Origin of the sequence: Phenylobacterium sp. (assembly GCF_041913825.1) — a bacterium.
GTDB lineage: Bacteria > Pseudomonadota > Alphaproteobacteria > Caulobacterales > Caulobacteraceae > Phenylobacterium.
On sequence record NZ_JAYSEO010000020.1, the window covers coordinates 1 to 56,370 of the forward strand.

A 56,370-nucleotide genomic window follows, 5' to 3' on the forward strand; every position below is an offset into this window, starting at 1 on the left:
AGCAGCGGCGCAGGAAGGCGTCCGGCAGCTCCTTCTCGTTGTTGGAGGTGATGATCACCACTGGCCGGACGGCGGCCTTGATGGTCTCGTTGGTCTCGTAGACGTAGAACTCCATCCGATCGAGCTCCTGCAGGAGGTCGTTCGGGAATTCGATGTCCGCCTTGTCGATCTCGTCGATCAGCAGCACGGGGCGCTGCGGCGCTTCGAACGCCTCCCAGAGCTTGCCCTTCTTGATGTAGTTCTTGACGTCCTTCACCCGCTCGTCGCCGAGCTGGCTGTCGCGCAGGCGGGTCACGGCGTCGTACTCGTAGAGGCCCTGGTGGGCCTTGGTGGTCGACTTGATGTGCCAGGTGATCAGCGGGGCGCCCAGCGCCTCGGCGATCTCGTAGGCCAGGACCGTCTTGCCGGTGCCGGGCTCGCCCTTGATAAGCAGCGGGCGCTCGAGCGCGATGGCGGCGTTGACCGCGACCTTCAGGTCCTCGGTGGCGACGTAGTTCTCAGTGCCCTCAAAACGCTGGCTCATCTAGGCTCCCCGCGCAGGCGTCCGCGCCCACGTTCGAACAGTTGTTTGGCTCGGGCAGCCTATAGGGCCGGGCGCGAGGATCAAGCGGGTTCCGCCGGGCGCTCGCCGCGGGGTCCGCGCGCAGGCGCCGCCCGGTGTCCTAGTCCTCGTCGGGCTTGGCGCGGGTCTCGCCGCCACGGTCCTCGGAGTAGCCCATCCGCTTGAGATCCTCGTCGGAGACGTTGCGCGACTGGAAGTTGGTGAAGTCGTCCTCGCCGCCGGACACCGCGTCGGCGTCCATGACCACCTCCAGCCCCTCGATCTCCTCGGGATCGATGGCGGCCTCGTCCATGCTCTCCGAGCCGGCCTCGGCGCCCAGACCGTCGAGTTCGTCCTCACGGTCGTCGTCGACGGCGCCGTAGTCGAGCTCGTTGTCCTCCTCGCCCTCATCCTCGTCGAAGGCGTCCTCGTCGAACTCATCGGCGTCGAGGGCCAGGGCCTCGTCGTCGGAGCGGTCGCCCACCTTCTGCATCAGGTCCACCACGTCGGGCAGCTCCTCGAAGGTGCGCATGTCCTCGCCGATGTCGAGCGGGCTGTCGTCGCCGAGGGCCACCGAGCCCTCGCCGCCCACCGTCATGCTTTCGTCGAACGCCTCCGCCTGATCCTGGGGATCGAAGTCGGAATCGCTCTCGAAGCTGGTTCCGGGCATGGGGGACTCCTTCGCATCTGCCGGCAGGGCGCCGATGCACAAGAAATCCGTTGAAGGCGTCAGCGTTCCGACACCACCCAGTCGCCGACCGCGCCGTCAAGCCGCTCCATGAGTTCGTCCCACTGGCCGAAGCCGCGCGGCAGGAAGACCCGGCTCTGCGGGTACCAGGGGTAGCGCTCGGTGCCGAGCAGGGTCCAGGCGGCCGGCGTGGAGATCAGCCAGGCGGGCGCGCCGCAGGCTGCGGCCAGGTTGAAGGTGGCGTTGGAGAAGCCGATCACCAGGTCCATCGCGCAGCAGAGCGCCGCCACGTCGTCCAGGTCCTGCTTCAGGTCGATGCCCGGCGGCTGCCAGACATCGACGCCCAGCTCGCGCTTCGCCCACGCCAGCTCCTCGGCGCAGTCGCCGTACTGCAGGTTGACGAAGGTGACGCCCGGCTGGCCGAGCACAGGCCGCCAGGCCTCGAAGGGCGAGAAGTAGCGCTGGCGGGTGGAGCGCTTGATGGCGCTCTTCCAGAGCAGGCCGACCTTCCGGCCGGGCCCCAGCGCCTCGAGCTCGCCACGCCAGTACGCCACCCGCTCGGGATCTGCGGCGAGGAAGCGCTCGCGGTCGGGGAAGGCCTCGGGCGTCCGGCGGAACTCGCGCAGCAGCGAGGCCATGGGGGTGTAGAGGTCGATCCCTGCGCCATCCTCGAACCCGGGCACGTAGCGGGCCGGGCGGCCCTGCAGCAGGCCGGTGCCGTGGGCCGTCACCGTCGCCTCGGGGAAGCTCCGCGCGAAGAGGTCGACCAGGCGGCGTTCGACGGCGAGGGTCACGTGACCCTCGGGGCCGACCTTCTCGAGCACGTCGGGGATCATGTTGGCGAACAGCACCTCGTCCCCCAGGCCCTGTTCGCCGACCACCAGCAGCCGCTTGCCGGCCAAGTCCGCGCCCGGCTCCCAGCGCGGGCTGCGGATCACGAAGTAGGTGACGTCGGCGTACTGCGGGTGCAGCCGCGCCTCGTACTCGTCGAACCCTTCGCCAACCCGGCCGAGCGCGATCAGGGTGGTGGAGCGGGCGAGGCGCATCATCTGGCGCTCGTCCTCGGCGGTGACGATGGCCATGGCGTCTTCGCAGGCCTGCAGCGCGCCGGGCGCGTCGCCCAGGGCCAGCAGGCTGTTGCCGTAGTTGTAGCGCGCTTTCGCCAGCGCCGGGTCGAGCCGCATGGCCTCGCCGAAGAAGAGGTGGGCGTTCTCGAAGTCGCCCTTCTCGCCCATCACCGTGCCCATGGTGTTCCAGAGCATGGCGACCGTGGCGTCCTTCATGATCGCCGGCTTGAGGATCTCCACCGCCTCGTCCAGCCGCGACTGCTCGCGCAGCGCGCAGGCCAGGTTGTTGGCCCCCTCGGGGTGGTCGGGGTAGCGGTCGAGGAAGTGGCGGAACAGCTTCTCGGCGGTGGGCGCCATGCCCATCCGGAAGGCGAGGCGGCCGAGGTCGTTGGCGACGTCGGCCTGGTCGGGCAGCAGCTTCAGCGCCGATTCATAGGCCTTGATGGAGGAGGCGAAGTCGCCGCCGCGCTCGAGGGCGATGGCCAGCAGGTACCAGGCCTGGCCGCTGCGCTCGTCGCGCTCGAGCGCCCTGATCGCCCACTTGCGGCCGGTCTTGTGGTCGTCGGCCTGCAGGGCGGTGATCGCCCGCTGAAGCATCGGCTGGACGGCCGCCGCCCTCAGCTCCTGCATGGCCTGGTTCAGCCGCGCCAGAGCGTCGCGGGAGCCGGCCTCGCCCAGGGCGCCGGTGACCAGTCCCGCCCGAGCCACGGGCGCGCTCGCGGCCTGCAGGGCGGCGGCCGAGACGGCGCTGGGCGCGGCCTGAGGCGACATGACGGAATCCCCCTCCGAGAACAGGGTTTGAGATCGCGCCCTTATGGTTACCCAGACCTTAACCGCGACCTTGGGCCACGCCCCGGCAAGGCCCCGTTAACCGGTCCAGCTTAACCCTGAGGATGCGTTCGGCCCGGCAGGAAGCGACAATGGGTCATTCGAATCATGACGTAGATTCGTGGACGCAGGTATCGGGGAGGCGGTCTTGCCGCTGAAATTGTCGCTCAAGCCCGGGGAGAAGTTCGTCCTCAATGGCGCAGTCGTCCAGAACGGCGACCGGCGGGGCGTGCTCGTCCTGCAGAACAAGGCCTCGGTGCTGCGCGAGAAGGACATCATGCAGCAGGAGGACGCCAATACGCCCGCCCGCCGCATCTACTTCCCCGTGATGATGATGTACCTCGATGAGGCGGGCGCGGCCCGGTACTACGACGAATTCGTCGTCCGCCTGACGGAGTTCATGGGCGTCATCCGCAATCCCGAGATCCTCGCCGAGTGCGTCCAGATCTCGAAGTTCTGCATGGAGCGCGAGTGGTACAAGGCGCTCATGCTCTGCCGGAAGCTGATCGAGTACGAAGACGAGAGGTTGGGGCATGTCCCTTCAGGCGTACCAGCGCACGGCGGTTAGCGCCGAGAGCCCGCGCGAGACGGAATACCGCCTCTTCGCGCAGGTGACGCTCGCGCTGATGGAAGCCGCCAAGAAGGACCCGATGGACATCGGGGGCCGCATCGACGCGCTCGACTGGAACCGCCGCGTGTGGAACTTCCTGGGCGACGACTGCGCGCACCCCGACAACAAGCTGCCCCAGGAGCTGCGCGCCGCGATCATCTCGCTGGCCATATGGGTCGGCAAGCACACCAGCGCCGTGATCCGCCGCCAGGAGGAGATCGAGCCGCTGATCGACGTGAACCGGATCATCATGCAGGGCCTGTCCGGCAACGGCGGGGCCGGGGCGGGGGCCCCGGGTGGCCACGCCGGCGCTTCCGGAGCCGTGGCGGCCTGACCCGCCGGACAATCCAGACCTTCCCAGGCCGCGGCTCGCCCGCGGCCTTTTTCGTTGACGCCGAGGCGACTCGGCGAGGCGGCGCCTGAGCGGCGCGGCAGGAGCTGCCGGGCGCCGGGCACAATCGGCCGATATGGTTACCGCGCCTGTGGAAGGCGCTCAAAAACACCAATAGAAGCAAGCGGTTAGAAGGTTACCGAACTGGCCCGCGGCTTGCGGAGCTCTCGTCGGGCGAAAAATCGCCCTGTCGGCAAAAGCCGGCCAATTACCTCCAGAATGGAAGGACGAGAGATGCCGTACAATTCGGTGAATACGAACGTGGGCGCCATGGTGGCGCTCCAGAACCTCAATGCGACCAACGCGGAGCTGGCAACCACTCAATCACGTATCAACACCGGAAAGCGGGTCGGGAGCGTGAAGGACAATGGCTCGATCTGGGCGATCGCCCAGAACCAGCGAGCCACGTCCAACTCGCTCAACGCCGTCAGGGAATCGCTGCAGCGCGGTCAGTCGACTGTCGACGTGGCGATCTCGGCCGGCGAGTCCGTCTCAGATCTACTCGTTCTGATGAAGGAGAAGGCCCTCGCGGCCGCCGACACGACGCTCGATGACAACAGTCGCAAGGCGCTCAACGACGACTTCAACTCGTTGCGCGACCAGATCTCCAAGGCCGTGAACAACGCCGAATTCAACGGCGCCAACATGCTGAAGGGGGTGAGTCCGACGACGGTGGCGGCCCTGGCGAACGCCGACGGGGCATCCGTCATCACCGTGGAGGCTCAACCGATGGATCTGGGAACCGGTGCGCTGGCGGCCCTGCTGCCGACCGATTCCATCGGGACGCAGTCCATGGCCTTCACGATGATCGCCACCCTCAACCAGGCGATCATCAACGTCTCGAGTTCGCTTTCGAAGCTTGGAACCGGGTCGAAGGCCTTGTCCTCCCACCTGACGTTCATCAACAAGCTTCAGGACACCGTCGATGCGGGGATCGGGAACCTCGTGGACGCCGACCTGGCGAAGGAAAGCGCGAAACTCCAGGCGCTGCAGACAAAGCAGCAGCTCGGGGTCCAGGCGCTCTCGATCGCCAACCAGTCGTCCTCGATGCTGCTGTCACTCTTCGGCCGTTAGTCGTGACGCCGGGCGGGCGGCCGCCGCCCGCCCGGCGGACTCTTTATGGGGCCTCGGCAGAAACTGCCTAGCAGGCCGGCAGAACTTGCCTATTGCATCCTGAAATGGGCAGAAATTGCCGATTCGCGGCATGCCTAACAGACATATAACTGCAATTTTTTCCGGGTCTTGCGCGAGCTCGGCGGTTTTTGCCGAGTTGGCCTAGCCCTTGCTGCAGATGTTGCCGGGCAAAATGCCCCCGGCACTCCGAACGAATGCCGGTTCCCTTGAAATAAGGAACCAGTGCTATGCCTTTTAACAGCGTCAATACCAACGTCGGCGCGATGGTCGCGCTTCAGAACCTGAACTCGACCAACACCGACCTGCAGACCACCCAAGCCCGGATCAACACGGGCAAGCGCGTCGCCTCCGCCAAGGACAACGGCGCCATCTGGGCCATCGCGCAGAACCAGCGCGCGACGTCCAACTCCCTGAACGCCGTCAAGGAATCGCTGCAACGCGGTCAGTCGACCGTGGACGTGGCCATCTCGGCCGGCGAAACCATCTCCGAACTGCTCCTGCAGATGAAGGAGAAGGCGCTTGCCGCGTCCGACTCGACGCTGGACGCCAACAGCCTGGCCGCGCTGAACGACGACTTCACGTCGCTCCGCGACCAGATCACCAAGGCCGTGGACAACGCCGTGTTCAACGGCGCCAACATGGTGAAGACCGGCGGCGCCACCGTGGAGGCTCTGGCCAACGCGGACGCGAGCTCGGTGATCACCGTCTCCGCCCAGGACCTGTCGCTCACGGGCATCGGCCTCACGGCCACCTCGTCGATCGGCACCCAGTCGACGGCTTCGGCCATGATCGGCACGCTCAACTCGGCCATCACCAATGTGTCGAGCAAGCTGTCGAAGCTGGGTACGGGTTCGAAGTCCCTGCAGTCGCACCTGAACTTCGTCATGAAGCTCCAGGACACGCTCGACGCCGGGGTGGGTAACCTCGTCGACGCCGACCTCGCGAAGGAAAGCGCTCGCCTCCAAGCTCTGCAGACCAAGCAGCAGCTCGGCATCCAGGCGCTGTCGATCGCGAACCAGTCGTCCTCGATCCTCCTTGGCCTCTTCCGCTAAGGGCCCGCTGGCCCCGGAGCCGCGAGGCTCCGAGGCCTGACGTGGCGGCGGGGAGGGCGACCTCCCCGCCGCTCACGCTCAACCCGGAGCGCTGCGCGACGCAGCGACACGAGACATGCAGAGCAAGGTTGCGCCGTTCGCAGCCACGCCCGATCCGACCTTCGGACGCCATCCGCCTTCCCAGACCCCCGAGCACGGGGCGCACGGCGAGGCGCCGGCCCAAGGCCAGGACGAGGCCGACCTGCGACTGATCATCGAAGAGGACCCTGCCACCGGCTCCTACGTCTACAAGACGGTCAACCGGCGGACGGGCGAAATCATCCTCCAGCTTCCGAGGGAAGAGGTCCTGAAGATGCGCGAGGAGGCGGAATACGTGGCCGGTGTGGTGATCCGCACCAAGGCCTGACATCGGGCCGCTTTATTGGCGGCGTATGGACTTGTTAACCGCCCCGGCGTCGCCGGCGGCGGCGAACGTGGTTAAGCGAAAGCTCGCGGACATGGTTAACCGTTAACCTTCTGGATACCATAATCCTCAAACTCTCCTCATGAACACCCAAGCGACTCGCCAAAGCGGGTCCCCGGGCAGGACGACTGAGGAGAATCCGCGATGTCGATCAGCGTGCATACGAACAAGTCTGCGCTGGTCGCGCTCCAGAACCTGAACACGACCAACGACAAGCTCGGCGACACCCAGAACAAGATCAACACCGGCTTGAAGATCGCCAACGCGCGGGACAATGCCGCGATCTGGTCGATCGCCCAGGGTCAGCGCGCCGACATCGGGGCGCTCGCCGCGGTCAAGATGAGCCTGGATCGCGCCAACTCCATCGCCGAGGTCTCGATGACCGCCGGCGAGTCGGTCTCGGACCTCCTGGTCGAGCTGAAGGAGAAGGTGGTCGCGGCGATGGACCCGTCGCTCGACGACAACTCCCGCCTCGCCCTGGACGCCGACTTCAAGGCCATCCTGCGCCAGATCAAGCAGGTGACCGACAACGCCAGCTTCGACGGCGCGAACATGCTGAACGGGACGATCGTCCCCGACATCCAATTCCTCGCCAACGCCGAGGCCAACTCCTACATCACGCTCTCGGCCCAGGACATGACCCTGGGCGGCCTGATCGTCACCATCCCGCCGACCTCTTCGCTCTCCACCTCCGCGCTCGCCTCGCAGGTGCTGACCGACCTGAACGCGTCCATCGCCAACGTGAACCAGGCGCTGGGCAATCTCGGCTCGCAGGCCAAGCAGATCGCCGCCCACACCAACTTCGTCTCCAAGCTGACTGACGTGCTGGAGACCGGGGTGGGCAACCTGGTGGACGCGGACCTCGCCAAGGAAAGCGCCCGATTGCAGGCCTTGCAGGTCCAGCAGCAGCTCGGGGCGCAGGCGCTGTCCATCGCCAACCAGGCGCCGCAGATCATCCTGTCGCTCTTCAAGGGCTGATGGTCTTGGCGTTCCGTTGGGGCGTAACCGGGACCCGGGCGGCGACCGCCCGGGTTTTCCGCCGCGCCTTAACGGCTGGGCCACCTTGCCCGCCTAGACTGATGGCGCGGTCGCCTGAAGCCGCGAGCCCCGTCGCATGGCCATAAACCCGATCAACAGCAGCGCGCTGCTCTCGCTCTTCGGATCGAGCGGCTCCGCGTCATCGCCCGACCTGCTGACGACCGCGCTCTCGGGCGCGACCGGCGGGACGGCCCAGGCGCCGACCCAGAAGTACGCCCCGACGGCCCCCTGGTCGGTGATCCTCAGCGACGGCGAGACCAAGGCCAAGGCCAGCGAAGCCGTGCGCCGGGCGCTGGCCGGCCGCAGCCTCGTCGACGAGAACGCCGCCAAGCTCGACCTCCCGGGCGCGAGCTCCGACTACCGCAAACTCTTCGCCCTCTATCAGGGCCTGCAGACGCTGATGGACCTGGCGGAGTACAGCAAGGGCAAGGGCCTCACGAGCGTCGAGCGGACGCGGGTCTCCAACGCCTTCGAGAAGGGGCTGGCCGAGGTTTCGGCCTACATCGACGCATCGCGGCTCGAGAGCTCCCGGCTGACGCAGGGCGAGGCGGCGGCCTCGGTGAAGACCAAGCTGACCACGCCCAAGGCCGCAACCGAATACGTCACCCAGCCGCTGACCAGCTCCACGTCGGAGCCGGTGCCGGCCTTCGATGGCGCGGTGAGCTTCACCATCTCGGTGAAGAAGGTGAACAACCTTCACGACGTGCAGATCGACCTTGCCGAGATGGGCTCGGCGCCGCGGACCATCGGCAACGTCATCAACTTCATCAACGGCAAGCTGGAAGCCGAAGGCCTCGAGACCCGGATCCTGACCCAGCGGATCCCCGGTCAGCCGCGGCAGGTGACCGTCAACGGCAAGACCGTCACCCTGCCGGCCAGCTCCGACCAGTGGGCGCTGAAGGTGAAGGCCGGCACCAGCGAGAGCGTCGCCTTCACGCCCACCGCCACCGCCCCGGCGGTCTACCTGACCCAGGAGGTCGGCAATCCGGACCCGGACGGCAAGGCGACGACCAAGGACGGGGTGGTCCAGCGCCAGTTCCTGAAGTTCCAGACCGATGACAGCGCCGTCGCGGCCCCCGTGCAGGGCGAGGGCGAGACCCAGTGGGTCGAGGGCCGGGTGTTCGCCGAGACCCTGCCGCCGGAGATCCGCGCGGTGCGCGCCCAGCAGGTGGGGCCGGACGGCTCGGTCTACATGCTGGCCGACGTGGGCTCGGCCGCCGACGGCCAGGCGGTGAAGGGCGACCAGGACGTCGCCCTCCTGAAGTACGATTCGGCCGGCAAGCTGCTCTACACGCGCACGCTCGGCGCCTCCTCAACCGCCACGGGCCTGGCGCTGGCCGTCTCGGCGGACGGCAAGGTGGCGGTGGCCGGCGCGGTCTCCGGCGGCCTGAGCGGCGCCACGGAGGGCGCGCTCAACTCCGGGGAGACGGGAGCCTACGCCGGCAAGTCGGACAGCTTCGTCACCCTCTACGACGAGGAGGGTCAGGAGCTCTGGACGCAGCGCCGCGGCGCGCGCCAGGAGGACGAGGCGAGCCAGGTGGCGTTCGGCGCCGACGGCACGGTCTATGTCACCGGCCGGTCGAAGTCGGTGATGCAGGGCGGCTCGGCGATCGGCGACTACGACGGCTACCTGCAGGCGTTCCGCGCCGACGCTACGGGCAAGGTGCAGACCCTGTTCACCGAGAGCTTCGGCTCGGTCGGCGCCGACCGGCCGCGCGGCCTGGTGGTGGACGGCTCCTCCGTCGTGGTGGCGAGCGTCGAGCAGGGCCACGCCGTGCTCCGGCGATTCGACGTGGGCGGCGCGCAGCCGACGCTCACCGCCTCCCGCGACCTGGGCGACCTGCAGGGTGGGGAAATCGCCGGGCTCGCGCTGGACGGCGGCCAGGTGGTGGTGGTCGGCTCGACCCAGAACGGCTTCCTCTCCGCGGGCCAGGTGACGCGCTCGCACGCTGGCGGGACCGACGTCTTCGCCGCGCGGCTGTCGGCGAACCTCTCCGCTGGCGCAGGCGACCGGCTGGCCTACTACGGCGGGTCGGGCGACGACCGGGCGGCCTCCATGGCGGTGTCCGGCGGCAAGGTCTGGATCGGGGGTTCGGCTGGCGCCGACCTGCCGGACCAGGATCCCAAGGGCAAGAAGGACGGCTTCCTGACGAGCCTCGACGTGGCCACCGGGGCTGTGGCCTGGTCGCGGCGGTTCACGGGCAAGGACGGCTATGCCACGCCGACGTCCATCGCGGTGGCCCCCACCGGGGCGAGCGTGCTGGACCGCCTGGGCCTGCCGTCAGGCCCTCTGGACCTGACCGATTCCGAGCGCATCACCGCCCACAGCTCGCTTCGGGCGGGCGACCAGTTCAGCATCCAGGTGGGGCAGGGGCGTTCAGCCACCGTGACCATCGAGGAGAAGGACACCCTCGACACCCTCGCCCAGAAGATCCGGCGCGCCAGCGGCTTCCAGGCCAAGGTGACGATCGCCACCGCCGACGGCGAGCGGAGCCTGCGGATCGAGCCGATGAACCCGCGAACGGTCATCGAGGTGGCGCCGGGCAGCGCGGGCAAGGATGCGCTGGCCATGCTGGGCATCGCCGAGAGCATCATCCGCGCGGTGCAGACCAAGGACGGCAAGTCGACGCCGGCCGACGGCAAGGCGCAGATCTACGGCCTGGGCCTTGAGCGGGACCTGAACCTCTCCAGCGCCGACCAGATCAGCCACGCGCTGGCCGAGGTGGCCGCGGCGATGGGCGTGGTGCGCTCGGTCTACAAGGACATGCGCGACGCGGCGACGCCCAAGAGCCTGCAGGACAAGCTGGCCGAGGCGGGCAAGGGCGGGAAGGTCCCCGTCTATCTGACGAACCAGATCGCCAACTATCAGGCGGCCCTGGACCGGCTGACCGGCGGCGGCTAGGCCCCCGCCTTGAAAGCGCCGCCGCCCCGGTCTAGGGCAGCGCCATGAGCCACACCCCGCCGCCCGAGACGCCGCCGAAGCCCCGCCGCGCCGGCCTGGTCGTCGTCGGCGCCCTGCTGGCGCTGGTGGCGGGCGTGGCGATCGCCTGGATGCTGCTGTCCTCGGGGCGGGGCGAACGCACGCCGCCGCCTCCGGCCTCTCAGGGCGGGCTGGTGATCGAATCCGCCGGCACGGACGACGCCCTCGACCCGGCCCGCCCGCTGCGCTGCTTCGTGGGCGGCAAGTTCGTCGGCGAGTTCACCCTGGCCGAGTGCGCCCGGCGCAACGGCGTGGCCACCGACGCCCTCGACGTGGGCGTCGACGAGACCGGGGCGCTGGCCGCCGCCGAACAGGCCGGAACCATGCTCACCCCGCTGCCGCCCGAGGAGGAGGCGCTGGAGGCGCCGGCCGCACCGGCCGACGGGCTGCCGCTGGAGGAGGCCGCGCCGGCCGACGAGCCGCTGGCCGCCTGCTGGCGCTATGGCGGCGGCCGCTGGCGGCGGCTGCCGGGCGACGTCAGCCGGATCGCCTGCGCGGCCACCCTGTTCGCCGGCCGCTGCGAGCAGCCGGGCGGCGCCACCTACGGTCGCTGGGGCCAGCAGACGCTTCGCCTGGTGCCCGGTCGCGTGGAGGTCTCGGACGACAACCGCAGCTTCCGACCGCTGGTGGAGCAAGGCCCGGGCTGCGCGCTGCCCTGATCGCCGTTCGCCGGCCTAGAGCCGGCCGCAATCCCCGTGTAGGGTCCCGGCCATGCTCCGCACGCCCCTGATCCTCGCCCTGGCCGCCTCGGCGGCGCTCACCGCCTGTGCGCAGCGCACCCGCCCGCCGGGCGACCCGGGCGTCTGCTTCCACGTCGTCCCGCAGAAGGGCGGCGAGCTGAAGTACAACAAGCTCGTCCAGGCGGCGAACCTCGAGACCTGCGCCGCCAACCTCGAAGCGATGCGCATCAAGTTCCTGCGGATGGGCGGCAACCAGCAGGAGATCTACGGCGCCTACCAGTCGAACTTCCTGTTCCTGCAGAAGGAAGGGGTGTTCACCTCCACCTCGCTGGAGGGACCGCGCTTCGTGGCCCTGGTCCGGACCGGCGACGGCCGGCTCGCGATTCCGGGCGCGATGCCGCAGGAGCCGGCGCAATAAGCCTGTGGATGGCGCGGAACAGAACCGGAACATTGTGTTGATGTCCGGTTAAGGGTTCGCTAGCTTGCGCGCTTCGGCCCGCGCTTGGCGGGCCCGCGAACACGGAAGCTCAGGACATCGACATGGCGGGCAGCGTCAACAAGGTCATCCTCATCGGCAATCTCGGCGCCGACCCCGAGATCCGCAGCCTCAACTCGGGCGAGCGGGTGGCGAACCTGCGCATCGCCACGTCCGAGACCTGGCGCGACCGCTCGAGCGGCGAGCGCAAGGAAAAGACCGAGTGGCACCGCGTGGTGGTGTTCAACGAGAACATCGTGAAGGTCTGCGAGCAGTACCTGCGCAAGGGCGCAAAGGTGTACATCGAGGGCTCGATCCAGACCCGGAAGTGGACCGACCAGTCCGGCCAGGAGAAGTACTCGACCGAGATCGTGCTGCAGAAGTTCCGCGGCGAGCTGACCATGCTCGACGGCCGCGGCGAGGGCGGCGGCATGGGCGGCCGGGACGAGGGCGGTTACGGCGGCGGCTTCTCGTCGGGCCCGCGCAACCAGTCCTCCGGCCCGCGCGAGGACTTCTCGGCCGACCTGGACGACGAGATCCCGTTCTGAGCCGAGGACGGGCGGCGGCCGGGGCTACTTCGCCTCGGCCTCCGCAGGGCAGGCGTCGGCGATGCGGCGGCCGCTGGTGCGGGCGTGCACCGGCACGGTGATGCCGCCCAGCTTGGCCCGGATGCGGGCGTCGAGCCGCAGGCTGTCGCGGGTGTAGACGCCTTCGCCGCTGATCGGCACGGGCTCGCTGTTCTTGGTCTTGCAGCTCCCGGCCAGGCGGATCTTGCCGCCGGCGATCTCGCGGGTCGGATAGGTGCACGTGTAGTGACGGTTCGGTGCGCCGCCGATGAACTTCTCGACGTCCTGCTCGCGGATGCAGCGCTTCTCGGTCTTCTTGGTCGGGAAGGGCGAGACGACCTGGCTGGTCGTCTCCCAGTAGCCCGGCGCGATCGGGGTCTCGGCGGCCGCCGCCGCGAGAGGGGCGGCCAGGACGCAGGCCAGCAGGGCAGGGGCGAGGCGTTTCATCGGGGATCCATGGACAAGCGTTCGGCCGAGCCTGGCGGCTCTTGCCTGAACTCCCGATGACCGTCGAGGGCTCCCGCCCCGCGGTCGGCCGGCTCAGGCCTCCGGCCCGGGCTCGGCGACCCGCGCCCGGTAGGCGGCCAGCACCTCGGCGCCCGCCTCGTCGTAGAAGAACGGCAGGAAGGCGTAGCGCCGGCCGCGCGTGACCCGTGTCGCCTCATGCAGCAGGCCGCAGGCGAAGACCACGCCGCCGCCCACCGGCGGCCGGTAGGCGGCCGGCCCGAACTCCGGGAAGCGCAGGTCGCCGCCCTCGAAGTCGTCGTTCAGGTTGATCGAGCAGGCGAACGCCCGGTGGGCGGTGCCGAAGGTGGTGTTGTCCCGGTGCGGGTGGAACACGCCCTCGTCGGCGGCGTCGTAGCAGCTCACCACGTAGCGCTCGATGCGCGTGGGGCGCAGCCCGAAGGCCCGCGCGATCATCGGGAAGACTCGGCGCTCGATGCGCTCGCGCAGCGCGGCCTGAACCTGCGGCTCGTGCAGGAACACGTCCCGGCGGCGCTTCAGCTCGTCCATCACCAGCACGGTGCGCTCGCCCTGGTCGCGCATCACGCCAGTGAACTCCGCGCCGCCGCCCTGATGACGGGCGATCAACTCGCGACAGAGGTCGGGCTCGAAGATCCTCGGGACCACCAGCACAGGCGCCGGCGTGGGGCCGCCCGCGTGCTCGCCCGGCGGCGGGAGGGCGTCGAGGCGGTCCAGCCCGCCCGGGAGCCGGCCCAGCGGGCCGATCGCCAGGATCCGCAGGGTGGGGTCGAGCAGGAGCCAGCGGGGCCGGGCTTCGCCCGCGTCGCCCAGCGCCTCGTAGAGCCGGCTGACGGCGCCGTCGGCGTCGAGGAACCAGCGCAGGCCGCGGACGTCGCGCGCGGTCTCCAGGCTCTGGCGGTCGCGAACCACCAGGAAGGCGGCGGCGCGGACGTCGTCGAACAGCCGCTGACGCGCGGCGAGCTGCACGAGCGCTTCGCGCCGGCCCTCCACGTCCTCGGGCAGGAAGACGAGCAGCACGTAGCGGCCCGCCACCGTGTCGAAGATGAACTCCGGGTTAGAGGGCGTCGGCGCCTTGAACCAGGGCGCGGGATCTCCGGGGGCGAGCGGCATGGCCGGGACCCTACTGGCTCGCCGCGGCCGCGTCACGGCGGCTGTTCGGTTCCCCGCGCGCCTCGCGCGTGCGCCCGCGCGAGAGTTGGCGTCGCCGTCTCGCAAGTGCTAGGAGGAATGCCTATCTAAGCAGTCCGATTCTAACGGCTTTATCCCTCCCTTGACCGAACAGAACACCACCCCTCCGGACGACCGGCGCGGGGGCATCGCCCCTATCGCGATCGAAGACGAGCTGAAGCGCTCCTATCTCGATTACGCCATGAGCGTGATCGTCAGCCGCGCGCTGCCGGACGTCCGTGATGGCCTGAAGCCCGTTCACCGCCGCATCCTGTTCTCCATGGGCGAGCAGGGGCACACGCCCGACCGCGGCTACGTGAAGTCGGCGCGCATCGTCGGTGACGTGATGGGTAAGTATCACCCGCACGGCGACGTCGCGATCTACGACACCCTGGTGCGCCTGGCGCAGCCGTTCTCGATGAACCTGCTGCTGATCGACGGCCAGGGGAACTTCGGCTCGGTGGACAACGATCCGCCCGCGGCCATGCGCTACACCGAGAGCCGCATGACCCGCGCCGCGATGGCGATCCTCGCGGACCTCGACAAGGATACGGTCGACTTCAAGGACAACTACGACGGCTCCGAGCAGGAGCCGGTCGTGCTGCCCTCGCGCATCCCGAACCTGCTGGTGAACGGCGCCGGCGGTATCGCCGTCGGCATGGCCACCAACATCCCGCCGCACAACCTCGGCGAAGTGGTCGACGCCTGCCTGGCCTACATCGACGATCCCGAGGTGAGCCTCGACGCCCTGCTGGACATCGTCCCGGGACCCGACTTCCCGACGGGCGGCGAGATCATCGGCCGGACCGGCGCGCGCAACGCCCTGATGACCGGCCGCGGCTCCGTGGTGATGCGCGGCAAGGCCACCATCGAGGAGGTCCGCAAGGAGCGCGAGGCGATCGTCATCACGGCGATCCCGTACCAGGTGAACAAGGCGGGCCTCGTGGAGCGCATCGCCGAGCTGGTGCGCGAAAAGCGGATCGAGGGTGTCGCCGACCTGCGCGACGAGAGCGACCGCGACGGCATGCGCGTGGTCGTCGAGATGAAGCGGGACGCCTCGGCCGAGGTGATCCTCAACCAGCTCTATCGCTACACCCCGCTGCAGACCTCCTTCGGGGTCAACATGCTGGCGCTGAACCGCGGCCGCCCCGAGCAGATGGGCCTGCGCGAGATGATCACCGCCTTCGTGGACTTCCGCGAAGAGGTGGTGGTCCGGCGGACCAAGTTCGAGCTCTCGAAGGCCCGCGACCGCGGCCACGTCTTGGTGGGCCTCGCCATCGCCGTCGCCAACATCGACGAATTCATCCACATCATCCGCTCGTCCAAGGACCCCACCGAGGCTCGTGAGCGCCTGGTGGCCCGCGACTGGCCGGCCGGGGACATGATGCCGCTGGTCGAGCTCATCGCCGATCCGCGCACGGTCGTCGTCGAGGGCACGCGCATCCGGCTGACGGACGAGCAGGCCCGCGCCATCCTGGCCCTGACCCTGTCGCGCCTGACCGGGCTCGGCCGGGAGGAGATCTTCGGCGAGGCCGAGACCCTGGCCGGCGCGATCCGCGGCTTCCTCGAGATTCTGGCCAGCCGCGAGCGCGTGATGGCCATCGTCCGCCAGGAGCTGGTGGAGATCCGAGACCAGTTCGCGGTGCCCCGCCGCACCGAGATCGTCGAAGGCGACGCCGACGTCGAGGACGAGGACCTCATCGCCCGCGAGGAGATGGTGATCACCGTCACCCATGGCGGCTACGTCAAGCGCACCCCGCTGTCGATCTACCGGACCCAGCACCGCGGCGGCAAAGGCCGCTCGGGCATGGCGACGAAGGACGAGGACGCCGTCACCCGGGTGTTCTCGGCCAACACCCACACGCCGATGCTGTTCTTCTCGAGCGGCGGCAAGGCCTACAAGCTCAAGGTCTGGCGCCTGCCGCTCGGCACGCCGACCAGCCGCGGCAAGGCCTTCGTCAACCTGCTGCCGATCGAGCCGGGCGAGAGCATCACCTCCATCCTGGCGCTGCCCGAGGACGAGGCGAGCTGGGACCAGTACGACGTGATGTTCGCCACCCGCTCGGGCAGCGTGCGGCGCAACAAGCTCTCGGACTTCGTGGACATCCGCCGCAACGGCAAGATCGCCATGAAGCTCGACGAGGGCGACGCCATCGTCGGCGTGGGCGTCTGCAACGCGCAGCAGAACGACATCCTGCTGACCACCGCGCTCGGCCGCTGCATCCGCTTCGCGGTGGACGAGGTTCGGGTGTTCGCCAGCCGCGACTCGACGGGCGTCCGCGGGATCCGGCTGGCCGACGGCGACAGCGTGATCTCCATGGCCATCCTGCGCTCGGCGCCCGCGACGCCGGCAGAGCGGGCCGCCTACCTGAAGCACGCCAAGCTCATGCGGATCGCCACGGGCGAGGCCGAGGAGGGCGAGGAGGCCAGCGCCGTCGCCGAAGAGGACGAGGCGGAGGCCGGCGGCGAAGAGGCCGCGCTCAGCCCCGAGCGTATCGCCGAAATGGGCGCCGCCGAGGAGATCCTGCTGACGGTGTCCACCGAAGGCTTCGGCAAGCGGACCAGCGCCTACGAGTTCCGGCGTACCGGCCGCGGCGGCCAGGGCCTGCTGGCCCAGGACCTCACCAAGCGGGGCGGCAAGCTCGCCGGCTCGTTCCCGGTGGAGGAGAGCGACCAGATCCTGCTGGTCAGCGATCAGGGCCAGTTGATCCGTATCCCGGTGAAGCAGGTCCGGCTCGCCGGCCGCAATACCCAGGGGGTGATCATCTTCCGCAAGCACCAGGACGAGCACGTCGTCTCGGTGGAGCGCCTGGCCGACACGGGCGAGGACGAGGCGGAGACGGCGCTCGACGAGACGTCCGGCGAAGCTCCCGACGCCGGCGCGAGCGACGGGGGCGGAGAGGCCTGACGGCCCTTCCGTCCCGTCCGCCAACGCAACTTAGGGCTTGCCAGATCGCCGCCCGGCGGCGAAAGGCGAGGAGGGGGCAGTTGGGGGACCAGGCCGCATGACGCGCATCGGGCTCTATCCGGGCACGTTCGATCCCATCCACAACGGGCACACGGACATCATCGGCCGCGCCGTGAAGCTGGTGGACAAGCTGGTGCTCGGGGTCGCCATCAACGCCGGCAAGGGGCCGCTGTTCTCCCTGGAGGAGCGCGTCGCAATCGTGGAGGAGGCCGTCGCCCCGCTCCGCAACCGCGCCGAGATCGTGGTTCAGCCGTTCGAGGGCCTGACCATGCATTTCGCCCGGGAATGCAACGCCTCCGTTATCGTCCGGGGTCTTCGCGCCGTGGCGGACTTCGAGTTCGAGTTCCAGATGACGGCCATGAACCAGCAGCTCGACCGCGAGATCGAGACCGTGTTCCTGATGGCCGACCCGCGTCACCAGGCCATCGCGTCCAAGCTGGTGAAGGAGATCGCCATGCTCGGCGGCGACGTCACCAAGTTCGTCAGCGACGGCGTGAAAGAGAAGCTGCTCGCCAAGGTTGGCCGGGCCTAGCGCTCCGCCGGCCGGCCCGGTACCAGTGCTCCGCATGAAGAAGACGATCCTGCTCGCCGCAGCGCTCGCGCTCGCGGCCACCTCGGCGACGGCCCAGCGCCGCCCCGCCGCGAAGGCCGCGCCCGCCGCGCCGGCCCGGCCCGCCGCGCCCGCCGCCGCCGACTGGCGGACGCCGGACGCCAACGATGTGCTGGTGATCGACACCAACAAGGGCCGCATCCTGCTGGAGCTCGTGCCCGAGGTCGCGCCCAATCACGTGCAGCGGGTGCGCGAACTGGCCCGCCAGGGCTTCTACGACGGCCACCGGTTCTTCCGCGTGATCGAGGGCTTCATGGCCCAGACCGGCGACCCGCAGAACACCGGCCAGGGCGGCTCTTCGCTGCCGGACATCGAGGCCGAGTTCATGTTCCGCCGCGGCCCCGAGGCGCCATTCGTGCTGGCCGCCGACCAGGCGGTGGCCGAGATCGGCTTCATCAAGGCTCTGCCCGTGATGACCCAGTCGATGATGCTGGCCCCTATGACGCGCGACGGGAAGGTCTCGGGCTGGCCGCTCTACTGCCAGGGCGTGGCCGGGATGGCCCGCGCGGAGGCCGAGAACTCGGCCAACAGCCAGTTCTTCCTGATGCGCGCGCCCTATCCGTCGCTCGAGAAGCGCTACACCGCCTTCGGCCGCGTGATCGCCGGCCAGGACGTCGTCGGCGCGATCAAGGTAGGCGAGCCGGTGGCCGATCCGCAGGACCGGATGGAACGGGTTCGGGTGCTCGCCGATTTGCCGGAAGCCGAGCGGCCGAAAGTGCGGGTGGTCGACCCGAAGAGCGCCTGGTTCAAGGCTGAGATCGCCCGCGTCCGCGCGGCCAAGGGGGCCGACTTTACGGCCTGTGACGTGAACATTCCTGTCGAGGTGAAGTGATGGATCCCGAGAACACCCTGATCATGACGCTGGAGTCGGGCCCGGTGACCATCAAGCTGCGGCCCGACCTCGCGCCCGGCCACGTGGAGCGGATCAAGGAACTGGCCCGCGAAGGCTTCTACGACGGCGTGGTCTTCCACCGCGTTATCCCGGGCTTCATGGCCCAGGGCGGCGACCCCACCGGCACCGGCTCCGGCGGCTCCGACAAGCCGAACCTGAAGGCCGAGTTCAGCCGCGAACCGCATGTGCGCGGCGTCTGCTCCATGGCCCGCACGCCGAACCCGAACTCGGCCAACAGCCAGTTCTTCATCTGCTTCGACGACGCCACCTTCCTCGACGGACAGTACACCGTCTGGGGCGAGGTGGTGGAAGGCATGGAGCACGTGGACGCCCTGCCGAAGGGCGAGCCGCCGCGGGCCCCCGGCAAGATCGTGTCGATGAAGGTCGCCGCGGACGCCTGAGGCGCGTCATGGCCCCCAGGCTGAAGGTCTTCGTCACGTCGGACGGCTTCACCGACTTCGTGGTGGCGACCAGTTCGAAGGCCAAGGCGCTCGCGGCCTGGGGGAGCCACCTCGACCTCTTCAAGACGGGCATGGCCCGAGAGACCGACGAGGCCGAGCTGGTCGCCGCCGCGACGGCCCAGCCCGGCGAGGTGCTGCGGCGTCCCGCCGGCACGCGGGGCGAGCTCGCCAAGCTCAAGCCGCCGAAGAAGCCGAAGCCGGCCGGACCCTCCAAGGCGGCGCTGAAGAAGGTCGCCGACCTCGAGAAGAAGCTGGCGTCGCTGGACGCCGCCCACGAGCAGGCGATCGGCAAGCTCGAGCGCGAGCGGGCCCGGATCGAGGCCGAGATCGAATCCGAGCGCGGGCGTCATGCGGCCGAGCGGGCACGCTACGAGGAGGCCCTCAGCGGGGCGCGGCAGGCGCTAGGGTGACCACCACCGGATAGTGGTCCGAGCCCACCTTGGGACCGCGCTCCACCGCCACCGTCGCCCAGCCCGCCCCGGCATAGACGTGGTCGATGGGCAGGAAGGGGAACAGGCCGACCCCCGGGAAGCGGGGCTGCGCCCGCGCGGGCCAGGAGAACACCGCACGGGTGCGGCGGACCAGGCCGAACCGCTCGTCCCAGCGGCGGCGCGAGAACGACCAGGGCGTCGAGTTGAGGTCGCCGGCGACAATGGCGCGTTCACGGTCGACGCCGTCCAGCACGCGGGCGAGGCGTGCTTCCTGATACTGCTGGTCGGCGGCGTCGGTGGGCCAGGCGTAGTGCACGCCGACAACCGCGAGGTCGCTGAACCGGGCCACCGCCATGGGCACGTGCCGGGCGCCGCGGGGCGGCTGCAGGCTACGGCCCGTCGGCCGGCGCTTGCTGAAGATCATCACCTCGCAGTCGGGGCAGGTGACGTGCCAGTCGGTGCGCTCCGCCATCAGGGCGCGGAAGGCCGGTGTGGTCTCCTCGGCGACGACGATGTCCGGGTCCTCGGCCACCAGCCAGTCGACGGCGCGTCCGAGGTCCGGGTTGTGGTGCCAGACATTGAGCTGCACGATCTTGAGCTGGCCAGGCGTCGAGGCCGCAGCCTTCGGCCCGCCGGGCCTCAGGAACTCTGGCAGCATGAGGCTGCCGGACAGCAGGACCCCAAGCGCGCCGACCACCAGCACCAGCCGCCGCGCCTCGTCGCGGAACACCGCGGCCGACAGCAGCACACCGAGCGAGCCTGCCAGCCAGACCGGCGCGAAGTGGTTGGAGATGTCCGCGTTGAGGTCGGCTCGGCCGAACTGGCCGATCAGCGGCGCGATCACGCCGAGGCCCGCGAACAGGAACACCGGCACAGCGAGGAGGGCCAGCAGGGCGAGTCGCACGAAGCGCATGCCGCGCCTCTAGCACGCCGCGCGCTTGACGCGAGTGCGGCCCCGTGGCCTTGAGCCGCCTCCATGCAACTGGCCGACTTCGACTTCGACCTGCCCGAGGATCGCATCGCGCTCCGGCCCGAGAGCCCGCGCGACGCCGCGCGCCTGCTCGTGGTCGATCCGGGCCGGCCGCTGCAGGACCTGCACGTCAGCGACCTGCCGGGCCAGCTCCGCGCCGGCGACGTCCTGGTGCTCAACGACACCCGGGTGATCCCAGCCCGGCTCAAGGGCGTGCGCAGCCGCGAGGAAAGTCGCGTGGCGGTCGAAGCGACGCTCCACAAGCGGCTGTCGCCCAGTGTCTGGACGGCCTTCATGCGGCCGGGCAAGCGGCTGGCGCCGGGCGACCGCGTCTCCTTTGGCGAGACCGGCGACCGGGCGTGCCTGCTTGGCGCGCTGGACGCCACCGTGCGGGAGAAGGCGGAGGGCGGAGAGGTGACGCTCGCCTTCGACCTCTCCGGACCGGACCTCGACGCCGCCATCGCCGAGCGCGGGGCGATGCCGCTGCCGCCCTACATCGCCGCCAAGCGGGGCGAGGACGCCCGGGACCACGCCGACTACCAGACGGTCTACGCGGCCGAGGACGGGTCCGTGGCCGCCCCGACGGCCGGCCTGCACTTCACGCCGGAGCTGTTCGCGCGCCTGCACGCCGCAGGGGTGGGCACGGCCTTCGTCACCCTGCACGTGGGCGCGGGCACCTTCCTGCCGGTGAAGACCGAAGACCTATCCGAGCACCGGATGCACGCGGAGTGGGGCGAGGTGGACGCGGCCACCGCCGAGCGGCTGAACGCCGTGCGCGCCGCCGGCGGCCGGATCGTCTGCGTGGGCACCACCTCCCTCCGCCTTCTCGAGTCGGCGACCGGCGAGGACGGCGTGGTGCGCCCGTTCATGGACGAGACCGCGATCTTCATCACGCCCGGCTACCGTTTTCGGGCGGCGGACGGACTGATGACCAACTTCCACCTGCCGAAGTCGACCCTGTTCATGCTGGTGTCCGCCTTCGCGGGACTGGAGACCATGCGCGGCGCCTATGCCCACGCGATCGCGACCGGGTACCGCTTCTATTCGTACGGGGATGCGTCCCTGCTCTGGAGAGCCTGATGGCCGCCTTTCCGTTCACCATCCAGGCGAGCGATGGCCGGGCCCGCACCGGTGTGCTGTCGACGCCCCGCGGCGAGATCCGCACGCCGGCCTTCATGCCGGTCGGCACGGCCGGCACCGTCAAGGCGCTGACCGTCGACCAAGTGGCCGCCACCGGCGCGGACATCATCCTCGGCAACACCTACCACCTGATGCTGCGGCCCACAGCGGAGCGGGTGGCGCGGATGGGCGGGCTGCACCGCTTCATGCGCTGGGAGAAGCCGATCCTCACCGACTCCGGCGGCTTCCAGGTGATGAGCCTGTCGAAGATCGCCAAGGTCACCGAGCAGGCGGTGACCTTCCAGAGCCACCTGGATGGCTCCCGGCACGTGCTGAGCCCGGAGCGCTCCATTGAGATCCAGGCCGACCTGCTGGGCTCCGACATCGTCATGCAGCTCGACCAGCTCGTCGGGCTGCCCGCGCCGGAGGAGGCGGTCGCCGAGGCCATGCGGCTGTCGGCCCGCTGGGGATTGCGATCAAAGAACGCGTTCGGCGAACGCGATAGCCAGGCGTTGTTCGCGATCCAGCAGGGCGGCACGTCAGAAGCGTTGCGGAAGGAGTCCGCCGAGCGGCTGCAGGAGATCGGCTTCGACGGCTACGCCATCGGCGGCCTTGCGGTGGGCGAGGGGCACGAGGCCATGGTGGAGGTGCTCGACTTCGCGCCGGCCCAGCTTCCGCCCGACCGGCCGCGCTACCTGATGGGCGTCGGGAAGCCGATCGACATCGTGGAGGCGGTCTGGCGGGGCGTGGACATGTTCGACTGCGTGCTGCCCACCCGGTCCGGCCGGCACGGGCAGGCCTGGACCTGGGATGGGCCGATCAATCTGAAGAACGCCCGCTTTGCGGAGGACGAGGTCCCACTCGACGCCGACAGCGACGTGCCGGCCAGCCGGGACTATTCCAAGGCCTATCTGCATCACTTGGTGAAGGCGGACGAGATCCTCGGCCAGGTGCTGCTCTCCTGGCACAACATCGCCTTCTTCCAGCGCCTGATGGCGGAGATGCGCGCGGCCATCGCCGAGGGCCGGCTCGAAGCGTTCCGGAGCGATTTCAGGCGCCGGGCTTCCGGGTCGGATACCTAGGTTTCAGCCCACCGGCCTGGTTCACGACGGGCGAGCCGGCCTTCACGTGGCTGGGCGTCGCCGGCGGCTTGCAGCCCTTCGATTCCCCCAGACCTTTGAGATAGGCGCGCCGGACCGCGCCGGCGGTGATCGCCGCCTGCACGGCGCCGTCGTGCCGCTCGGCTCCGGAGAGCTGCCGCACCCATCCGCGGAACGGGATCGCGCCGCTGGCGACGCTGGCCACGGCGCCATAGGCGGTCTCGCGGCTGAGCAGGTCGTCCTCGCTGGTCTGCGGCACGTCCAGGTCAGCGCCCAGCGCCTGGTCCAACGGCTGCACCAGCGCGATCAGGGTCTGGCAGCGGGTGTTGGGCGGCCGCTCGTATGGGTCGGCCATGGCGCGGAGCAGCACCTCGGGGATCTTGGAGCGCACGACGTTCAGGTCGCGGAGCGGGGAGGTCACCGCGCCCGTCATGTTTTCGCGCGTCGCCTCGCTGCGCGTCTGGATCTTGCCGCCCGGACCGGCGGTCGCGCAGGCGGTGAGGGCGGTGGCGGCGAGAATCAGGGCGGCGAAGGGGGCGTGGCGCATGGCGGCGGCATCCTAGCGCAGCCTGTGGCGCAGTTAAGGCCGGACACGCCCTTGCGCGCATCGGCCGGCCCGCCTAGGTTCCGCGCCGCTTCGCCCGGGCGGCCATCGGCCCTCCCGCGACGGGGGCCGGTAGCTCAGTGGTAGAGCATTCGACTTTTAATCGAATGGTCCTGGGTTCGAATCCCAGCCGGCCTACCAATCCCGCAGCGGCGGGCCTATCCTCGATATCGTCGAAAAAGGCAGGCTGGTGTGGTTAGCCCAGCCCCCGCATCGCGCGGGTCTGTCCGGCGGTCCCTCGGCCTCCGAGTCCCACGGCCTTCAGCGGCGGCGCGCGGTGCGCCGGCGCGGCAGAGGACGTGAACCATGCAGCCCTATGTTTCGGTGATCACCCTGGGAACCCGCGACCTGAAGGCGTCGCGGAGCTTCTACGTCGACGGCTTCCGCTGGAGCCCGGCGTTCGAGAACGACGAGATCGTGTTCTATCCGTTGAACGGCCTGGTCCTCGGGACCTGGCTCACGCCTCAGCTCGAGGCCGACATGCGGCGGCCGGGCAGCGTGGCGCCGGCGGCGGTCGCGCTGGCCCACAACGTCCGGGGCCGGGAGGAGGTGGAGCCCCTCCTCGAGCGCCTGGTGAAGGCCGGCGGGCGGCTCCTGCGCGCCGCGGACGCGCCGCCGCACGGCGGCTTTCGCGGCTACGTGGCCGATCCGGACGGCCATGCCTGGGAGATCGCCTGGAACCCGGCATGGGCCATGGACGCCCAGGGCAACGTGACGTTCGGCGTCTGAGCCTACTGCGGCAGGTTCTCCGGACGCCGGGCGACGCGGATCGTCACCTCCTGCCTCCGGCCGTCGCGCAGCACGCTGAGCACGAGCTGGGAGCCTGGCTGCGCGCCGGCGATGGCGCGCGTGAGCCCGCCCGCGCCGGTGATCGCCTCGCCGCCCACGGCCGTCACCACGTCGCCGGGCCGCAGGGCTCCGGCCGCCGGACCGCCCGGCGCCACGCCGGCGATGACCGCGCCGCGCTGGCCGCCGACGCCCAGCCGGTAGGCGAGCGCGGGCGTCAGGTCGGCGATCCCCACGCCCAGATAGCCGCGGGTGACCCGGCCCGAGCGGATGAGCTGGCGGGTCACGCTCTCGGCGAGGTCCGATGGAATGGCGAAACCGATGCCCACCGAGCCGCCCGTAGGCGAAAAGATGGCCGTGTTGACGCCCACCACCCGCCCCTGGAGGTCGAACGACGGGCCGCCGGAATTGCCGCTGTTGATGGGCGCGTCGATCTGCAGATAGCTGACGTAGGCCTCGCCGATCTCGCGCCCGTGGGCCGAGACGATGCCCGCGGTGGCGGTGCCGCCGAGGCCGAAGGGGTTGCCCACCGCCACCACCCAGTCGCCCACCTCCGGCAGAGCCGAGCCCGCGAAGCTGACGTAGGGCAGGTTGGCCGCGTCGATCTTCAGCACCGCGAGGTCGGTGGGCGGATCGCGGCCGACGAGCCTGGCCGGGAACTGCCGTCCGTCGGCCAGGGCGACGACGATCTGCTGGGCGCCTTCCACCACGTGGTTGTTGGTCACCACGAAGCCGTCGGCGCTGATGATGAAGCCCGAGCCCGCGCCCCGGCGGACGGGCACGACCCCGAGTCCCGGCGGCAGGCCCCCCACGATGTCATCGCCGCCGACCGCCAGGGTGTCGATGGAGACCACGGCCGGCGACACCCGCTTCACGATGGGGGCGAAGGAGTCCGGCGCGCCGCCGCCGACCGGCGCGGCGACGATCGGGCCTGAGGTCTGCGGGGCCGGCGCCTGGGCGGGCGGGGCCACTCGGTCGCAGGCGGCGAGGGCGAGCGCGAGCGCCAGGCTCGCGAGCAGGGGGCGGGAGGCTCGGGTCATGGATCAACCTGGCTGGCGGATGCGCAGCCGGAGCGGCCCGGACGGCGCAAGGTTCCATGGCCGAGCTAGGCGCGGCTCGGGGCCTTTGCAAGCCGCGCCCTCGTCCGGGGTCCTGGCGCCCGGCGGGCCGGCGTCCTAGATTCGACGATGCTGCGGCGGGCTACGACGGCCCTCGGGTGCGCCATGTCGGCCCCATTCCGGACCGTGGGTCAAAGCGTCTGCGTAAGCGCGCTTTCCCGCCGCAGCGACCTTCCGCTCACTGCTGCTGCTGTTGTTGCTGCTGGCGCTGCTGTTCCTGCAAGAGCGCGCTGAACCCCGGCCGCCGCGCGCCGTTGCGAGGCATCGCGGTCTGCGAGACCCGCAGGAACTCCGGCTCGGCCGGCGCGGCCCGCGCGCGGCGGACCGACACCCCCACCGCCAACTGGCTCTCCGCCTCGCCCTTGTAGACGCCGCGCGAAGGCGGCACGTCGGAGTAGTCACGGCCGATGGCGCAGGCGATGTGCCGCTCGCCCGCCTCGATGTTGTTGGTCGGATCGAAGCCGATCCAGCGGGTCGAGGGCAGGAAGACCTCCACCCAGGCGTGGCTGGCGTCGGGATCCGAGCGGTCGCCGTGCTTGCGGTCGGTGAACAGGTAGCCCGAGACGTAGCGCGCCGGGATGCCCCACGAGCGGCAGATGGCGATCATCACGTGGGCGAAGTCCTGGCAGACGCCGCGCCGCTCCTCCAGCACGTGGTCGATGGGACTGTCGGCGCGGGTGACGCCGGTCTCGTAGCCGAACGCGCCGTAAACCGCCTTGGAGAGCTCCCGGACAGCGGTCAGCGGACAGGCGGAGCGCAGCCGGTTCAGGCCGTGCTCCTCCATGAAGGCGTGCAGCATCGGCGTCTCGCGCGCGAAGCCGTGCGGATGCAGGAACTCGAAGTTGTCGCCGCGGACGAAGTCGGAGCGCAGGCGGTCCCACTCGCCGATGTCCAGGTGCTCCGGGGTCGGTGGGGGCGGCTGGGTCTCGACCGCCGCGCGGGCCGTGATGGTCAGGCGGTCGTGCGGCTGGGGCACGTCGAAGTGGTAGACGGCGTTGCCGAACGCGTCGGCGTAGGAGAACAGCTTGGCCGGCGGATCGAGCTCCAGCTCGAAGCTGACCAGCCGCTGGCTGTGGCTGCGCTGCGGCTGCATCCACAGCTCCATGACGCTTTCGCGCACAGGCGCCTCGTACTGGTACTGGGTGACGTGGCGGACTTCCAGGAGCACGGCTTGGCCTCTCAGGCGGGCAGGCGCTGTTCGAGCGGGTAGGCCACGAAGGTCTCGTAGACCCGCTGGTGGATGGCGGCGCACTCGTCGAGCACGCTGGCGATGAAGGCGCTGGCTCCCTGGGCCAGGATCTCCTCCATGTCGGCGTACTGCAGGCGCGCGCGCAGCCGCCCGGCCAGTCGCTCGGGGTCCGCGTGGCCGGCGTCGACGTTGCGCCCGATGACCGCCAGGTGCTCCTCGATCCTCGCCGTGCAGAACCGCAGGGAGCGCGGGAAGTCCTCGTCCAGCAGCAGGAACTCCAGGATGAAGCGCGGCTGCATGTCGGCGGTGTAGACCCGCAGGTACGGCTCGAGCGCGCAGCTCATCCGCAGAAGGCTGGTCAGCGCGAAGTGATCGGTGATCGCGCGCCGCCGCCCGTCGCCGAAGCAGACCTCCAGCAGGGAGCCGATGAGCTGGGCCCGCTCGAGGTAGACGCCCAGCAGCAGGAACCGCCAGCCCTCGCCATGGCTCATGGTGGCGTCGGCCGCGCCCTTGAACAGGTGCAGGTCGGCCATGGTGTCGTGCAGGAAGGCCTGGGAGCCCTCGCGGAAGGCCCGCGGCGCGTCGGGATCGGTCATCCGCAGGTGGATGAGGTTCAGCCGCTCCCAGGTCTCGGTGGTGATCTGGTCGCGCACCTGCCGGGCGTTCTCGCGGGCGCGGGCGAGCGACGTGGCGATCGAGCCCGGGTCGTCGCGCTCCAGCACCAGGGCCAGGATCGCCTCGTACGGGTTCTGGACCTTGTCGGCCTCGGTGTCGCCCACCGCCGCCAGACCGATCCGGGCCACCTGGGCGGCGGCCTCGGTCCGGTCGAGGGTGGCGGTCAGCATGACGTCGGAAAGCCGCGCCATGTGCTCGGCGCGCTCCACGTAGCGCCCGATCCAGTAGAGGCTGTCGGCCACGCGGGCGAGCATCATGCGCGCACCTCCTTGCCCTCGGCGAGCACCCAGGTGTCCTTCGATCCGCCGCCCTGGCTGGAATTGACCACCAGCGAACCCTTCCGCAGGGCGACGCGGGTGAGCGCCCCGGGCGTGACGACGATCTTCTCGCCCGAGAGGATGAAGGGGCGGAGGTCCACGTGCCGGGGCTCGATGGCCGAGTCGATCAGGCAGGGCGCCGTGGAAAGCTGGATGGTCGGCTGTGCGATGTAGTTGGCGGGATCCGCCTTCAGGGCGTCGGCGAAGGCCTCACGCTCGGCGCGGGTGGAGTGCGGGCCCACCAGCATGCCGTAGCCGCCGGACGCGCCCACTGCCTTGACGACCAGCTTGTCGAGGTTGGCCAGCACATGGCTGAGCTGGGCCGGCTCCCGGCAGAGGTAGGTCTCGATGTTGGGCAGGATCGGCTCCTCGCCGAGGTAATAGCGGATGATCTCCGGGACATAGGCGTAGACCGCCTTGTCGTCGGCCACGCCGGTGCCCGGCGCGTTGCAGATCACCACGTTGCCGGCCCGGTAGGCGTTGAACAGCCCGGCGGCGCCCAGGCCGGAGTCCCGGCGGAAGGTCAGCGGATCGATGAAGTCATCGTCCACCCGGCGGTAGATCACGTCGATCCGGCGCAGGCCGGTGGTGGTCCGCATATAGACCATGTTGTCGTGGACCACGAGGTCGCGGCCCTCGACCAGCGGCGCGCCCATCAGGCGGGCGAGGTAGGCATGCTCGAAGTAGGCCGAGTTGTAGACGCCGGGCGTCAGCACCACGACCTGCGGGTTCGGCCGCCAGTCCGCCGCCATGCTCTTCAGGGTGGAGAGCAGCAGGTCGGGATAGCGGTCGATGGGCCGTACGCCGGCGCCGCGGAAGGTGCCGGGGAAGACCCGCTTGGAGGCCTCGCGGTTGGCCAGCATGTACGAGACGCCGGAGGGGACCCGCAGGTTGTCCTCGAGCACGGCGAAGGCGCCGTCGGGCTGGCGGATCAGGTCCGAGCCGCAGACGTTGGCGTAGGCTCCGTGCGGGACGTACAGGTTCTGCATCTCGCGCCGGTAGCTCGGCGCACAGAGCACCAGGTCCCGGGGGACCACCCCGTCCATCAGGATCTGCTGCTCGGAGTAGATGTCGGCCAGGAACATGTTCAGCGCCCGCAGGCGCTGGGTCAGCCCGGTCTCGATCGTCGCCCACTCTTTCGCGGCGATGATCCGGGGCAACAGGTCCGTGGGGATGATCCGCTCGGTGGAGCTCTCGGCCCCATAGACCGTGAAGGTGATGCCCTGGAGCAGAAAGAAGCGTTCGAGCGTCCGCTGGCGCTCGGCGAGCTCCTGCGGGCTCAGGGTCTCCAGCCGGGCGGCAAGCGCCGCGTAGTGCGGGCGGACCTGCCCATCCGGCCCGCGCATCTCGTCATAGGGCGAGGGGATCGCCAGCGGCGCCTCGACTGTCGCCTGATCCCTCGCCACGCCCCGCTCGTCCCTCTTCCTGGTTGAAGCTCCGAATGAGCCTAACGCCTGGAAGCGGGTTGCGGAGCATCAACTGGGGTGCGATGGCGGCGCTGCCTAAAATCTAGGCAACGCCGCCGCGCGTCGCGCTCAGAAGATCCAGTCGGCGCGGGTCAGGCTGGTCGGCGCCACGCCGTCGAGGGTCGTGATGTGGAACGGCCACTGGCCACCCCATGGTCCGTCCACGTCGAGCATGACCTTGGTCCCGCCCGCGCCGTCCGCGACGAAGCTCACGTCGCGGCCGATGTCGCCGCCGGCGTACTGGGCGCGGAGGCCCGAGAGGTCGAGCTTGTCCACGCCGGCCTGGAAGTCCGTCACGTGGCCGGCGTTCCAGGGCAGGGCGTCGAAGTCGAAGTGGTCGGCGCCCGCGCCGCCGGTGAGCCGGTCGGGCCCCTGGCCGGCCGTCAGCGTGTCCGCGCCGCCGCCGCCGGTGAGAGTGTCGCCGTAGGTCCGCGACACCAGGGTCACACCGGCCGTGGAGCTCGGCGGCGGGGCCGGCGTAGATGGCGACGGCGCCGCGCCGCCATCCTGGCCGAACACCTTCGCGGCGGTCAGCCCGCCGGGCGAGACGCCTTCGAGGGTGACGATGTGGAACGGCCACTGCCCGCCCGCGCCGTCGACGTCCAGCACCACCTTCGTGCCTCCGGCCCCGTCGCTCTCGAAGGCCACCGCGCCGTGGTTCGGCAGGGCGGAGAGGTCCAGCTTGTCGGTCCCGACGACGAAGTCCTTGATCCGGCCGGCGTTCCACGGGGCGGCCTTGAACACGAAGGTGTCGCCGCCGGCGCCGCCGGTGAGCTGGTCGGGCCCCTGGCCCGCGATCAGGGTGTCGGCGCCCGTGCCGCCGGCCAGCACGTCACCGTACTTGCCCGAGGTCAGCACCTGGCCGGCGCCGCTGGACGGCGGCGGGGGAGGCGGCTGAGGCGCGGGCGGAGTCGGCGGCGGGTTGCTCGGCGTCCAGTTCGGGTCGGGCAGGTTCCAGGCCTTGACGTAGTCGACCTTCATCTCCGCCGGCCAGGGCGTCGTGCCGTCCGGCGAGCCGGCCCAGTTCCCGCCCACCGCCAGGTTGACGATCATGTGCATCGGCCGGTGCATGTCGACCGGGGTCGGGGTGCGCCACACCTCGGCGCCATCCACGTAGAAGATGATGTCCTGCGGGCTCCACAGCGCGCCGTAGGTGTGGAAGCCGTTATCGTCGGGGACGAAGTTCTGCAGGCCGGCGGCCGGCACGGCGTTCGAGTGGATGGCGTTGTACGGGACCTTGGTGTCGGACCCGAGGCCTTCGAGGATGTCGATCTCGTTGTTGCCTTCGCCCAGCAGCCAGAAGGCCGGCCACAGGCCCTTGCCGTGCGGCAGCTCGGCGCGGATCTCGAAGTAGCCGTAGGTCTGTTGATAGTGGGAATCCAGCATGCCCGAGGCGTACTGATAGCCCCACATCTTGCCGGAGACGTCGGGCGACACGGGCTGGGCCTTGATGGTCAGCACGCCGTTGTTCACGGAATAGGGGTTCAGCCCCATGGGCGCGCCGGTCGTGCCCTTGAACTCTGGCGCTACATAGATCTGCTGTTCGCCGTTGCGCGGCAGGGTGAAGCTGTTCAGGCCGTCGCCGGCGTAGCCGAAGTTGGTCTTCCAGACGCTGCCGGTCTGTAGGCTGTCGAAGTTGTCCTGGAAGGTGGGCGCGCCCAGGGCGCCGTACTCCAGGGGAAGCTGGAAATCCCGGGCGGCGAACTGGCCGATGCTGGCGTTGCGGAAGACGATCTGGGTCCCGCCGTCGTTCAGCACCACGTCGGCGCCCTGCTGGGTCATCGCCGCCTTCACCTCGTCGAAGGTGTTGAGCTGGCCGCCGATCAGCCGGAGCTTGTCGCTCCACGACTGGAAGTCCTGGATGACCTTGCCGCCCTCGCCCTGGCGGACCAGGAAGGTGTCGGCCCCGGACCCGCCGATCAGCACGTCCGCCCCGCGGCCGCCGTAGATGAACTGGTCGCCGTCCTGGCCCTCGATGATGTTGTCGCTGTCGTTGCCGGCCGCATAGCTGCCGTGGCCGAAGACGATCAGGTTCTCCACGTTCGCCGGCAGGGCGTAGGAGTTCCAGATCTTCACGGTGTCGACGCCGCCGCCGGCCCATTCCACGACCTGGTCGCGGGTGTCGCGCACCCAGTAGAAGTCGTCCCCGCCGGCGCCGACAAAGGTGTCACGGCCGCCGCCGCCCTCGAACTGGTCGGCGCCGCCGGAGCCCTGGAGCGTCTCGTCCGCCCAGGTGCCGTTCACATAACGGATCCCTCCGGCCTGGTTGGTGTCAGGCAGCAGCGCGCCCACGAAATTCCGGTAAGCCATGCGGAAACCCTCGGCGGTGATGGTGAGTTGTATGGAAGTCCCGCCGGCCAACGGCCGCGCGTCGCTCCCCCCTGCGGTGTTTTCGGGGATAGGGGGTGGCCGCTTGCTCAGCAACTTGAGTTTCTGGTCAAGCTCCGGGTTTTGATCACAAGCTATTGTGACCCCGGGAGCCAGCCAAACCTGCGAAATCGCCCAACTTTCGCCCGAAACGCGCGCCGTGATTCCGGTATCGCAGAGCTTGTTTACTTGCGCATAACTCCCTAACCCGTTCTAGTTGTCCGCGCGCCGCCGCAGAACGTCGCAGTTGGGGACCTGCCACATCTCAAACGCGAATCCGCGTAGCGGAGCCGTGACAGCCATCGAACGCGCCGCTAAACCGGGCCAGGGGCGCTCGGAGAAACTTGGGCTTTGAGTCGACTGGTTCATGCCGTCGCCGCCTCGGCGGCCCTTTGTGCGCTGGCCGCTGCGCCGGCGCGGGCTGACCAGCCGCGCGCCACCGTCGAGGGGGACCTCGAGCCCGAGCTGCGCGAGGCCATCCAGCGCGCGATCGGCGAGACCGACCGGCCGATCAGCAACCGCTTCGAAGCCCGCCGCCGCGCGCGCGCCGCCGCCGAGGACGCCATCGCGGTCCTCCGTTCGGAAGGCTACTACGCTTACGCCGTCGAGCCCGATGTGGGCGAAGCCGATCCGCCGATGGCGCTCGTCCGCGTGACCCCCGGCCCACGCTTCCGCATCGCCGAACCCAGGATCGACTGGGTGGGATCGCCGCCCGAGCCCCAGGCCGGGCAGGCCGCGTCCGCCGCACTCGAGCTGCAGCCCGGGCAGCCCGGCCGCGCCGCGGACGTCGTGGGGGCCGAGGGCCGAGCCGTCGCTGCCATCCAGCAGCGCGGCTACGCCGACGTCCGGGCCGAGTCCCGCGAGGTGATCGTCGACCATGCCGATCAGACGGTGCGGCCCACCTTCCGGATCGCCGCCGGCGACATCGTGCGACTGGACGGCGTCAAGCTGATCACCGACGGCCGCACCGATCCGGATTGGGTGAGCCGGCTGGCGCCCTGGCGCGAGGGCGAGGCCTACGACCCCGACGACGTGGGGGAACTGGAGCGGCGCTTGCTCGACGCGGGCGTCTACGACAGCGTCACCGTCGCCCTGGCGCCGGCCGCGGAGGCGACGCCCGAGGGCTATCGCCCGGTGGTGGTCAGCGTCGCCGAGCGCACCCGCCGCACCCTCGAGATCGGCGCCAGCTACGCGACGGAGGAAGGCGCCGGGGTCGAGGCTCGCTGGACGCGGTACAACTGGCTCGGCCGGGCCGACACGCTCTCGGTCCTCGGCCGCGTCTCCGAGCTGGACAGCCGGATCGCGCCCACCCTGTCCCTGCCGCACTGGCGCCGCCCGCAGCAGACGCTCACCACCGGCGCGGCGGCCTACCGGGTGCGCACGGACGCCTATGACGAGACGGGGGTGGGCGTCCGCGCCGACGTGACCCGCCGGTTCGGCCGGACCACCTCGCTGGTGCAGGGCTCCTATGTGACCCTGGGCGCGTCCGTCGACGTGAGCCGCACCGAGGAGCTGCGGACCGAGACGCTCAACCCGCTCGGCCGCGACCTGGTGACGGCCAGTGTGCTCGGCGACTTCTCTCTCGACCGCTCCGACGATCCGCTCGATCCCCGCCGGGGTTGGCGGGTGAACGTGCGGGCCGAACCCACCGTCATCGTCGGCGAGACCAATCTCCCGTACCTGCGGCTGCAAACGCAGGGCAGCGTCTACGTCCCGTTCGAGGAGGGCCGGACCGTCGCCGCCGGGCGGCTCCGGCTGGGCAGCATCGTCAACGGCCAGATCCCGCAACTCCCGGCCTCGCGGCGCTTCTACGCCGGCGGTGGCGGCTCGGTACGCGGGTTCGGCTACCAGGACGTGGGCCCGCGGCTGTCCGACGGCACGCCCCAGGGCGGGGCGGCGCTCTTCGAGGCCTCGCTCGAGTTGCGGCGCCGGTTCACGCCGCGCTGGGAGTTCGCCGCCTTCGTCGATGCGGGCTCGGTGGTGAGCGAGCAGACGCCGGCCTTCCAGGACCTGGCGATCGGCGCGGGCATAGGGGTGCGCTACCATCTGAACTTCGGCCCGGTCCGGGTCGACGTGGCCACGCCGGTCTCGGCCCGTCGCGGCGGCGCGCCCTTCCAGATCTACGTCAGCATCGGTCAGAGCTTTTGAGCGAGGCGTCCGAGACATCCGCGCCGGCCGAGGCGATCAAGCGCAAGCTGCTCCCGCGCGTGCTCGTCGTGCTGGCTATCACCGTGGTGGTCAGCCTCGGGGCGATCGTGATGGGGACCCGCTACGGCGTGCTCCTCCCCGAGGCCCGGCTGCTCATCGAGGCCCGCACCGATGGGCTGAAGGTCAGCCGCTTCGGCCGGCTGAAGATCGAAGGCCTGTCCGGCGACATCTGGCGCGACTTCCGGATCCGCAAGCTCACCATTCGCGACGAGAAGGGTGTGTGGCTGGAGGCCAATAACGTCCACATGACATGGCGTTACCTGGAACTCTTCAGGCGACGCTTCCACGCGGACAGCATCGAGGCCCAGTCCATCCGGCTGATCCGCCGGCCCACCCTGACCCCGAAGGGGAAGGACCGGGGGATGCCGGTGTCCTTCCATATCGACAAGGCCGTCGCCCGCGTCGAGATGTTGCCGGAGTTCAGCTACCGGCGCGGCGTCTACGACCTGAACCTGGCGCTCGACGTGCAGCGCCGGGGCGGGCGCACCGTGAACGCGCGGGCAGAGAGCGTCCTGCATCCCGGCGACCACCTCTACGTCGACGTCGACATGGGCGGCAGGGGGCCGCTCAAGGTGCGCGTCGATGCGCTCGAGGCGCGCGGCGGCGCGCTCGCCGGCGCGCTCGGCCTCGCCGCCGACCAGCCCTTCGCCATGGACGTGCGGGCGGACGGTCGCACGGCCGAGGGGCGGTTCACGGCGCTCGCCACGTCGGGCGAGCTCAGGCCGATCGTGGCCCAGGGCGCGTGGACGCCGGCCGGCGGCCAGGCGAGCGGCCGGCTGCTGCTCACCGCCTCGGAGCTCACCGCCGCCTGGGCGCGACGGGTGGGGCCGGAGGTCGTTTTCGACATCACGGGGCGCAAGGCCGGGGACGCGCTCTACGACCTGGCGGCGAAGCTGGACTCCGAGAACCTGGACGTGCAGGCGCGCGGCCGGGGCGACCTCGGGAAGCGGCAGATCGGCCCGCAGGGCGTGACGGTCACGGCGACGACGGGCGGGCTGTCGCGGATCACCGGGGGGCCGCAGATGGGCGCGGCGCGCATCAGCGGCGTGCTCACCGGGGGGCGCATCGGCTACCGGTTCGCCGGTTCGGGCGCCGTGTCGCAGCTCCGGCTGGGCGGCTACGGCCTCGACCAGGTGAGCGGGCCCCTCGAGGTGGAGACCCGGGCGGGCGCGGTGAACGTCGAAGCGACGTTGGCCGGCCGCGGCGGCTCCGGCTCCGGCTGGATCGCGGCGATGATGGGCGGCGCGCCCCGGGCGACGTTCGACGGCTCGCGTCTCGCCGACGGCCGGCTGTCCCTCCGGGAGCTCGAGGTCGACGGCAAGGGCCTCGACGTGGACGCGTCCGGCGGCCGCAGCCTGCTCGGCGGACTGAACTTCAAGGGCCGCGCCCTGCTGTCGAACCTGGCGGCCGCCCGGCCGGGCGCCGCCGGCCAGCTCACCGCAACCTGGTCCGCGAACCAGGGCGGGGCGGGGCGGCCCTGGGTGTTTGATGTCGACGCGCGGGGGCAGCGGTTCGCCACCGGCTACGCCGAGCTCGACCGGCTCCTCGGCGCGAGCCCGCGCCTGTCCGGCGAGGCCAGCCTGCAGGGCCGGCGCGTGGCGGTGTCCCGGGCCGCGCTGGACGGCGCGGCGTTCGACGCCGGCGCCTCGGGCGTGCTCGCGGCCGACGGGGGCCTCGCCTTCAAGGTGGACTGGTCCGCCAGCGGGCCTTTCCGCGCGGGTCCTGTGGAGATCGCCGGCCGCGCCCGCGGCGACGGCGCCGTCGGCGGCACTCTGGGCCAGCCGCGGGCGGACCTGACGGCCCGGATCGACGAGATCGACGTGCCGCGGCTGCCGCTGCGCGACGCCCAGCTCACCCTCAGCTTCCAGCGTAAGCCCGACGGCTCGTCGGGCGCCGTGGCGCTGGCGGCGCAGAGCCAGCACGGTCCGGCCCGGGCGCGCTCCGACTTCCGCTTCCCCGCGGGCGGGGTCGATCTCACCGGCCTCTCCGTCGACGCCGGTGGGCTGCGGGCGGAGGGCGCGCTGTCGCTTCGCCGTCGCACGCCGTCGGCCGCCGACCTTCGGCTCGAGGTCGGGCCGGGCGCCTTCCTGCAGTCGGGTCGTGCGGCGGGGACGCTGCGCATCGTCGACGCCGGCGGAGGCGCCCGTGCGGACCTCGACCTGACCGGCCAGAACCTCATGCTGGCGGGCGTCGGGGGCACGGCTATCCGGTCCTTCCGCCTTTCCGCCGACGGGCCGCTGTCGCGGCTGCCCTACGCGGCCGAGGCGCAAGGGGTGACCCGCGCGGAGCGGTGGAGCTTCGCCGGCCGCGGCGTGCTCTCCGACGCCAGTCCCGGATACGCGGTCAGCTTCGACGGCGGCGGGCGCCTCGGCGACCGCGACCTGCGCACGATGGAGACCGCGGTCTTCCGGGTGTCCGGGCCGGAACGCAGCGCCCGGGTGCGGCTGGCCGCGGCCGACGGGGGCAGGATCGACCTCGACGGGCGGCTGGCCGACGGCTCCGCCGACGTGCGCGCCCAGGTGGCCGGGCTGGGGCTCGGCCTGTTCGACGAAGACCTCGCGGGGCAGGTGCAGGCGACCGTAACCCTGCAGGGCCGCGGGGCGGCGCTCACCGGCCTCGTCGACGCGCGGCTCACCGACGCCCGGGGCCGCGGCCTGCCCACCAGCGCCGGGATCGACGGCACGGTGCGCGGCCGGCTGGCCGACTCGGCCCTCACGCTGGAGGCGGCGGCCACCAACGAGCAGGGCCTGCGGGCGACGACCTATGTCGTGCTGCCCACGGAGGCGTCGGCCGCCCCCTTCCGGCTGGCGGTCGCGCGCCAGCGGCCGATGCAGGGCCGGTTCGCCGCCGAGGGCGAGGTGCGGCCGCTGTGGGACCTGCTGATCGGCGGCGAGCGCAGCTTCGCGGGCCAGGTCTCCACCGTCGGCACGCTGGGCGGGACGCTCGCCGCGCCCCAGGCCGCAGGCCGGATCACCGTCGCCGACGGCCGGTTCGAGGATGGCCAGACCGGGCTTTCGCTGCGCCAGATCGCGCTGCGGGCGGACTTCGCCGACAGCGCCGTGAACGTCACCCGCGTCACCGGCGTCGACGGCCACGGGGGCTCGGTGGCGGGCGCCGGCCGCATCAGCCTGGCCCGCGCCGGGGTCTCCAGCTTCCGCCTGAACCTCGACAACTTCCGCCTGATCGACAACGAGCAGGCCACCGCCCACGCCAGCGGTCCGGTGACCATTGACCGGGGCTCCGACGGGCGCGTGCGGCTCTCGGGCGACCTCGGCATAGATCGCGCGGACGTCGCCGCCGACCTGCCGATCCCCTCAGGCGTCGTCGCCATGGACGTGGTCGAGCGGAACCGGCCGGTGGAGCTCGCCGCGACGCTGCCGCCGGTCACGCGGCGCGGCGACGGCTGGGCCCTGGACGTGCGCCTGCATGCGCCGGGGCGGGTGTTCCTGCGCGGCCGGGGCCTCGACGTGGAGCTGTCCCTCGAGGCGCGGGTCAACGGCAGCACCTCGCGCCCGCAGCTCAGCGGCACGGCGCGCGTGGTGCGCGGCGACTACCAGTTCGCCGGCAAGCGCTTCGACTTCGACGACCGCAGCGTCGTCTATCTCTCCACCCGGCCCGAGGATATCCGCCTCGACCTGACCGCGGTGCGCGACGATCCCTCGCTGGTGGCCGTGGTCCGCATCCGGGGCAACGCCGCCCGGCCGGAGGTCAGCCTGACCTCGACCCCCAGCCTGCCCAACGACGAGGTGCTGTCGCAGGTGCTGTTCGGCCGCTCGGCCTCGCAGCTCTCGCCCATCGAGGCGGCGCAGCTCGCCTCGGCGGTGTCGGCGCTGGCCGGCGGCGGGGGCTTCGACGTCATCGGCAACCTGCGCAGCTTCGCCGGCCTCGACCGGCTGGCCTTCGCGGGCGGCGGCGGGGACTCGGCGCTGACGGTGGCCGGCGGCAAGTACCTCACCGACGACGTCTATCTCGAGATCATCGGCGGCGGGCGCGAGGGGACGGCGGCTCAGGTCGAGTGGCGCGTGCGCCGGCACCTGTCGATCATCTCGCGGCTGACCCAGCAGGCGGGCACCAAGCTGGCGGTGCGCTGGCGGCGGGACTACTGAGGGCGCGAACGGCGTCGCCCGGAGGGGCCGCGCCAAGCGGAGCGACGGAGAAGGGTCTGCGCCTAGTGGCTGATCCGGGGGCGAAGCTTGTAATGGCCTTCCCGGAAGGACTCGAACAGCAGTTGCGCCTGCGGGTGGCCGACCGGCTGGCCGGTGTCGTCGGGGACGAGGTTCTGCTCGGAGACGTAGGCGACGTAGGAGCTGTCGTCGTTCTCGGCCAGCAGGTGGTAGAAAGGCTGGTCCTTGCGCGGCCGGATGTGCTCCGGGATCGACAGCCAGTACTCCTCCGTGTTGGAGAAGGTCGGGTCCACGTCGAAGATCACCCCGCGGAAGGGATAGACGCGGTGCCGGACCACCTGGCCGATCGCATATTTCGCGACGCGCGTGTTCATGGCTCGAATCTACCTCCTTTCTCCTGACCGGAAGGTGAACGTAACCCGCGCAGGGCGCCGATCAAAGGCCGCGCCTTCCGGCGCGCGAAGGGGCTTGCTACATTCGCCCTCGAAGTGAGGCGCGGCGGACGGGCTGCGCCTGCGAAGGACGGATGGTCCATGAACGAGGCGCCGAGCGCGCCCGGCGCACAGTGGCGTGGCCGGGAGAAGTCTGCGGGTGACCCGCCCTGCTACGCGGCCCTCGACCTGGGCACCAACAACTGCCGCCTGCTGATCGCGACCCCCGCCGGACAGGCGTTCCGGGTGGTGGAGGCCTATTCGCGGATCGTGCGCCTGGGCGAGGGTCTTGACCAGAGCGGCCGGCTCTCCGAGACCGCCATGGACCGCGCCCTGGGCGCGCTGAGGGTCGCCGCCGAGAAGGTCCGCCGCCGCCGGGTCGTGCGCCTGCGCGCCATCGCCACACAGGCCTGCCGGATGGCCGAGAACGGCCAGGCCTTCGTCGACCGGGTGTTCGCCGAGACCGGCCTTCGGCTCCAGATCATCAGCCCGCAGGAGGAGGCCCGGCTGTCGGTGCAGGGCTGCCTCAACCTGCTGGACCGCAGCCGCGACGCTGCGCTGGTGGTCGACGTGGGCGGCGGCTCCACGGAACTGTCCTGGGTGGACCTGCGCGACGCCCCGTCCGCCGGCCTGCCGCCCATCCGCGCGTGGCTGTCGGTCCCGATCGGTGTGGTCACCCTGGCCGAGCGCTATCCCGAAGGGGAGGGCGACACGGAGGCCTGGTTCCGCAAGATGGTCGACACGGTGAAGGCCGAGATCGCCGCCTTCCGCCGCGCCGACCCCATGCGCGAGGTGTTCGACGCCGACCGGGCGCACCTGGTGGGCACCTCCGGCGCGATCACCAGCCTGGCCGGCCTGCACCTGGAGCTGGAGCGCTACGACCGGAGCCGCGTCGACGGCATCTGGATGAGCCGCGAGCAGTGCGACGCCGCCGCCGGGCGCCTGTTGGCCCTCAATCCGCAGCAGCGGGCGGAGCAGCCCTGCATCGGCCCGGACCGGGCCGACCTTGTCCTGGCGGGCGCCGCCATCCTGCAGGCCGTGCAGGAGCTCTGGCCGTGCTCGCGGGTGCGGGTCGCCGACCGGGGCCTGCGCGAGGGCATCCTGCTGTCGTTGATGGCCGAGCGCGGCGGCCGCCGTCGCCGCCGTCGCCGCCCGAGGAGGGCCGCCGCATGACCGAACCGCCCCGCAAGCGCATGGTGAAGCCGCCGACCGGCGGCACGGCGGAGGGCCGCGCCAAGCCGGCGCGCCTGAAGACCGCCTGGAAGCGCACGCCCTCCCAGCAGGCCTGGCTCGAGCGCCAGATCAACGACCCCTTCGCGGCCAAGGCCCGCGCGCTCGGCTACCGCAGCCGCGCCACCTTCAAGCTCGAGGAGCTCGACGACCGGCTGCACCTGCTGAAGCCCGGGGCCCGGGTCATCGACCTCGGCCTCGCGCCCGGCGGCTGGACGCAGCTCGCGATCCAGCGCGGGGTGACGAACATCGCCGGCGTCGACCTGCTGCCGGTCGATCCGCTGCCGCCGGCCCACATCCTGCAGATGGACTTCACCGACCCCGCCTGCGGGCCGAAGCTGGTCGAGCTGCTGGGCGGGCCGCCGGACGTGGTGATGTCGGACATGGCCCCCAACACCGTGGGCCACCGTCAGACGGACCACCTGCGGATCATGGGCCTGATCGAGGCCGCGGCGGAGTTCGCGGTCGAGGTGCTGAGGCCCGGCGGCGCCTTCGTCGCCAAGGCCTTCCAGGGCGGCGAGACGGCCGAGGTGATCGCGCTCCTGAAGCGCCACTTCGCCGACGTGAAGACGCTGAAGCCGAAACCCAGCCGCGCCGACAGCTCCGAGGTCTATCTCGTGGCGACAGGGTTCAAGGGCCGCGCGGCCGCCGGCTCCGGCGCCTCGGCCACCAGCTCGCGATAGGCGCGCCAGCTCGCCAGGCCGAGCCACGGAAAGACGACGATCAGGGCGACGAAGGCCGTGGCGGCCGACAGCATGACCAGGGCCAGGATGACCAAGGCCCACAGCAGCATCGGGCCAGGGTTGCGCGATACGGCCCGAACGCTCGTGGCGACCGCGGCAAACACGCTGGCCCGCGGGTCCAGCAGCATGGGCGCGGAGACCGCCACCAGGACGAAGGTCCCGTAGGCGATGATCCCGCCGATGCCGCTGCCGACCAGCAGCATGCGCTGGCCCTCCGCCGTGGTCAGGGCGAAGGTCAGGAACTCGGGAATCGTCCGGTAGATCTGCCAGGTGGACAGGCCGTAGACGATCTGGGCGATGCGGCCCCAGAAGAAGTAGATCACGAGCAGCGCCAGGCCGAGGTAGGCCACGTCCTGCCGCAGCGCCTTGCGGACCAGCAGGAGGTCGAGGACCCGCGGGAGCTCGCCCCGGTCGAGCCGGCGGCCAGCCTCGTAGGGTCCCATGGCCAGCATCGGCGCCACGAAGACGAACCCGAAGGTGAGCGCCAGGACCCAGAACGCCGCGTTGGTGCGGTAGATCGCCCAGCTCAGCGCGAGGCTCGTTGCGGAGATCAACAAGCCGTAGAGGAGGAGGGGGCCAGGCGTGGTCCACAGGTCCCTCCACGCCCAGCCGAGCCAGCGGAAGGGCGCCGCCGCGTCGATCCCGCGCACCGCAGGCAACCGGCCGGTGGCTTCCATGTCTGTTCCTCCCTCGGATCCGATCGTCGCGCCGGATTCCGCAGGACGACGGTCGTCGCCGCCGCCCTGGCCGGCTTTGACCTGGATCAAATTCCCGGCGGCTCCGCGGTGCGGGCGCCTTCGGCCACGAGCCAGTCGCGGAACCGCGCCAACGGGCGGCCGACCGGTCCGGGCGCCGCCAGGAGCGCGAACGCGCTTTCTGAGCGGCGGAATCCGAGCGGCGCCACCAGCCGGCCCGCCTGCACCTCGGCGGCGCAGAGGGGCCAGGAGACGATGGCCGCCCCCAGTCCGGCCAGGGCCGCGTCCATGGCGAAATGCACGTGCGGGAAGGGGCGTTCTGCGGCGGGCGGCAGCTCGACCCCCGCCAGCTCCGCCCAGACGGGCCAGCCCTCCGGATGGGTGGCGGCGGAGAGCCGGGGCGCCCGCAATGGGTCGTGATCCCAGCGCGCCGCCGCCTCGGGCGACATCACCGCGCCGAGCGCGTTTCGGATGAAGGGCGTGCAGTTGACGTCGGCAAGCCGGCTGGTGGGCACGATACGCACCACGGCCTGGGCGCCGTGCTGGGAGGTGGCGTGCGCCGCCAGCTCCGAGAGGTGCAGGCGGATCCCGGGGTGCGCGGCCTGGAACGCCGGCAGGCGGGGGATCAGCCACTTCACCGACAGGGAGGCGTTCACCGCGACGTGCAGGTCCTCGCCGCCCGAGCGGACGTGGCGGACGGCCGCCGCGATCTGGTTGAAGGCCTCGGTGAGCGGCGCGGCGAGCTCGCGGCCGGCGGCGGTCAGCTCCAGTCGGTTCTTCGGACCTGTGAGCAACCGTACCCCCAAGGCCTGCTCCAGCGCCTTCACCTGCCGGCTGACGGCCGAGTGCGTGACGTTCAGCTCCTCGGCCGCCAGCGTCACCCGGCCGGTCCTTGCCACGGCCTCGAAGGCGCGCAGGGCGTTCAGCGACGGCGGCGCGTCCGATGTGAGGTTTTCGAACACAGCCTGCTCAATAAGTCGATTTTCTCTGCACGCCAACCTGGGCATCAGAGGCCATGTCGCACCGACCACAGAGCCTCGTCGTCGCCGGCTTCGGCCTTGGGCAGATCGCGGCCTTCGCGTGCAGCTTCTACCTGATGGGCGTGCTGGGCGATCCCATCGCCCGCGAACTCGACCTCCCGGACGCCTTCGTCTTTGGGACCGTGTCGCTATCCCTGCTCGTACCGGCCTTCGTGGCCCCGCGCGTCGCTCGCCGGATCGAAGCCGGCGGCGGCAAAGCGGTGCTGCTCGCCTCTCATCTGGTCTTCGCGCTCGGGCTGGCGATCCTCGGGATGGCCCAGCACGGGGCCTTGCTGGCGCTCGCCATGGGCGTGATCGGCCTTGGCATGGCGCTGGGCCTGTCGCCTACGCCGTTCGCGATCCTGGTGGGGCTTTACGGCGAGGCGGCGCGACGGCCGATCACCGGCGTGGCGCTGGTCGGCGGCCTGGGCTCCACCGTGGGCTGGCCGCTGACCGGCCTGGTGGCGGAGGCGCTGGGCTGGCGCGGGGCCTGCTTCGCCTGGGCGGCGGTGCAGCTCCTCGTCTGCCTGCCGCTGTCGGCGCTGGTCTGTCCCCCCGGCCACGCCACCGGGCCCAAGGCGGAGACGCCCCACGCCGAGGTGCGCTGGGACCGGCCGATGGTCCAGCTCACCGTGCTCTTCGCCTGCGCCTGGTTCGTCTCCACCTGCGTCAGCGCCCACCTGCCACGCCTTCTGGCGGCGTTCGGCCTGCCGATGGGCGCGGCCACGGCAGCGGCTGGCCTGGTGGGGATCGCCGCGGTGACGGTGCGCTTCCTGGAGTTCACCGTGCTCCGGCGGCTGCCGGCGGTGCTCACGACCCGTGTCGCCACCCTGCTGCATCCCGCCGGCGCCGCGGCGTTGGTGGCCTCGGGCGGCGCGGCCGGCGCGGCGCTGGCGATCGGCCAGGGGGCTGGCAACGGCATGCTGACGGTGGCCAAGGGCGTGCTGCCGCTCAGCCTCTATGGGCCGCAGGGCTACGCCTACCGGTCCGCCCTCATCGGCCGGCCCGCCACCGTCCTGCAGGCGGCCGGGCCCCTCGTCTTCGCCGTGGTGCTCGAGCGCTCGCCCCTGGCCGCGCTCGCGCTCACCAGCGGCCTTTGCCTCGTGATGTTCGCCATGACCTTCGGCCTCCGATCGGCCGTCATCAGACCCAGGAGCCCCGCAATCGCATGAATGCGCCGTTCGCCCTTGCCCCCGATGGGGGCGCCCGCGTATACCCGCGCCGCAAAACGGAGAGTCTCATGGAGATTCGCGAAGGGCTCACCTTCGACGATGTTTTGCTCGAACCCGGTCCCTCCGACGTCATGCCGACCATGGTCGACGTCGCCACCCGGTTCACGCGAGAGATCAAGCTCAATATCCCGCTCGTGTCCGCCGCCATGGACACGGTCACCGAAAGTCGTCTGGCCATCGCCATGGCCCAGGCGGGCGGCATGGGGATCCTGCACCGGAACCTCACCGTCGAGGAGCAGGCCGACCAGGTCCGCGAGGTGAAGCGCTACGAGAGCGGCATGGTCATCAACCCGCTGACCATCCATCCGGACACGCCGCTGTCGGAGGTCCGCCAGATCAAGGCCCGCAAGAAGATCTCCGGCTTCCCGGTGGTCGACGCGGCCGGCAAGCTCTGCGGCATTCTCACCAACCGCGACATGCGCTTCGAGAGCCGCGACGACGTCCCGGCCAAGGCGCTGATGACGACGGAGAACCTGGTCACGGTGAAGGAGGGCGTCGGCCAGGCCGAGGCCCGCGACCTGCTGCGCCGGCACAAGATCGAGCGGCTGATCGTGGTGGACGACGACTACCGCGCGGTCGGCCTGATCACCGTCAAGGACATGGAGAAGTCGGAGGCCTATCCGAACGCCGCCAAGGACGCGCAGGGCCGCCTGCTGGTCGGCGCGGCCTCCACGGTAGGCGACGCGGGCTTCGAGCGCTCCATGGCGCTGGTGGACGCCGGCGTGGACGTGGTGGTGATCGACACCGCCCACGGCCATAACGTCGATGTCGCCAAAGCCGTCGGCCGGGTGAAGCGGGAGTCGAATCGGGTGCAGGTGGTGGCCGGCAACGTCGCCACCTACGACGCCGCGCGGGCGCTGATCGACGCGGGTGCGGACGCCGTGAAGGTGGGGATCGGCCCGGGTTCGATCTGCACCACGCGGATCGTGGCGGGCGTCGGCGTGCCCCAGCTCACCGCCATCGCCGACGCCGTGCGCGCCGCGCGCGACGCCGACGTGCCGATCATCGCCGACGGCGGGATCAAGTACTCCGGCGACCTCGCCAAGGCGCTCGCGATGGGCGCCTCGGTGGCCATGATGGGTTCCGTCTTCGCCGGCGTCGACGAGGCGCCCGGCGAGGTGTTCCTCTACCAGGGGCGCTCCTACAAGTCGTACCGTGGCATGGGTTCGCTCGGCGCCATGGGGCAGGGCTCGGCCGACCGGTACTTCCAGAAGGATGTGTCGGCGCTGAAGCTGGTGCCCGAGGGCATCGAGGGCCAGGTCCCGTACAAGGGGCCGATCTCGCCCATCCTTCACCAGATGGTCGGCGGCCTCCGCGCCGCCATGGGCTATGTGGGCGCGGCCAACCTGGTGGAGTTCCGCAACCGGGCGAAGTTCATCCGGATCACGGGCGCGGGCCTTCGCGAGAGCCACGTCCACGACGTGATGATCACGCGCGAGGCGCCGAACTACCCGAGCCCGGTCTAGGGGGCGTCGATCAGAACGCGTGCGTCGGCCGGCGTCCCAGCGGGCGCCGGGCGGCCGCGCATTTCTCCGAGGGGGTCACATGGACACGACGGCGGTGGAGCTGAAGCTGCTCGGCGCAGCGATCGTGGTGGGCCTGGTCCAGCTCCTCTGGGCGGCCATCGCTTCGTGGAGCCAGCGCGACCTGCAGTGGGCGGCCGGCTCCCGGGACGAACCGCGCCCGCCGCTCACAGGGGGCCCCGGACGGCTGGAGCGGGCGTGGCGCAACTTCTTGGAGACCTTCCCGCTCTTCGCCGCGGCCGTGGTCGCTGCGGTCCTGCTGGCCAAGACGGGGCCGCTCACCATGTGGGGCTCGGCGGTCTATGTGATCGGCCGGGCGCTCTATGTGCCGCTCTACGTCTCGGGCGTGCCGATGGTCCGTTCGGTCGTCTGGGGAGTGTCCATGGTCGGGCTCGGCCTTGTCGTGGTGGCGATTTTCAGGTGACGATCAATGCGTGACGGCGGACGCCTCTCGGCGGCCATCGAGGTCCTGGGCGAGATCGAGGCCCGACATCGGCCGGTGCGTCTCGCGCTGAAGGCCTGGGGCGACGCCGCGCGTTACGCCGGCGCGAAGGACCGCGCCTTCGTTTCGGGCCTGGTGCTGGACGTGCTGCGCCGACGGCGCTCGCTCGCCTGGCGGATGGGCGAGGATTCGCCGCGGGCCGCCGCGCTCGGAGCCCTGCGCTTCCTCTGGGACTGGCCGCTGGAACGGATCGCCGACGCGGCGGCCGACGCAGCCCACGGCCCCGGCGAGCTCACCGGGGCCGAGCGCGCGTCGCTGGCGGCCCCGCGCAGCCTGCACGACGCCCCGGCGGCCGTGCGCGGCGACTATCCCGACTGGCTGGACGCCGGCATGGCGCGCGTCTTCGGCGAGGACCGCGCCGCCGAGGGCGAGGCCCTTGCGCAGCGCGCACCGGTGGACGTGCGCGTCAACCTGCTGAAGACCGACCCCGAGCGGGCATTGAAGGCGTTGCAGCCGCTGCACGCCGAACCCGTGGAGCTCCTGCCGACGGCGCTGCGCATGCCGGCGCTCGATCCCACCGCGCGTTCCGGCGCGCTGGAGGCCGTCCCGCAGTTCTCGAAGGGGTGGTTCGAGGTCCAGGACCTGGGCTCGCAGCTCGCGGCCGCCGCGGCCGGCGAGGTGAGGGGCAAGCAGGTCCTCGACCTCTGCGCCGGCGGGGGCGGCAAGACCCTGGCGCTCGCCGCCGCCATGGGGGCGACCGGCCAGATCTACGCCTATGACGCCGACGCCCGGCGCCTCGCCGACACCGTGCGCCGCGGTGAGCGGGCCGGCGTGCGCAATCTGCAGGTCCGCTCGCCCATCCACCCCGATGCGCTGAAGGGGCTGGAGGGCCGGATGGACGTGGTCTTCATCGACGCGCCTTGCACCGGCACGGGCTCCTGGCGGCGCCATCCCGACACCAAGTGGCGCCTGACGCCCGAGGCGCTGGCCAAGCGCCAGGTCGACCAGGACCAGGTGCTCGACGACGGAGCGCGCTTCGTGAAGCCAGGCGGCCGCGTGGTCTACGTCACCTGCTCGATCCTGCCGGAGGAGGACGAGGACCGGGTCGCCGCCTTCCTCGATCGCCATCCCGACTTCCAGGTCCGCCCGGCCTCGGACGACCCGAAGCTCGCCCCGAACCTCACGCCTGACGGCTTTCTGCGCCTTTCGCCGCGCGCCTCCCAGACCGACGGCTTTTTCGTCGCCGTGCTGGAGAAACCCCGCTAACGGAGCCCCATGACCGAGATCGTCCACCAAGCCCGGGATCACGAGCGGGTCCTGATCGTCGACTTCGGCAGCCAGGTGACCCAGCTCATCGCCCGGCGCCTGCGCGAGAGCGGCGTCTATTGCGAGATCCACCCCTACGACAAGGTGGACGCAGCCTTCCTCGACCGGTTCGGTCCCAAGGCGATCATCCTCTCCGGCGGGCCCGCCAGCGTGCACGAGGACGCCAGCCCCCGCGCGCCGCAGCGGGTGTTCGAGATGGGCGTGCCGGTGCTCGGCATCTGCTACGGCGAGATGACCATGTGCGCCCAGCTCGGGGGCGCCGTGGAAGGCGGCCACGACCGCGAGTTCGGCCGCGCCGAGATCAACATCCAGGTGGGGAGCCCGCTGCTGGAGGGGCTGGGCGACCTTGGCCACACCGAGACCGTCTGGATGAGCCACGGCGACAAGATCACCGCCATCCCCCAGGGGTTCGAGGTGGTGGCGACGTCCGAGGGATCGCCCTACGCGGTGATCGCCGACGAGGGCCGGCGGTTCTACGGCATCCAGTTCCACCCCGAGGTGGCGCACACGCCGCGCGGCGCGCTGATCCTCCGCAACTTCACCCACCGGATCGCCGGGCTGAAGGGCGACTGGACCATGGCGTCGTATCGCCAGGAGCAGATCGCCAAGATTCGCGCCCAGGTGGGCGACGCCAAGGTGATCTGCGGGCTCTCGGGCGGGGTCGACAGCTCGGTGGCCGCGGTGCTGATCCACGAGGCGATCGGCGACCAGCTCACCTGCGTCTTCGTGGACACCGGCCTGCTCCGCAAGGACGAGGCGACCCAGGTCGTCACCATGTTCCGGGATCACTACAACATCCCGCTCGTACACGTTGATGCGTCTGACCTTTTCCTGGGCGAGCTCGAGGGCGTCACCGACCCCGAGACCAAGCGCAAGACCATCGGGCGGCTGTTCATCGAGGTGTTCGACCGCGAGAGCGCCAAGATCGAGGGCGCTGAGTTCCTGGCCCAGGGCACCCTCTATCCCGACGTGATCGAGAGCGTGTCGGCGAGCGGCGGCCCCTCCGTGGTCATCAAGAGCCACCACAACGTCGGCGGCCTGCCGGACTACATGAAGCTCAAGCTGGTCGAGCCGCTGCGCGAGCTGTTCAAGGACGAGGTCCGCGCGCTGGGCGTCGAGCTCGGCCTGCCGCCCCAGTTCGTCGGCCGCCACCCGTTCCCCGGACCGGGCCTGGCCATCCGGATCCCCGGCGAGATCACCCGCGAGAAGGTGGCCGTGCTGCAGGCCGCCGACGCCATCTACCTCGACGAAATCCGCAAGGCCGGCCTCTACGACAGCATCTGGCAGGCCTTCGCCGTCCTGCTGCCGGTGAAGACCGTCGGCGTGATGGGCGACGCCCGCACCTACGAGCACGTCCTGGCGCTGCGGGCTGTGACGTCTACGGACGGTATGACGGCCGACTTCTTCGAGTTCCCCTGGGAGGTGCTCGGCAGGTGTGCAACGAGGATCATCAACGAGGTCCGGGGCGTCAACCGCGTGGTCTACGACGTCACCTCCAAGCCCCCCGGCACTATCGAGTGGGAGTGACGGATAAAACATTGAGTAAAGACAACCGGTTAAGTGGGCTCGTTGACGATGTAGGCCGAACCATTCGGCTCTGCTAGAGCGACACTTAGCCAAGCGTTCCAGCGGCAACGCTGTCGGCCGCATCGAGCACTTCGTGTGTCCTGCCCTGGCGCAACGCATCCACTCCGGTCGCACCTTCCAGCTCCGGATGGCGCTGAACGAGGAAGCGGTAGACGCTCCACGGGCTGTCGCCGAGCTTATCGAGAAGCTGCGGGATAGCGGCGAAGGGCTTGCCGTTCTCGTCAACCTGCCAAGCGGGGAAGCGGAACCCACGGCGGGCGCCGTCCACCGCCAGCACCTCATGCCTCTGCCGCTTCGCATTCACGGTCACGCGGCTGACGCCGAGCAGCTCCGCGAAGGCGTCCGCGCTCAGCATCTCGTCGCCGGCCAGGATCTCCGCCACCCGTAGTCGGCCGCGCTCGCGGGCCGCAGCCAGGGCCGCATCCAGATCATCAGCATCATCGGCGCGGTCGTTCCCGACTTGCTTGGTGTCGTCCGCGATCGTGGCCTTGGCGTGTACGCGCGGCTGGCCTTTGGGATCGACTTCGACCCAGAAGCCGGTGCGTCGACCGCTCTCGCGGCTCTCCGTTATGCGCTCACTCAGCACTTCCAAGACGGCGCGGACGCCCGACTTCCGTGGATTGAGGGCCTGGACGGATTTCGAGGGCAGGGGGACCGAAAACTCGCCCTTGCTGTCGCGCACCGTCGTGCGCGGCTGACGCGCCACGTCGGCTTTGGTCACGTAGCGGCCGGCGCTGCGGCCGGCTGACGATGCCTTCTCTGCCATGGGTGGTCCTTTCGCCACAACCTGAGCGTTTGTCAATTCCGTTAAGTTCGTAAAGTTCCGACGACTGCTGCCGTCGGCTCCGGCGGATGGCCGCCGTTGTGCGTCGGAGCGCCCCCCGCGCGCCTGCCGGTGCCCCCAGCCGAGTTCGCAGATGCGCTTGGGCTTTCCGACGTTCACGCAGACAGGGCGCTGCAGGGGCGAGGCGCTGGCAGCCCAGGGCGGTCGAGCGCTCGAACCCGCCAAGCTGATCGTGCCGATGCTGTCCAGGTTCATGAACACCGATCGCGCGTGCACGCGCTCGAAGCGTTTCGCCGACGGTTGAGACACCGCTAGGAGGGCAGGGGCGGCTGATGACGGTCGCTGCAGGACGGCACGACAATCATGAGTTTCCGCGCATTAGCGGGGAGTGCTCACATGTCGCATGAGCCTGGAAGCGATCGTCGCGAGCTGACGATGCAGGGTCCGCAGCGGCTAGCTAAGCGGCTCATCGACCTCGCCTCGCGCAGGGCCTGGAACTGTACTAGAGCGGCTTTCGCCTGCCGCGTAGCTCGCGATCGCCGACCAGCTCCAGGATATCGGCACAGTCGTATGGAACCTAAGCAATGCAGCCGCGTTGGAGCGTCTACGGCGCAGCCTGTGAGGGCGCGGCGCTACGGGCGTTGGGGGAAAGTATGAAGGCGACAATCGCGGCCACGGCGCTCGCCGAGGCTGATGGTGCGGCCGATGCTCTGGCCGACCAACTGTGCGGCCCGGCTGGAGAACCGCGCGCGGTGGTGCTCTTCGCCGCGCCGACCTTGGACCACGCGGCCCTGCTGAGGCGATTGCGGAGTCGAATGCCTGGCGCGCTCTTGGTGGGCGCATCCTCGGCCGGTGAGTTCGCGAACGATCAGCTTGGGGAGGGGATGGCCACAGCGCTCGGCGTCGCGGGCGACGGGTTTGAGGTCCGCGCCTCCGCCGGTCGCGGCATCAGCGTAGACGCGAGGGCGGCGAGTGAACAGCTTGTCGGAGGCTTCCTGGGCATCGACGACCTGCGCCCAGGCTACCGCAATGCGCTGGTGATGACGGACGCCTTGGCGGGCTACGCGGATCGCCTCTTGGACGAGCTCACCCTGGCGACCGCGGGCCTTTACCAGTTCTTCGGGGGCGGCGCGGGCGACAACGCGCAGTTCCAACGCACGGCGGTGTTCCTCGGCGAAGAAGTGCTGACCGACGCGGCCATCGCGCTTGAGATCGTCTCCGACAAGCCGATCGGCGTCGGGGTGAGCCATGGCTGGGAGCCGGCGTCGCCGCCGCTGCGTGTCACCGCCGCCGACGGACTGAAGCTCGTCAGCCTCAATGGCCTCCCAGCCGCGGAGGCCTTCCAAGCCCACGCGCAGCAGACGGGGCAGGCGCTCGATCCAGCGGCTCCCATCCCGTTCTTCCTCCACAACATCCTGGGGATCGAGACGGGCGGCTCCTACCGGCTCCGGGTCCCGCTGGCGATCCAGCCCGACGGCTCGGTCGTCTGCGCCGCTGAAATCCCGGCTAACGCCCTGGTGCGGGTGATGCGCAGCACGCAAGGCTCCACGGTCGAGGCGGCCGAGGCGGCCGCGAACGCGGCCTTGGCCGCAATTGGCGAACACCGCCCGCAGGCCGCTCTGTTCTTCGACTGCGTCGCCACCCGCCTGCGCATGGGGCAGGCCTTCAGCCGAGAGCTGGCGGCGGTGCAGGATCGCCTCAGTGGCGTCGATCTGATGGGATGCAACACCCACGGGCAGATCGCGCGCGCGGAGGGCCAGTTCGCCGGCTTCCACAACTGCACAGCCGTCGTCTGCGTGCTGCCGGCCTGAGGTGTCGGGGCCAAACGACATCCGTAGGCTGGTCGAAGCGCTGGGTGATCCGCCCGTCCGCTCGACCGCGGCCCACGCCTTGGCCGGCGCACTCGGCGCGGAGGCCTTGCTGATCCTTCTGGCGGACCCTGAGGCGGGCGCCCTCACGCCGGCACCGGGGTTCCATGCGACGCTGCCGGGTGGACCCAGCTGGCGATCGTTCCTCGCCGCCTGCCGCAAGCCGGGCGAGCTCGTCACCGAACTTGCGTATCCCACATTGGCGGATCGCAAGCCTGCGCGCGCCTTTGCATCCGAAGGGGGTGCTGTCGTCGCCCTTATCGGGGGTGCGCCATCCCTGTCGGCCTCCGCGCTCCACGACGAGCTTTCTCTGTTGATCCGGTTGTTGATGACCGAACGGAGCGCCGCCTCGGCGGCCGGTGCGGCGGCGGCGGCGGCGGAAGCCCACCAGCAAGCGGCCGCGGTCGCATCGGTCCTGGACCGCGCCCGCGCCCGGTTGGCGCAGCAGAGCGCGGAGCTGCAAGCTGCCCTCCGGCACGCCTCGCACCTCAACGAGGAGCTGCGTCAGCTCACCGCCAGCCTCGAGTCGCGCGTCGCTGCAGAGATCGCCGAACGGCTGGCGGCCGAAGAGCAACTTCGCCAAGCCCAGAAGATGGAGGCCATCGGGCAACTCACCGGCGGCGTGGCCCACGATTTCAACAACCTGCTGACCGTGATCCTTGGCGGTCTTGAGCAGATGGAACGGCAACTGGAGAAGCTGCCTGACGACGCCACCCTGGCGCGGCTGCGGCGGTCGAGGGATATGGCCCAGCAGGCAGGTCAGCGCGCCGCCACCCTGACAGCGCGTCTGTTGGCCTTTGCGCGTCGGCAGGCGCTCGATCCGAAGCCGATTGACGCCAACCGCTTGATCTCCGGACTAGCGGATCTGGTAGCGCGCACCCTGGGCGAACAGGTCAAGGTTGAGATCGTGACGGCGCCCGGCCTCTGGACCGCGCAGGCTGACCCCGGCGAGCTCGAGAGTGCGGTCCTCAACCTTGCGGTCAACGCGCGCGACGCCATGCGGGAAGGCGGTCGTCTGACCGTTGAAACCGGAAATGTGTTCCTGGACGAGGATTACGTCGCCGGCCTCGCTGAGCCGGTCTCGCCGGGCCAGTACGTGATGATCGCAGTGACCGACACCGGTTGCGGAATGGATTCGGAGACCGTGGAGCGGGTGTTCGAACCCTTCTTCACGACCAAGCCCGTGGGCCAAGGCACAGGCCTGGGGCTGAGCCAGGTCTACGGCTTCGTCCGGCAGAGCGGGGGGCACGTCCGCATCTATTCGGAGGTGGGTGAGGGAACGACGGTCAAGATCTACCTGCCGCGGGTGCGGCAGGGCGCGGAGGAGGCGCCCCCCGCCAAAGCTCGGCGCCCGGACGGCGGCGACGAGACGATCCTCGTCGTCGAGGATCATGACGCCCTGCGGGACTACTCGGTCTCCGTCCTGACCGAGCTTGGATATCGCGTCTATGAGGCCGGGAGCGGTCCAGTGGCCCTTGAGCTCCTCGACCGCGCGCCGCACGTCGACCTGCTCTTCACCGATGTCGTTCTCCCCGAGGGCATGGATGGCCGCCGCCTGGCCGACGAAGCGCTGCGCCGAAAGCCACACCTCAAGGTGCTGTTCACAACCGGCTACAGCCGCAACGCCATCGTCCACAACGGTCGGCTCGATGCGGGCGTCCAGCTCGTCGCCAAGCCCTTCACCTTCGAAGCGCTCGCTCATAAGGTCCGCGCCGCGCTCGACGCCTCCGGCCCCGCACTTGACCTGATCGGCCGCCCGGCGGCCGCGCCCACGAGCTCAGGAACGCCCGAATGAACGACACCGAAATCCTGTCCGAGCCGCGTGACAGACTTTCGCTGAACTTCCTGGCCGGCGGCGGAGAGATGGGCGCCCTGATCCGCGCCCATGATTGGAAGAGTACGCCGCTGGGTGCGCCAGAAGGCTGGCCGCAAAGCCTGAAGACCGCCGTGCGGATCATGCTGACCTCGCGCCAGCCGATCTGGATCGGCTGGGGGCCGGACCTGATCTACCTCTACAACGATCCGTACAAGTCGATCATCGGCGGCAAGCACCCGTGGGCCCTTGGCCGCCCGACCTCTGAGGTCTGGCGCGAGATCTGGCCGGACATCGGGCCGATGTTGGCGACCGCGATGGGCGGTCTTGAGGGCACCTACGTCGAGGAGCAGCTCCTGATCATGGAGCGCCACGGCTACGCTGAGGAGACCTACTACACCTTCTCCTACAGCCCGATCCCGGGCGACGATGGACGCGCCGGGGGCATCATCTGCGCCAACACCGACGACACCCAGCGGGTGATCGGAGACCGCCAGCTGAAGCTGTTGCGCGAGCTCGCGGCCCAGACGGCCGACGCCCGCTCCTGGCGCGAGGCGTGCGAGCGCAGCATGGTCGCCCTCGCCACCGACCCGCACGACGTCACCTTCGCGCTGCTCTATGTCATTCCGCCGGGCGGTGAGACGGCCAGCCTTTGCAGCGCCCGCGGCCTGCCGGCAGGACATGCTGCGGCGCCCGTCAGCCTCGATCTGGGTGACTTCGCCCCCTGGCCGGTCGCCTCGGCGCTGCGCGGCCAAGAGCCGGTCTTGCTCGACGACCTCGCGTCTGTCCTGGGCGAGGATGCGCCGCAGGGCGCCTGGGACCGCCCGAGCGTGCGGGCCGCTGTGCTTCCGATCCCTGCGTCCGGCGAGACCGGCCGCGGCGGCGTGCTGATCGTGGGGCTCAACCCCTATCGGCTGTTCGACGACGGCTATAGAGGCTTCCTGGGGCTGGCAGCCGGCCAGATCGCCGCCGCCATGACGAATGCCGACGCCTACGAGGAGGAGCGCCGCAGGGCCGAGGCCCTTGCGGAGCTGGACCGCGCCAAGACGGCGTTCTTCTCCAACGTCAGCCACGAGTTCCGCACGCCACTGACGCTCATGCTGGGCCCGCTCGAGGAGTTGCTGGCGAAACCGGACGCTGATCCCGAAACCCGGAGCCAGGTTGAGCTCGCGCACCGGAATGGCGCGCGGCTGCTGCGGCTGGTGAACAGCCTGCTCGACTTCTCACGCATTGAGGCCGGCCGGGTTACGGCGATCTATCAGCCCACAGACCTCGCGAGCTTCAGTGGCGAGATCGCCTCCAGCTTCCGCTCGGCCATTGAGAAGGCGGGCCTGCGCCTGCTGCTGGACTGCCAGCCCTTGCCCGAGCCGATCTACGTCGACCGAGAGATGTGGGAGAAGGTGCTCCTCAACCTCATCTCGAACGCCTTCAAGTTCACCCACGAAGGCGAGATCGAGGTGCAGGTGGCGCCTTCGACGGTAGGCCGCGCCGTGGTGGTCCGGGTGCGGGACACCGGGATCGGCATTCCGCCGGAGGAGATGCCCAAGCTGTTCGAGCGCTTCCACCGCATCGAAGGCGCGCAGGGCCGAAGCTTCGAAGGCAGTGGCATCGGCCTCGCGCTCGTGCAGGAACTGGTGCGCCTGCATGGCGGTGAAATCACCGCCCAGAGCGCCCCGGGGGAAGGCACGACCTTTGAGGTGCGGCTGCCCTTTGGGGCCGCCCATCTACCTCCCGAGCATGTCCGCGAAGAGGTGGCGCCCGCCTCCGGCGGCGCCCGCGCGCACGAGTATGTCGAGGAGGCCCTCCGCTGGCTGCCTGAGGTGGCGCCGCAGCTGGAAGCCGCCGGCGAGCTGTCGACCCCTGGCCTTGGCGCGATCGCGCCGGATGCCGCGGGCGACACCGGCGCAGGACGCCGCGTTCTGCTGGCCGACGACAACCACGACATGCGGGCTTACGTCTGCCGGCTGCTCGAAGGCCAGGGCTATGTGGTGGACGCCGCCCCTGACGGTGAGGCTGCACTTGCGCTGGCGCGGGCGGCGACCCCCGAGCTTGTGTTGACCGACGTGATGATGCCGAAGCTGGATGGGTTTGGCCTGCTTCGGGAGATCCGCTCAGACCCCGCGCTTGCGGGCGTCCCGGTGATCATGCTGTCGGCGCGCGCCGGGGAGGAGGCCAAGGTCGAAGGCCTCGAGGCGGGCGCCGATGACTATCTCATCAAGCCGTTCGCCGCGCGAGAGCTGCTCGCCCGGGTGCACGCGAACATCCAAATGGCCGAGGTGCGGCGGGAAGCCAACCGCGCCGTGTTCAGGAGCGAGCAACGGTACCTGATGACCCAGGACCGGCTCACGCTCGCGCTTTCGACGGGCCGGGTCGCCGTATTCGAATGGTCGGTGGACAGCGACCGCCTCGCCATTCAAGGGCCCCTGGCGGAGGTCTTCGGCGTGCCGGCCGAGGACGCCCAAGTTGGACTGCCCCTGCAGGCCTTTTTGGATGGCATCGACCGACGCGATCTCGACGGCGTCCTTGCCGTGCTGAACCATTCGATCGAGACGGCTGAGCCCTACGAGGCTGAGTACCGGGTCCATGGCGCCGGCGCCGAGCGGACAGTCGTCGCCCGCGGGACCGTAGAAACGGACGCCCAGGGCGGCAAGCGGATGGCTGGCGTGGTGATCGACATCACGGAGGAAAAGGCCGTCAGCGCCGAGCTGCGCGAGGAGACCCGTGCGCTGCAGATCCTGAACGAGGCCGCCGCAGCGATCTCCGGCGACCTCGACCAGGGTCGTGTCGTCCAGGCCATCACAGATGCGGCGGTCGAACTGACGGGCGCCCAATTCGGCGCGTTCTTCTACAATCTCGAGGACGAGCAGGGCGAACGCTACACGCTCTACACCCTGGCAGGGGCGCCGCGGGAGGCGTTCTCCCGCTTCCCCATGCCGCGCAACACGGCCGTCTTCCATCCGACTTTCGCCGGCGAAGGCGTGGTGCGCTCCGAGGACATCACGAAGGACCCGAGGTACGGCAAGATGGCTCCGTATCACGGCATGCCGGAAGGCCATCTGCCGGTCCGCAGCTATCTCGCCGTCCCGGTGAAATCCCGGACCGGCGAGGTGCTCGGCGGGCTGTTCTTCGGCCACTCCGAACCCAGCGTGTTCGAGGCCCGCGAAGAGGCCCGGATCGTCGGCCTCGCCAGCCAAGCAGCCATCGCCCTGGACAATGCCCGCTTGTTCGAAGCCGCGCAGCGGGAACTGGCGCAGCGGCGGCAGGCGGAGGCCGAGCTCCAGCGCCTCAACACGACGCTCGAGGAGCGGGTCGCCGAGGAGGTGGCGGAGCGCACCAAGGCCGAGGAGGCTCTGCGCCAGGCGCAGAAGATGGAAGCGGTCGGACAGCTCACGGGCGGGGTCGCCCACGACTTCAACAACCTTCTGACCGTGATCATCGGCGGCCTGGACGTCATCAAGCGCAGCAAGCCGAGCGACGAGGCGCGCATCAGCCGCGCCGCCGACATGGCGCTGCAGGGCGCCCAGCGAGCCGCGAGCCTGACGGGGCGCCTCCTGGCCTTCTCGCGGCGCCAGCCCTTGGAGCCTAAGCCGCTCGAGCTGAACGGCCTCGTGCGCGACATGACCGAGTTGCTGCACCGGACGCTCGGCGAGCAAGTCGAACTCGAAGGCGTGCTGGCGCCGCGCCTCTGGCGGATCGAGGCCGACCAGAACCAGCTCGAGAGCGCCATCCTAAACTTGGCGGTCAACGCCCGGGACGCGATGCCGGACGGCGGCAAGCTGACCATCGAGACCGCCAACACGGCGCTCGACGAGGGCTACTCCGCCGTCGACGCCGAGGTGGTGCCCGGCCAGTACGTGATGATCGCGGTCAGCGACACCGGCTCCGGCATGCCGAAGGATACGCTGGCACGCGTGTTCGAACCCTTCTTCACCACCAAGGAGGTGGGCAAGGGCACCGGTCTCGGCCTCAGCATGGTCTACGGCTTCGTCAAGCAATCCGGCGGCCACGTGACCATCTACAGCGAGGAGGGCCAGGGCACGACCGTGAAGCTCTACTTCCCGCGGTACCGGGGCCAGAGCGAGACAGCCGATTCCCCTGGCGCGTCA

General features: G+C 70.5%; 47 protein-coding genes and 1 tRNA gene (1 of these 48 only partly in view). 32 read left to right on the plus strand and 16 right to left on the minus strand.

Annotated elements, in window-relative coordinates; translation table 11 throughout:
• From ACE3Q8_RS16470 to ACE3Q8_RS16480, 3 genes are all read right to left on the minus strand, one after another.
• Positions 1-523, minus strand: a 523-nt coding sequence (locus ACE3Q8_RS16470) for an AAA family ATPase (protein WP_374471381.1), incomplete at its 3' end; no start/stop codon positions are given.
• A gap of 139 nt (positions 524-662) precedes the next feature.
• Positions 663-1,211, minus strand: coding sequence for a hypothetical protein (locus tag ACE3Q8_RS16475; protein ID WP_374471382.1), 549 nt, complete (start codon positions 1,209-1,211; stop codon positions 663-665).
• 59 nt (positions 1,212-1,270) lie between these two features.
• Positions 1,271-3,067 carry a tetratricopeptide repeat protein gene (locus ACE3Q8_RS16480; RefSeq protein WP_374471383.1) on the minus strand — a complete coding sequence of 599 codons (1,797 nt, stop codon included), beginning with the start codon at positions 3,065-3,067 and terminating at the stop codon, positions 1,271-1,273.
• A gap of 205 nt (positions 3,068-3,272) precedes the next feature.
• On the opposite strand from ACE3Q8_RS16480, the gene flbT reads away from it, so the two are divergent.
• The 10 genes from flbT to ACE3Q8_RS16530 all read left to right on the plus strand — a co-directional run bounded on the left by flbT (position 3,273) and on the right by ACE3Q8_RS16530 (position 12,495).
• The gene (flbT, locus tag ACE3Q8_RS16485) at positions 3,273-3,692 is read left to right on the plus strand and encodes a flagellar biosynthesis repressor FlbT (RefSeq protein WP_374471384.1); all 420 of its coding nucleotides are present in this window, start codon (positions 3,273-3,275) and stop codon (positions 3,690-3,692) included.
• Entirely contained in the window at positions 3,658-4,068 is a 411-nt protein-coding gene (gene flaF / locus ACE3Q8_RS16490) for a flagellar biosynthesis regulator FlaF (protein ID WP_374471385.1), read from the plus strand. The genes flbT and flaF overlap by 35 nt, the downstream gene beginning before the upstream one ends.
• Positions 4,069-4,359: 291 nt before the next feature.
• Positions 4,360-5,199 (plus strand): flagellin, encoded by an 840-nt coding sequence (locus tag ACE3Q8_RS16495; RefSeq protein WP_374471386.1) that lies wholly within the window; start codon positions 4,360-4,362, stop codon positions 5,197-5,199.
• 287 nt (positions 5,200-5,486) lie between these two features.
• On the plus strand, positions 5,487-6,311 hold the full coding sequence (locus ACE3Q8_RS16500) for a flagellin (RefSeq protein WP_374471387.1): 825 nt from the start codon (positions 5,487-5,489) through the stop codon (positions 6,309-6,311).
• 115 nt (positions 6,312-6,426) lie between these two features.
• The gene (locus tag ACE3Q8_RS16505; RefSeq protein WP_374471388.1) at positions 6,427-6,717 is read left to right on the plus strand and encodes a flagellar protein FlaG; all 291 of its coding nucleotides are present in this window, start codon (positions 6,427-6,429) and stop codon (positions 6,715-6,717) included.
• Positions 6,718-6,918: 201 nt separating this feature from the next.
• A complete protein-coding gene (locus ACE3Q8_RS16510) occupies positions 6,919-7,752 on the plus strand; it encodes a flagellin (RefSeq protein ID WP_374471389.1) in 834 nt (277 codons plus the stop codon).
• 136 nt (positions 7,753-7,888) lie between these two features.
• Positions 7,889-10,714: a hypothetical protein gene (locus tag ACE3Q8_RS16515; RefSeq protein WP_374471390.1), complete on the plus strand. Its 2,826-nt coding sequence runs from the start codon at positions 7,889-7,891 to the stop codon at positions 10,712-10,714.
• 44 nt (positions 10,715-10,758) lie between these two features.
• The gene (locus ACE3Q8_RS16520; protein WP_374471391.1) at positions 10,759-11,451 is read left to right on the plus strand and encodes a hypothetical protein; all 693 of its coding nucleotides are present in this window, start codon (positions 10,759-10,761) and stop codon (positions 11,449-11,451) included.
• Positions 11,452-11,503: 52 nt separating this feature from the next.
• Positions 11,504-11,890, plus strand: a complete 387-nt coding sequence (locus ACE3Q8_RS16525) for a hypothetical protein (protein WP_374471392.1) — start codon at positions 11,504-11,506, stop codon at positions 11,888-11,890.
• Positions 11,891-12,012: 122 nt separating this feature from the next.
• On the plus strand, positions 12,013-12,495 hold the full coding sequence (locus tag ACE3Q8_RS16530) for a single-stranded DNA-binding protein (RefSeq protein ID WP_374471393.1): 483 nt from the start codon (positions 12,013-12,015) through the stop codon (positions 12,493-12,495).
• 24 nt (positions 12,496-12,519) lie between these two features.
• Here ACE3Q8_RS16530 and ACE3Q8_RS16535 read toward each other — a convergent pair whose 3' ends face one another.
• Positions 12,520-12,960: a DUF3617 domain-containing protein gene (locus tag ACE3Q8_RS16535; protein WP_374471394.1), complete on the minus strand. Its 441-nt coding sequence runs from the start codon at positions 12,958-12,960 to the stop codon at positions 12,520-12,522.
• Positions 12,961-13,053: 93 nt separating this feature from the next.
• A complete protein-coding gene (locus ACE3Q8_RS16540; protein WP_374471395.1) occupies positions 13,054-14,109 on the minus strand; it encodes a 2OG-Fe(II) oxygenase in 1,056 nt (351 codons plus the stop codon).
• Between the two features lie 160 nt (positions 14,110-14,269).
• On the opposite strand from ACE3Q8_RS16540, the gene gyrA reads away from it, so the two are divergent.
• From gyrA to ACE3Q8_RS16565, 5 genes are all read left to right on the plus strand, one after another.
• Positions 14,270-17,074 carry a DNA gyrase subunit A gene (gene gyrA / locus ACE3Q8_RS16545; RefSeq protein WP_374471396.1) on the plus strand — a complete coding sequence of 935 codons (2,805 nt, stop codon included), beginning with the start codon at positions 14,270-14,272 and terminating at the stop codon, positions 17,072-17,074.
• A 97-nt stretch (positions 17,075-17,171) separates the two neighbouring features.
• A complete protein-coding gene (gene coaD / locus ACE3Q8_RS16550; RefSeq protein ID WP_374471397.1) occupies positions 17,172-17,666 on the plus strand; it encodes a pantetheine-phosphate adenylyltransferase in 495 nt (164 codons plus the stop codon).
• Positions 17,667-17,700: 34 nt separating this feature from the next.
• Positions 17,701-18,576, plus strand: coding sequence for a peptidylprolyl isomerase (locus ACE3Q8_RS16555; RefSeq protein ID WP_374471398.1), 876 nt, complete (start codon positions 17,701-17,703; stop codon positions 18,574-18,576).
• Positions 18,576-19,037: a peptidylprolyl isomerase gene (locus ACE3Q8_RS16560; RefSeq protein ID WP_374471399.1), complete on the plus strand. Its 462-nt coding sequence runs from the start codon at positions 18,576-18,578 to the stop codon at positions 19,035-19,037. The genes ACE3Q8_RS16555 and ACE3Q8_RS16560 overlap by 1 nt, the downstream gene beginning before the upstream one ends.
• 8 nt (positions 19,038-19,045) lie before the next feature.
• Positions 19,046-19,507 (plus strand): hypothetical protein, encoded by a 462-nt coding sequence (locus ACE3Q8_RS16565; protein WP_374471400.1) that lies wholly within the window; start codon positions 19,046-19,048, stop codon positions 19,505-19,507.
• Here the strand turns inward: ACE3Q8_RS16565 and ACE3Q8_RS16570 are convergent.
• The gene (locus tag ACE3Q8_RS16570) at positions 19,479-20,441 is read right to left on the minus strand and encodes an endonuclease/exonuclease/phosphatase family protein (RefSeq protein WP_374471401.1); all 963 of its coding nucleotides are present in this window, start codon (positions 20,439-20,441) and stop codon (positions 19,479-19,481) included. The genes ACE3Q8_RS16565 and ACE3Q8_RS16570 overlap by 29 nt on opposite strands.
• A gap of 63 nt (positions 20,442-20,504) precedes the next feature.
• Between ACE3Q8_RS16570 and queA the strand changes: the two genes are divergently transcribed.
• Together queA and tgt are read left to right on the plus strand one after the other, a co-directional pair.
• A complete protein-coding gene (queA, locus tag ACE3Q8_RS16575) occupies positions 20,505-21,578 on the plus strand; it encodes a tRNA preQ1(34) S-adenosylmethionine ribosyltransferase-isomerase QueA (RefSeq protein ID WP_374471402.1) in 1,074 nt (357 codons plus the stop codon).
• Complete coding sequence (tgt, locus tag ACE3Q8_RS16580; protein WP_374471403.1) at positions 21,578-22,699, plus strand: tRNA guanosine(34) transglycosylase Tgt; 1,122 nt, start codon at positions 21,578-21,580, stop codon at positions 22,697-22,699. Before queA ends, tgt begins: the two co-directional genes overlap by 1 nt.
• Here tgt and ACE3Q8_RS16585 read toward each other — a convergent pair.
• Complete coding sequence (locus tag ACE3Q8_RS16585) at positions 22,668-23,264, minus strand: hypothetical protein (protein WP_374471404.1); 597 nt, start codon at positions 23,262-23,264, stop codon at positions 22,668-22,670. The two genes, tgt and ACE3Q8_RS16585, sit on opposite strands and share 32 nt — an antisense overlap.
• A 123-nt stretch (positions 23,265-23,387) precedes the next feature.
• Between ACE3Q8_RS16585 and ACE3Q8_RS16590 the strand changes: the two genes are divergently transcribed.
• A tRNA-Lys gene (locus tag ACE3Q8_RS16590) sits at positions 23,388-23,462 on the plus strand.
• 165 nt (positions 23,463-23,627) lie between these two features.
• Entirely contained in the window at positions 23,628-24,050 is a 423-nt protein-coding gene (locus ACE3Q8_RS16595; protein ID WP_374471405.1) for a VOC family protein, read from the plus strand.
• A 2-nt stretch (positions 24,051-24,052) separates the two neighbouring features.
• On the opposite strand, the gene ACE3Q8_RS16600 is transcribed toward ACE3Q8_RS16595, so the two are convergent.
• The 5 genes from ACE3Q8_RS16600 to ACE3Q8_RS16620 all read right to left on the minus strand — a co-directional run bounded on the left by ACE3Q8_RS16600 (position 24,053) and on the right by ACE3Q8_RS16620 (position 31,182).
• Positions 24,053-25,147 (minus strand): S1C family serine protease, encoded by a 1,095-nt coding sequence (locus ACE3Q8_RS16600; protein WP_374471406.1) that lies wholly within the window; start codon positions 25,145-25,147, stop codon positions 24,053-24,055.
• A gap of 256 nt (positions 25,148-25,403) precedes the next feature.
• Positions 25,404-26,393 (minus strand): transglutaminase domain-containing protein, encoded by a 990-nt coding sequence (locus tag ACE3Q8_RS16605; RefSeq protein ID WP_374471407.1) that lies wholly within the window; start codon positions 26,391-26,393, stop codon positions 25,404-25,406.
• 11 nt (positions 26,394-26,404) lie between these two features.
• Positions 26,405-27,346 carry an alpha-E domain-containing protein gene (locus tag ACE3Q8_RS16610; RefSeq protein ID WP_374471408.1) on the minus strand — a complete coding sequence of 314 codons (942 nt, stop codon included), beginning with the start codon at positions 27,344-27,346 and terminating at the stop codon, positions 26,405-26,407.
• Positions 27,343-28,752, minus strand: coding sequence for a circularly permuted type 2 ATP-grasp protein (locus ACE3Q8_RS16615; protein WP_374471461.1), 1,410 nt, complete (start codon positions 28,750-28,752; stop codon positions 27,343-27,345). Before ACE3Q8_RS16615 ends, ACE3Q8_RS16610 begins: the two co-directional genes overlap by 4 nt.
• A gap of 189 nt (positions 28,753-28,941) precedes the next feature.
• Positions 28,942-31,182 carry a family 16 glycosylhydrolase gene (locus tag ACE3Q8_RS16620; RefSeq protein WP_374471409.1) on the minus strand — a complete coding sequence of 747 codons (2,241 nt, stop codon included), beginning with the start codon at positions 31,180-31,182 and terminating at the stop codon, positions 28,942-28,944.
• Positions 31,183-31,590: 408 nt separating this feature from the next.
• Here ACE3Q8_RS16620 and ACE3Q8_RS16625 point away from each other — a divergent pair, with 408 nt between their 5' ends.
• Together ACE3Q8_RS16625 and ACE3Q8_RS16630 are read left to right on the plus strand one after the other, a co-directional pair.
• Complete coding sequence (locus ACE3Q8_RS16625) at positions 31,591-33,387, plus strand: autotransporter assembly complex family protein (protein ID WP_374471410.1); 1,797 nt, start codon at positions 31,591-31,593, stop codon at positions 33,385-33,387.
• A complete protein-coding gene (locus ACE3Q8_RS16630) occupies positions 33,384-37,553 on the plus strand; it encodes a translocation/assembly module TamB domain-containing protein (RefSeq protein WP_374471411.1) in 4,170 nt (1,389 codons plus the stop codon). Before ACE3Q8_RS16625 ends, ACE3Q8_RS16630 begins: the two co-directional genes overlap by 4 nt.
• A 62-nt stretch (positions 37,554-37,615) precedes the next feature.
• On the opposite strand, the gene hspQ is transcribed toward ACE3Q8_RS16630, so the two are convergent.
• Entirely contained in the window at positions 37,616-37,945 is a 330-nt protein-coding gene (gene hspQ / locus ACE3Q8_RS16635) for a heat shock protein HspQ (protein WP_374471412.1), read from the minus strand.
• Positions 37,946-38,104: 159 nt separating this feature from the next.
• Between hspQ and ACE3Q8_RS16640 the strand changes: the two genes are divergently transcribed.
• Together ACE3Q8_RS16640 and ACE3Q8_RS16645 are read left to right on the plus strand one after the other, a co-directional pair.
• Entirely contained in the window at positions 38,105-39,175 is a 1,071-nt protein-coding gene (locus tag ACE3Q8_RS16640) for a Ppx/GppA phosphatase family protein (protein WP_374471413.1), read from the plus strand.
• Positions 39,172-39,915: an RlmE family RNA methyltransferase gene (locus ACE3Q8_RS16645; RefSeq protein ID WP_374471414.1), complete on the plus strand. Its 744-nt coding sequence runs from the start codon at positions 39,172-39,174 to the stop codon at positions 39,913-39,915. The genes ACE3Q8_RS16640 and ACE3Q8_RS16645 overlap by 4 nt, the downstream gene beginning before the upstream one ends.
• On the opposite strand, the gene ACE3Q8_RS16650 is transcribed toward ACE3Q8_RS16645, so the two are convergent.
• Both ACE3Q8_RS16650 and ACE3Q8_RS16655 read right to left on the minus strand, forming a co-directional pair.
• Positions 39,843-40,652: a DUF2189 domain-containing protein gene (locus tag ACE3Q8_RS16650; protein WP_374471415.1), complete on the minus strand. Its 810-nt coding sequence runs from the start codon at positions 40,650-40,652 to the stop codon at positions 39,843-39,845. The two genes, ACE3Q8_RS16645 and ACE3Q8_RS16650, sit on opposite strands and share 73 nt — an antisense overlap.
• A gap of 86 nt (positions 40,653-40,738) precedes the next feature.
• Complete coding sequence (locus ACE3Q8_RS16655) at positions 40,739-41,632, minus strand: LysR family transcriptional regulator (protein ID WP_374471416.1); 894 nt, start codon at positions 41,630-41,632, stop codon at positions 40,739-40,741.
• Positions 41,633-41,685: 53 nt separating this feature from the next.
• On the opposite strand from ACE3Q8_RS16655, the gene ACE3Q8_RS16660 reads away from it, so the two are divergent.
• The 5 genes from ACE3Q8_RS16660 (at position 41,686) to guaA (ending at position 47,739) form a co-directional block, all read left to right on the plus strand.
• The gene (locus ACE3Q8_RS16660; protein WP_374471417.1) at positions 41,686-42,861 is read left to right on the plus strand and encodes an MFS transporter; all 1,176 of its coding nucleotides are present in this window, start codon (positions 41,686-41,688) and stop codon (positions 42,859-42,861) included.
• Positions 42,862-42,929: 68 nt separating this feature from the next.
• Complete coding sequence (gene guaB, locus ACE3Q8_RS16665) at positions 42,930-44,387, plus strand: IMP dehydrogenase (RefSeq protein ID WP_374471418.1); 1,458 nt, start codon at positions 42,930-42,932, stop codon at positions 44,385-44,387.
• A gap of 79 nt (positions 44,388-44,466) precedes the next feature.
• Complete coding sequence (locus ACE3Q8_RS16670) at positions 44,467-44,868, plus strand: MAPEG family protein (protein ID WP_374471419.1); 402 nt, start codon at positions 44,467-44,469, stop codon at positions 44,866-44,868.
• Positions 44,869-44,874: 6 nt separating this feature from the next.
• Positions 44,875-46,152, plus strand: a complete 1,278-nt coding sequence (locus ACE3Q8_RS16675) for an RsmB/NOP family class I SAM-dependent RNA methyltransferase (RefSeq protein WP_374471420.1) — start codon at positions 44,875-44,877, stop codon at positions 46,150-46,152.
• 9 nt (positions 46,153-46,161) lie between these two features.
• Positions 46,162-47,739, plus strand: coding sequence for a glutamine-hydrolyzing GMP synthase (gene guaA / locus ACE3Q8_RS16680; RefSeq protein WP_374471421.1), 1,578 nt, complete (start codon positions 46,162-46,164; stop codon positions 47,737-47,739).
• Between the two features lie 85 nt (positions 47,740-47,824).
• Here the strand turns inward: guaA and ACE3Q8_RS16685 are convergent, their stop codons facing one another.
• Complete coding sequence (locus ACE3Q8_RS16685) at positions 47,825-48,565, minus strand: hypothetical protein (RefSeq protein ID WP_374471422.1); 741 nt, start codon at positions 48,563-48,565, stop codon at positions 47,825-47,827.
• Positions 48,566-48,716: 151 nt separating this feature from the next.
• On the opposite strand from ACE3Q8_RS16685, the gene ACE3Q8_RS16690 reads away from it, so the two are divergent.
• The 4 genes from ACE3Q8_RS16690 to ACE3Q8_RS16705 form a co-directional block, all read left to right on the plus strand.
• Positions 48,717-48,887 carry a DUF2274 domain-containing protein gene (locus tag ACE3Q8_RS16690; protein WP_374471423.1) on the plus strand — a complete coding sequence of 57 codons (171 nt, stop codon included), beginning with the start codon at positions 48,717-48,719 and terminating at the stop codon, positions 48,885-48,887.
• Between the two features lie 349 nt (positions 48,888-49,236).
• A complete protein-coding gene (locus ACE3Q8_RS16695; RefSeq protein WP_374471424.1) occupies positions 49,237-50,394 on the plus strand; it encodes an FIST signal transduction protein in 1,158 nt (385 codons plus the stop codon).
• Positions 50,395-50,500: 106 nt separating this feature from the next.
• Complete coding sequence (locus ACE3Q8_RS16700) at positions 50,501-52,246, plus strand: ATP-binding protein (protein WP_374471425.1); 1,746 nt, start codon at positions 50,501-50,503, stop codon at positions 52,244-52,246.
• Positions 52,243-56,370: the 5' portion of an ATP-binding protein gene (locus ACE3Q8_RS16705; RefSeq protein ID WP_374471426.1), read on the plus strand. The gene runs 387 nt beyond the window's last position; 4,128 of the gene's 4,515 nt are visible here — the first part of the coding sequence; it begins with the start codon at positions 52,243-52,245; its stop codon lies off the right edge, out of view. The genes ACE3Q8_RS16700 and ACE3Q8_RS16705 overlap by 4 nt, the downstream gene beginning before the upstream one ends.

What these genes read in the sequence shown, in the direction of transcription:
- ACE3Q8_RS16515 (WP_374471390.1), top strand. Translation starts at nt 7,889, where the DNA reads ATGGCCATAAACCCGATCAACAGCAGCGCGCTGCTCTCGCTCTTCGGA.
- ACE3Q8_RS16570 (WP_374471401.1), bottom strand. Translation starts at nt 20,441, where the DNA reads ATGCGCTTCGTGCGACTCGCCCTGCTGGCCCTCCTCGCTGTGCCGGTG.
- ACE3Q8_RS16675 (WP_374471420.1), top strand. Translation starts at nt 44,875, where the DNA reads ATGCGTGACGGCGGACGCCTCTCGGCGGCCATCGAGGTCCTGGGCGAG.
- ACE3Q8_RS16660 (WP_374471417.1), top strand. Translation starts at nt 41,686, where the DNA reads ATGTCGCACCGACCACAGAGCCTCGTCGTCGCCGGCTTCGGCCTTGGG.
- ACE3Q8_RS16695 (WP_374471424.1), top strand. Translation starts at nt 49,237, where the DNA reads ATGAAGGCGACAATCGCGGCCACGGCGCTCGCCGAGGCTGATGGTGCG.
- ACE3Q8_RS16505 (WP_374471388.1), top strand. Translation starts at nt 6,427, where the DNA reads ATGCAGAGCAAGGTTGCGCCGTTCGCAGCCACGCCCGATCCGACCTTC.
- queA (WP_374471402.1), top strand. Translation starts at nt 20,505, where the DNA reads ATGCAACTGGCCGACTTCGACTTCGACCTGCCCGAGGATCGCATCGCG.
- ACE3Q8_RS16475 (WP_374471382.1), bottom strand. Translation starts at nt 1,211, where the DNA reads ATGCCCGGAACCAGCTTCGAGAGCGATTCCGACTTCGATCCCCAGGAT.
- ACE3Q8_RS16600 (WP_374471406.1), bottom strand. Translation starts at nt 25,147, where the DNA reads ATGACCCGAGCCTCCCGCCCCCTGCTCGCGAGCCTGGCGCTCGCGCTC.
- ACE3Q8_RS16530 (WP_374471393.1), top strand. Translation starts at nt 12,013, where the DNA reads ATGGCGGGCAGCGTCAACAAGGTCATCCTCATCGGCAATCTCGGCGCC.
- ACE3Q8_RS16510 (WP_374471389.1), top strand. Translation starts at nt 6,919, where the DNA reads ATGTCGATCAGCGTGCATACGAACAAGTCTGCGCTGGTCGCGCTCCAG.
- flaF (WP_374471385.1), top strand. Translation starts at nt 3,658, where the DNA reads ATGTCCCTTCAGGCGTACCAGCGCACGGCGGTTAGCGCCGAGAGCCCG.
- ACE3Q8_RS16500 (WP_374471387.1), top strand. Translation starts at nt 5,487, where the DNA reads ATGCCTTTTAACAGCGTCAATACCAACGTCGGCGCGATGGTCGCGCTT.
- ACE3Q8_RS16690 (WP_374471423.1), top strand. Translation starts at nt 48,717, where the DNA reads ATGCGCTTGGGCTTTCCGACGTTCACGCAGACAGGGCGCTGCAGGGGC.
- ACE3Q8_RS16670 (WP_374471419.1), top strand. Translation starts at nt 44,467, where the DNA reads ATGGACACGACGGCGGTGGAGCTGAAGCTGCTCGGCGCAGCGATCGTG.
- ACE3Q8_RS16650 (WP_374471415.1), bottom strand. Translation starts at nt 40,652, where the DNA reads ATGGAAGCCACCGGCCGGTTGCCTGCGGTGCGCGGGATCGACGCGGCG.
- ACE3Q8_RS16555 (WP_374471398.1), top strand. Translation starts at nt 17,701, where the DNA reads ATGAAGAAGACGATCCTGCTCGCCGCAGCGCTCGCGCTCGCGGCCACC.
- ACE3Q8_RS16560 (WP_374471399.1), top strand. Translation starts at nt 18,576, where the DNA reads ATGGATCCCGAGAACACCCTGATCATGACGCTGGAGTCGGGCCCGGTG.
- ACE3Q8_RS16645 (WP_374471414.1), top strand. Translation starts at nt 39,172, where the DNA reads ATGACCGAACCGCCCCGCAAGCGCATGGTGAAGCCGCCGACCGGCGGC.
- hspQ (WP_374471412.1), bottom strand. Translation starts at nt 37,945, where the DNA reads ATGAACACGCGCGTCGCGAAATATGCGATCGGCCAGGTGGTCCGGCAC.
- ACE3Q8_RS16540 (WP_374471395.1), bottom strand. Translation starts at nt 14,109, where the DNA reads ATGCCGCTCGCCCCCGGAGATCCCGCGCCCTGGTTCAAGGCGCCGACG.
- guaB (WP_374471418.1), top strand. Translation starts at nt 42,930, where the DNA reads ATGGAGATTCGCGAAGGGCTCACCTTCGACGATGTTTTGCTCGAACCC.
- ACE3Q8_RS16535 (WP_374471394.1), bottom strand. Translation starts at nt 12,960, where the DNA reads ATGAAACGCCTCGCCCCTGCCCTGCTGGCCTGCGTCCTGGCCGCCCCT.
- ACE3Q8_RS16595 (WP_374471405.1), top strand. Translation starts at nt 23,628, where the DNA reads ATGCAGCCCTATGTTTCGGTGATCACCCTGGGAACCCGCGACCTGAAG.
- guaA (WP_374471421.1), top strand. Translation starts at nt 46,162, where the DNA reads ATGACCGAGATCGTCCACCAAGCCCGGGATCACGAGCGGGTCCTGATC.
- ACE3Q8_RS16640 (WP_374471413.1), top strand. Translation starts at nt 38,105, where the DNA reads ATGAACGAGGCGCCGAGCGCGCCCGGCGCACAGTGGCGTGGCCGGGAG.
- ACE3Q8_RS16585 (WP_374471404.1), bottom strand. Translation starts at nt 23,264, where the DNA reads ATGCGCCACGCCCCCTTCGCCGCCCTGATTCTCGCCGCCACCGCCCTC.
- tgt (WP_374471403.1), top strand. Translation starts at nt 21,578, where the DNA reads ATGGCCGCCTTTCCGTTCACCATCCAGGCGAGCGATGGCCGGGCCCGC.
- ACE3Q8_RS16685 (WP_374471422.1), bottom strand. Translation starts at nt 48,565, where the DNA reads ATGGCAGAGAAGGCATCGTCAGCCGGCCGCAGCGCCGGCCGCTACGTG.
- ACE3Q8_RS16525 (WP_374471392.1), top strand. Translation starts at nt 11,504, where the DNA reads ATGCTCCGCACGCCCCTGATCCTCGCCCTGGCCGCCTCGGCGGCGCTC.
- ACE3Q8_RS16520 (WP_374471391.1), top strand. Translation starts at nt 10,759, where the DNA reads ATGAGCCACACCCCGCCGCCCGAGACGCCGCCGAAGCCCCGCCGCGCC.
- ACE3Q8_RS16565 (WP_374471400.1), top strand. Translation starts at nt 19,046, where the DNA reads ATGGCCCCCAGGCTGAAGGTCTTCGTCACGTCGGACGGCTTCACCGAC.
- ACE3Q8_RS16620 (WP_374471409.1), bottom strand. Translation starts at nt 31,182, where the DNA reads ATGGCTTACCGGAATTTCGTGGGCGCGCTGCTGCCTGACACCAACCAG.
- ACE3Q8_RS16495 (WP_374471386.1), top strand. Translation starts at nt 4,360, where the DNA reads ATGCCGTACAATTCGGTGAATACGAACGTGGGCGCCATGGTGGCGCTC.
- ACE3Q8_RS16480 (WP_374471383.1), bottom strand. Translation starts at nt 3,067, where the DNA reads ATGTCGCCTCAGGCCGCGCCCAGCGCCGTCTCGGCCGCCGCCCTGCAG.
- ACE3Q8_RS16610 (WP_374471408.1), bottom strand. Translation starts at nt 27,346, where the DNA reads ATGATGCTCGCCCGCGTGGCCGACAGCCTCTACTGGATCGGGCGCTAC.
- coaD (WP_374471397.1), top strand. Translation starts at nt 17,172, where the DNA reads ATGACGCGCATCGGGCTCTATCCGGGCACGTTCGATCCCATCCACAAC.
- ACE3Q8_RS16615 (WP_374471461.1), bottom strand. Translation starts at nt 28,752, where the DNA reads ATGCGCGGGCCGGATGGGCAGGTCCGCCCGCACTACGCGGCGCTTGCC.